The sequence below is a fragment of the Micromonospora parastrephiae genome (assembly GCF_016802865.1).
Lineage (GTDB): Bacteria > Actinomycetota > Actinomycetes > Mycobacteriales > Micromonosporaceae > Micromonospora > Micromonospora parastrephiae.
The window spans coordinates 1-46467 of the sequence record NZ_JAEVHM010000026.1; the positions used below are offsets into that span (position 1 = coordinate 1).

Annotated in this window: 42 protein-coding genes, 4 tRNA genes and 2 pseudogenes; 15 read left to right on the plus strand and 33 right to left on the minus strand. The window is 68.9% G+C overall.

Annotation, left to right across the window (positions count from 1 at the left end; genetic code table 11):
* Positions 1–357: 357 nt before the first annotated feature.
* The 25 genes from JNW91_RS08395 to JNW91_RS08515 form a co-directional block, all read right to left on the minus strand.
* A complete protein-coding gene (locus JNW91_RS08395) occupies positions 358–726 on the minus strand; it encodes a hypothetical protein (protein WP_203174326.1) in 369 nt (122 codons plus the stop codon).
* Between the two features lie 92 nt (positions 727–818).
* Positions 819–4709 carry a DNA-directed RNA polymerase subunit beta' gene (locus tag JNW91_RS08400; protein WP_203174327.1) on the minus strand — a complete coding sequence of 1297 codons (3891 nt, stop codon included), beginning with the start codon at positions 4707–4709 and terminating at the stop codon, positions 819–821.
* Between the two features lie 121 nt (positions 4710–4830).
* The gene (gene rpoB / locus JNW91_RS08405) at positions 4831–8262 is read right to left on the minus strand and encodes a DNA-directed RNA polymerase subunit beta (RefSeq protein ID WP_203174328.1); all 3432 of its coding nucleotides are present in this window, start codon (positions 8260–8262) and stop codon (positions 4831–4833) included.
* 570 nt (positions 8263–8832) lie between these two features.
* A complete protein-coding gene (rplL, locus tag JNW91_RS08410; RefSeq protein ID WP_151488762.1) occupies positions 8833–9216 on the minus strand; it encodes a 50S ribosomal protein L7/L12 in 384 nt (127 codons plus the stop codon).
* Between the two features lie 54 nt (positions 9217–9270).
* A complete protein-coding gene (gene rplJ, locus JNW91_RS08415; RefSeq protein ID WP_074314622.1) occupies positions 9271–9816 on the minus strand; it encodes a 50S ribosomal protein L10 in 546 nt (181 codons plus the stop codon).
* A gap of 353 nt (positions 9817–10169) precedes the next feature.
* The gene (locus tag JNW91_RS08420) at positions 10170–10859 is read right to left on the minus strand and encodes a hypothetical protein (RefSeq protein ID WP_203174329.1); all 690 of its coding nucleotides are present in this window, start codon (positions 10857–10859) and stop codon (positions 10170–10172) included.
* Positions 10856–11701: an ABC transporter ATP-binding protein gene (locus JNW91_RS08425; RefSeq protein ID WP_203174330.1), complete on the minus strand. Its 846-nt coding sequence runs from the start codon at positions 11699–11701 to the stop codon at positions 10856–10858. The genes JNW91_RS08420 and JNW91_RS08425 overlap by 4 nt, the downstream gene beginning before the upstream one ends.
* Positions 11702–11782: 81 nt before the next feature.
* A complete protein-coding gene (rplA, locus tag JNW91_RS08430) occupies positions 11783–12499 on the minus strand; it encodes a 50S ribosomal protein L1 (protein ID WP_203174331.1) in 717 nt (238 codons plus the stop codon).
* A gap of 77 nt (positions 12500–12576) precedes the next feature.
* Positions 12577–13008 (minus strand): 50S ribosomal protein L11, encoded by a 432-nt coding sequence (gene rplK, locus JNW91_RS08435; protein ID WP_203174332.1) that lies wholly within the window; start codon positions 13006–13008, stop codon positions 12577–12579.
* A gap of 188 nt (positions 13009–13196) precedes the next feature.
* Positions 13197–13919: a transcription termination/antitermination protein NusG gene (gene nusG, locus JNW91_RS08440; RefSeq protein WP_139582412.1), complete on the minus strand. Its 723-nt coding sequence runs from the start codon at positions 13917–13919 to the stop codon at positions 13197–13199.
* Between the two features lie 39 nt (positions 13920–13958).
* Positions 13959–14351, minus strand: a complete 393-nt coding sequence (gene secE, locus JNW91_RS08445; RefSeq protein WP_139582414.1) for a preprotein translocase subunit SecE — start codon at positions 14349–14351, stop codon at positions 13959–13961.
* A 212-nt stretch (positions 14352–14563) separates the two neighbouring features.
* Positions 14564–14636: transfer RNA gene (locus tag JNW91_RS08450), tRNA-Trp, on the minus strand.
* 129 nt (positions 14637–14765) lie between these two features.
* The gene (locus JNW91_RS08455; protein WP_203174333.1) at positions 14766–15158 is read right to left on the minus strand and encodes a MaoC family dehydratase; all 393 of its coding nucleotides are present in this window, start codon (positions 15156–15158) and stop codon (positions 14766–14768) included.
* A gap of 1 nt (position 15159) precedes the next feature.
* Positions 15160–15606: a MaoC family dehydratase N-terminal domain-containing protein gene (locus tag JNW91_RS08460; protein ID WP_203174334.1), complete on the minus strand. Its 447-nt coding sequence runs from the start codon at positions 15604–15606 to the stop codon at positions 15160–15162.
* Between the two features lie 129 nt (positions 15607–15735).
* Positions 15736–15903, minus strand: coding sequence for a 50S ribosomal protein L33 (gene rpmG / locus JNW91_RS08465; protein ID WP_007073056.1), 168 nt, complete (start codon positions 15901–15903; stop codon positions 15736–15738).
* Between the two features lie 132 nt (positions 15904–16035).
* Positions 16036–16108 (minus strand) — tRNA-Met (locus tag JNW91_RS08470).
* 24 nt (positions 16109–16132) lie between these two features.
* Positions 16133–16205 (minus strand) — tRNA-Thr (locus JNW91_RS08475).
* Between the two features lie 93 nt (positions 16206–16298).
* Positions 16299–18827, minus strand: coding sequence for a putative bifunctional diguanylate cyclase/phosphodiesterase (locus JNW91_RS08480; protein WP_203174335.1), 2529 nt, complete (start codon positions 18825–18827; stop codon positions 16299–16301).
* A 110-nt stretch (positions 18828–18937) separates the two neighbouring features.
* Positions 18938–19147, minus strand: a complete 210-nt coding sequence (locus tag JNW91_RS08485; RefSeq protein ID WP_203174336.1) for a hypothetical protein — start codon at positions 19145–19147, stop codon at positions 18938–18940.
* 827 nt (positions 19148–19974) lie between these two features.
* Entirely contained in the window at positions 19975–20433 is a 459-nt protein-coding gene (locus JNW91_RS08490) for an HNH endonuclease (protein ID WP_203174337.1), read from the minus strand.
* A gap of 420 nt (positions 20434–20853) precedes the next feature.
* Positions 20854–22116 (minus strand): NucA/NucB deoxyribonuclease domain-containing protein, encoded by a 1263-nt coding sequence (locus tag JNW91_RS08495; protein WP_203174338.1) that lies wholly within the window; start codon positions 22114–22116, stop codon positions 20854–20856.
* Between the two features lie 221 nt (positions 22117–22337).
* Positions 22338–22715, minus strand: a complete 378-nt coding sequence (locus tag JNW91_RS08500; RefSeq protein ID WP_203174339.1) for a hypothetical protein — start codon at positions 22713–22715, stop codon at positions 22338–22340.
* A 172-nt stretch (positions 22716–22887) separates the two neighbouring features.
* Entirely contained in the window at positions 22888–23829 is a 942-nt protein-coding gene (locus tag JNW91_RS08505) for an NAD-dependent epimerase/dehydratase family protein (RefSeq protein ID WP_203174340.1), read from the minus strand.
* 1 nt (position 23830) lies between these two features.
* The gene (locus JNW91_RS32055) at positions 23831–25318 is read right to left on the minus strand and encodes a helix-turn-helix transcriptional regulator (RefSeq protein ID WP_309244282.1); all 1488 of its coding nucleotides are present in this window, start codon (positions 25316–25318) and stop codon (positions 23831–23833) included.
* A gap of 73 nt (positions 25319–25391) precedes the next feature.
* Complete coding sequence (locus JNW91_RS08515) at positions 25392–25805, minus strand: helix-turn-helix domain-containing protein (RefSeq protein WP_203174341.1); 414 nt, start codon at positions 25803–25805, stop codon at positions 25392–25394.
* Positions 25806–26149: 344 nt separating this feature from the next.
* Between JNW91_RS08515 and JNW91_RS08520 the strand changes: the two genes are divergently transcribed.
* From JNW91_RS08520 to JNW91_RS08580, 13 genes and pseudogenes are all read left to right on the plus strand, one after another.
* Positions 26150–26395 (plus strand): DUF6284 family protein, encoded by a 246-nt coding sequence (locus JNW91_RS08520; protein WP_203174342.1) that lies wholly within the window; start codon positions 26150–26152, stop codon positions 26393–26395.
* Positions 26395–26769 (plus strand): RRQRL motif-containing zinc-binding protein, encoded by a 375-nt coding sequence (locus tag JNW91_RS08525; RefSeq protein ID WP_203174343.1) that lies wholly within the window; start codon positions 26395–26397, stop codon positions 26767–26769. Before JNW91_RS08520 ends, JNW91_RS08525 begins: the two co-directional genes overlap by 1 nt.
* On the plus strand, positions 26766–27557 hold the full coding sequence (locus JNW91_RS08530) for an ABC transporter permease (protein WP_203174344.1): 792 nt from the start codon (positions 26766–26768) through the stop codon (positions 27555–27557). The genes JNW91_RS08525 and JNW91_RS08530 overlap by 4 nt, the downstream gene beginning before the upstream one ends.
* Before the next feature lie 90 nt (positions 27558–27647).
* Positions 27648–28115, plus strand: a complete 468-nt coding sequence (locus JNW91_RS08535) for a DUF3307 domain-containing protein (protein ID WP_203174345.1) — start codon at positions 27648–27650, stop codon at positions 28113–28115.
* Between the two features lie 92 nt (positions 28116–28207).
* Positions 28208–28429 (plus strand): hypothetical protein, encoded by a 222-nt coding sequence (locus JNW91_RS08540; protein ID WP_203174346.1) that lies wholly within the window; start codon positions 28208–28210, stop codon positions 28427–28429.
* A 112-nt stretch (positions 28430–28541) separates the two neighbouring features.
* Entirely contained in the window at positions 28542–30746 is a 2205-nt protein-coding gene (locus JNW91_RS08545) for a cell division protein FtsK (RefSeq protein ID WP_203174347.1), read from the plus strand.
* A gap of 142 nt (positions 30747–30888) precedes the next feature.
* Positions 30889–31137 carry a hypothetical protein gene (locus JNW91_RS08550; RefSeq protein WP_203174348.1) on the plus strand — a complete coding sequence of 83 codons (249 nt, stop codon included), beginning with the start codon at positions 30889–30891 and terminating at the stop codon, positions 31135–31137.
* On the plus strand, positions 31134–31424 hold the full coding sequence (locus tag JNW91_RS08555) for a hypothetical protein (protein WP_203174349.1): 291 nt from the start codon (positions 31134–31136) through the stop codon (positions 31422–31424). The genes JNW91_RS08550 and JNW91_RS08555 overlap by 4 nt, the downstream gene beginning before the upstream one ends.
* 4 nt (positions 31425–31428) lie before the next feature.
* Positions 31429–32577 carry a bifunctional DNA primase/polymerase gene (locus JNW91_RS08560; RefSeq protein ID WP_203174350.1) on the plus strand — a complete coding sequence of 383 codons (1149 nt, stop codon included), beginning with the start codon at positions 31429–31431 and terminating at the stop codon, positions 32575–32577.
* Positions 32574–33283, plus strand: a pseudogene (locus tag JNW91_RS08565) (DNA cytosine methyltransferase). Before JNW91_RS08560 ends, JNW91_RS08565 begins: the two are co-directional and overlap by 4 nt.
* A gap of 4 nt (positions 33284–33287) precedes the next feature.
* The gene (locus JNW91_RS08570) at positions 33288–34886 is read left to right on the plus strand and encodes a YfjI family protein (protein WP_203174351.1); all 1599 of its coding nucleotides are present in this window, start codon (positions 33288–33290) and stop codon (positions 34884–34886) included.
* A gap of 397 nt (positions 34887–35283) precedes the next feature.
* Complete coding sequence (locus JNW91_RS08575) at positions 35284–35484, plus strand: helix-turn-helix transcriptional regulator (protein ID WP_203174352.1); 201 nt, start codon at positions 35284–35286, stop codon at positions 35482–35484.
* Complete coding sequence (locus JNW91_RS08580; protein ID WP_203174353.1) at positions 35481–36869, plus strand: tyrosine-type recombinase/integrase; 1389 nt, start codon at positions 35481–35483, stop codon at positions 36867–36869. The genes JNW91_RS08575 and JNW91_RS08580 overlap by 4 nt, the downstream gene beginning before the upstream one ends.
* 3 nt (positions 36870–36872) lie before the next feature.
* Here the strand turns inward: JNW91_RS08580 and JNW91_RS08585 are convergent, their stop codons facing one another.
* Both JNW91_RS08585 and JNW91_RS08590 read right to left on the minus strand, forming a co-directional pair.
* The gene (locus JNW91_RS08585; protein ID WP_203174354.1) at positions 36873–37442 is read right to left on the minus strand and encodes a hypothetical protein; all 570 of its coding nucleotides are present in this window, start codon (positions 37440–37442) and stop codon (positions 36873–36875) included.
* 167 nt (positions 37443–37609) lie between these two features.
* Positions 37610–37693: transfer RNA gene (locus JNW91_RS08590), tRNA-Tyr, on the minus strand.
* 147 nt (positions 37694–37840) lie between these two features.
* On the opposite strand from JNW91_RS08590, the gene JNW91_RS08595 reads away from it, so the two are divergent.
* Positions 37841–38335, plus strand: a complete 495-nt coding sequence (locus JNW91_RS08595; protein ID WP_121676982.1) for a YajQ family cyclic di-GMP-binding protein — start codon at positions 37841–37843, stop codon at positions 38333–38335.
* Positions 38336–39359: 1024 nt separating this feature from the next.
* On the opposite strand, the gene JNW91_RS08600 is transcribed toward JNW91_RS08595, so the two are convergent.
* Complete coding sequence (locus JNW91_RS08600) at positions 39360–39692, minus strand: hypothetical protein (protein WP_203174355.1); 333 nt, start codon at positions 39690–39692, stop codon at positions 39360–39362.
* A gap of 284 nt (positions 39693–39976) precedes the next feature.
* Here JNW91_RS08600 and JNW91_RS34160 point away from each other — a divergent pair.
* Positions 39977–40177, plus strand: a pseudogene (locus tag JNW91_RS34160) (tyrosine-type recombinase/integrase); the annotation flags it as partial.
* Between the two features lie 100 nt (positions 40178–40277).
* On the opposite strand, the gene JNW91_RS08610 reads toward JNW91_RS34160, so the two are convergent.
* The 5 genes from JNW91_RS08610 to JNW91_RS08630 all read right to left on the minus strand — a co-directional run bounded on the left by JNW91_RS08610 (position 40278) and on the right by JNW91_RS08630 (position 46288).
* On the minus strand, positions 40278–40781 hold the full coding sequence (locus JNW91_RS08610) for a dihydrofolate reductase family protein (RefSeq protein ID WP_309244283.1): 504 nt from the start codon (positions 40779–40781) through the stop codon (positions 40278–40280).
* Positions 40782–40897: 116 nt separating this feature from the next.
* Positions 40898–42157: an MFS transporter gene (locus JNW91_RS08615; protein WP_203174357.1), complete on the minus strand. Its 1260-nt coding sequence runs from the start codon at positions 42155–42157 to the stop codon at positions 40898–40900.
* Positions 42158–42301: 144 nt separating this feature from the next.
* Positions 42302–43177, minus strand: a complete 876-nt coding sequence (gene htpX / locus JNW91_RS08620; RefSeq protein WP_203174358.1) for a zinc metalloprotease HtpX — start codon at positions 43175–43177, stop codon at positions 42302–42304.
* A gap of 115 nt (positions 43178–43292) precedes the next feature.
* Positions 43293–44783, minus strand: a complete 1491-nt coding sequence (locus tag JNW91_RS08625; protein WP_203174359.1) for an NADH-quinone oxidoreductase subunit N — start codon at positions 44781–44783, stop codon at positions 43293–43295.
* Complete coding sequence (locus tag JNW91_RS08630; protein WP_203174360.1) at positions 44780–46288, minus strand: complex I subunit 4 family protein; 1509 nt, start codon at positions 46286–46288, stop codon at positions 44780–44782. The genes JNW91_RS08625 and JNW91_RS08630 overlap by 4 nt, the downstream gene beginning before the upstream one ends.
* Between the last annotated feature and the right edge of the window lie 179 nt (positions 46289–46467).

Consider the following 46467-nt stretch of genomic DNA (forward strand, 5'->3'; position numbering starts at 1 on the left):
GCGTAGACGGCACCCCATTCGCCGGCGCAGACGGCGCCTCATCCGCCGGCGTAGACGGCACCCCATTCGCCGGCGCAGACGGCGCCTCATCCGCCGGCGTAGACGGCACCCCATTCGCCGGCGCAGACGGCGCCTCATCCGCCGGCGCAGACGGCGCCTCATCCGCCGGTTCGACCGTGGCTGGGGCTGGCGGCGGGGCCGGCGCGCCAGGAGGCCCGGCCGGTTCGTCCGCCGGGGGCCGCGCCGGTTCCGTCACGAGGTCCTCCTGTCGACAGGCCACCACCGCCGTGCGGCGGACACCGGCCAGGCTACCGCCGGGGGTCCCGCCGCCCACGCCGGGCGCGACCGCTGGTCGGGTCAGTCCATGTTCGTCGGGTAGTCATGGCCGAACGGCGAGCCCGCCAACCGCACCACCCCGATCACCACCGCGACCACCACGCTGACCGCGACCAGCACCAGGCCGATCCAGGCCATCCGCTCCCCCCGCCGCAGCCACGCGCCGCCGGTCAGGAAACCCCCCGAGGCGTACGCCTCGCGGCGCGCCTGCCGGGACAGCTGGAGCGCCACCGTCGCCGGCACCACCCCACCGACGAACAGGCCGGTCAGCATCCCGAGCAGCCCCAGCGCGAAGACCGCTCGCGCCTTCGTGGCGCGCGCCGGGTCGGGATCCAGCGGGTGCCGGGGGGGCTGCTGCGCGCTGGACACCTGGTCGGGTGCGGTGGTCATGCCCCCATTCTGCCGAAACCGGTGTGCGGGTGCGCGGGTCCGGACACGACGAGGCCCCCGGCAGGTGCCGGGGGCCTCGTCGGTGTTGGTGCTTAGCGGTACGACCCGAAGTCGAAGTCGTCCAGCGGCACAGCCTGCCCGCTGGCCGGCCCGAACCCGTAGTCGGTCTCCGGGTACCCGGTCATCGAGTAGACCTTGGCCTTGGCCTCCTCGGTCGGCTCCACCCGGACGTTGCGGTACTTGCTGATGCCGGTACCGGCCGGGATGAGCTTACCGATGATCACGTTCTCCTTGAGGCCGACCAGCGAGTCGCTGCGCGAGTTGATCGCAGCGTCGGTCAGCACCCGGGTGGTCTCCTGGAAGGAGGCCGCCGAGAGCCAGGAGTCGGTGGCCAGCGAGGCCTTGGTGATACCCATCAGCACGGGACGACCGGCGGCGGGCTCGCCGCCCTCCGAGACGAGTCGGCGGTTCTCCGACTCGAACAGCGCCCGGTCGACCAGCACACCCGGCAGGAACTCGGTCGAGCCGGAGTCGATGACCGTCACCCGCTTGAGCATCTGGCGGATGATGATCTCGATGTGCTTGTCGTGGATGAGCACGCCCTGCGAGCGGTAGACCTCCTGGACCTCACTGGTCAGGTGGACCTGGACCGCCCGCGGACCCATGATCCGCAGAAGCTCGTGCGGGTCGATGGTGCCCTCGGTCAGCTTCTCGCCGACCGCGACGTGACCGCCGTCGTGGGTCCGCAGCCGGACCCGCTTGGAAATCTTGTCGTAGACGATCTCGTCGCTGCCGTCGTCCGGCACCACGATGATCTTCCGGGACCGCTCGCCGTCCTCGATCCGGATCCGACCCGGGGTGTCGGCGATGGGCGCCTTACCCTTCGGGACCCGGGCCTCGAAGATCTCCTGGACACGCGGCAGACCCTGGGTGATGTCCTCACCCGCGACACCACCGGTGTGGAAGGTACGCATTGTCAGCTGCGTACCCGGCTCACCGATCGACTGGGCAGCGATGATGCCGACCGCCTCGCCGACGTCCACGGTCTTGCCGGTCGGCAGCGAACGCCCGTAGCAGGCACCGCAGACACCCAGCTTCGACTCGCAGGTGAGCACGCTGCGCACCCGGACCGTCTCCACGCCAGCGGCGACGATCTTGTCGACCCCGATGGAGTTGATGTCCTGACCCCGCTCGGCGACGACGGTGCCGTCCGGCCCCTTGATGTCGTCGGCCAGAGTGCGGGCGTGCACGCTGGTCTCGGCGTGCTCGTGCACGACCAGCCTGCCGTCCTCCAGACGCTCGCCGATCTGCATCGGGATCGCCCGGTCGGTGCCGCAGTCCTCCTCGCGGATGATCACGTCCTGGGAGACGTCCACCAGACGACGGGTCAGGTAACCCGAGTCGGCGGTCCGCAGCGCGGTGTCGGCGAGACCCTTACGGGCACCGTGCGTGGAGATGAAGTACTCCAGCACGGACAGACCCTCCCGGTAGCTGGCCTTGATCGGCCGCGGGATGATCTCGCCCTTCGGGTTGGCCACCAGACCACGGATCGCCGCGATCTGCCGGAGCTGGAGCAGGTTACCGCGGGCACCCGAATTGATCATCTTCCACAGTGGGTTCTCCTGCGGCAGCGCGGTGTCCATCTCCTTGGCGACCTCGTTGGTCGCCTTGGTCCAGATCTCGATGAGCTCGCCGCGACGCTCCTCGGCGGTCATCAGACCACGCTGGTACTGCTTGTCGATCCGGTCGGCTTCCTTCTCGTACTTCGCCAGGATCTCCGCCTTGCGCGGCGGGGCGATGACGTCCTCCATGCCGATCGTCACGCCGGACCAGGTGGCCCAGTGGAAACCAGCCTCCTTGAGACCGTCGAGGGTGGCGGCCAGCGCCACCTTGGGGAAGCGCTCGGCGAGGTCGTTGACGATCGCGGAGAGCTGACCCTTGCGGATCTCGTAGTTCACGAAGCGGTAGCCCTGCGGCAGCGTCTCGTTGAACAGCACCCGACCGAGGGTGGTCTCCACGGTCAGCGCCTCACCCTCGACCCAGCCCTCCGGGGCGGTCCAGGCCTCGGCGCCGGCGCCGTTGTCGACACCGATCACGCCACGCAGACGGATCTTCACCGGAGCCTGCAGGTGCAGCTCACCGTTGTCGAACGCCATCCGCGCCTCGGCGTCCGAGCTGAACGCCCGACCCTCGCCCTTCTCACCGGCGGTGAGGTGGGTGAGGTGGTACAGGCCGATGACCATGTCCTGGGTGGGCATGGTGACCGGCTTGCCGTCGGCCGGCTTGAGGATGTTGTTCGACGACAGCATCAGGATCCGCGCCTCGGCCTGAGCCTCGGCGGACAGCGGCACGTGCACCGCCATCTGGTCACCGTCGAAGTCGGCGTTGAACGCGGTGCAGACCAGCGGGTGGATCTGGATCGCCTTGCCCTCGACCAGCTGCGGCTCGAAGGCCTGGATGCCCAGGCGGTGCAGGGTCGGTGCGCGGTTGAGCAGCACCGGGTGCTCGCCGATGACCTCTTCCAGCACGTCCCACACGACCGGGCGCTGACGCTCGACCATCCGCTTGGCGGACTTGATGTTCTGTGCGTGGTTGAGGTCGACCAGCCGCTTCATCACGAACGGCTTGAACAGCTCCAGCGCCATCTGCTTGGGCAGACCGCACTGGTGCAGCTTGAGCTTCGGGCCGACCACGATGACCGAACGGCCGGAGTAGTCGACGCGCTTGCCCAGCAGGTTCTGGCGGAAGCGGCCCTGCTTGCCCTTGAGCATGTCGGACAGCGACTTGAGCGGGCGGTTACCCGGACCGGTGACCGGCCGACCGCGGCGGCCGTTGTCGAACAACGCGTCGACGGCCTCCTGGAGCATCCGCTTCTCGTTGTTGACGATGATCTCGGGCGCGCCGAGGTCGATCAGCCGCTTGAGGCGGTTGTTCCGGTTGATCACGCGGCGGTACAGGTCGTTCAGGTCCGAGGTCGCGAACCGGCCACCGTCGAGCTGCACCATCGGGCGCAGGTCCGGCGGGATGACCGGGACGCAGTCCAGCACCATGCCGAGCGGCGAGTTGCGGGTGTTCAGGAACGCCGCCACGACCTTGAGTCGCTTGAGCGCCCGGATCTTCCGCTGGCCCTTGCCGGACCGGATGGTCTCCCGCAGGCTCTCGGCCTCGGCGTCGAGGTCCATGTTCTGGACCAGCGCCTTGATCGCCTCGGCGCCCATCGAACCGGTGAAGTACTCACCGAACCGGTCGCGCAGCTCGCGGTAGAGCAGCTCGTCGGTGACCAGCTGCTTCGGCTCCAGCTTGCGGAAGGTGTCCAGCACCTCGTCCAGGCGGTCGATCTCGCGCTGGGCCCGGTCGCGGATCTGGCGCATCTCGCGCTCTCCGCCCTCCTTGACCTTGCGCCGGACGTCCGCCTTGGCACCCTCGGCCTCCAGCTCGGCCAGGTCGGCCTCGAGCTTGGCGGCCCGCTTCTCGATCTCTGAGTCGCGGCTGTTCTCGGACTGCCGCTTCTCGGCCAGGATCTCGTTCTCGATCGTCGAGAGGTCACGGTGACGCGACTCCGCGTCCACGCTCGTCACGACGTACGAGGCGAAGTAGATGATCTTCTCGAGGTCCTTGGGGGCGAGGTCCAGCAGGTAACCCAGCCGGCTCGGCACGCCCTTGAAGTACCAGATGTGGGTCACCGGAGCAGCGAGCTCGATGTGCCCCATCCGCTCACGACGAACCTTGGAGCGAGTCACCTCGACGCCGCAGCGCTCACAGATGATGCCCTTGAACCGGACGCGCTTGTACTTACCGCAGTAGCACTCCCAGTCCCGCTGCGGACCGAAGATCTTCTCGCAGAAGAGCCCGTCCTTTTCCGGCTTCAGGGTGCGGTAGTTGATCGTCTCAGGCTTCTTGACCTCGCCGTGCGACCACTGACGGATGTCGTCGGCGGTGGCGAGACCAATGCGCAGCTCGTCGAAGAAGTTGACGTCGAGCACTATGTCCCCTATGTCGTCGTCTGTACAGCTAAATCACGGGCGGGGTTGGGGGCCGACCGACTCGCGTCGGGATCAAGCCTGACCGCCCAGAGCGAGGCGGTCGGCCCCCAACCTCCACCACCTACACCTCTTCGACCGAGCTCGGCTCGCGCCGGGACAGGTCGATTCCCAGCTCCTCAGCGGCCCGGAACACCTCGTCGTCGGTCTCGCGCATTTCCAGGGCCACGCCGTCGCTGGAGAGCACCTCAACATTGAGGCACAGCGACTGCAGCTCCTTGAGCAGCACCTTGAACGACTCCGGGATGCCCGGCTCCGGGATGTTCTCGCCCTTGACGATGGCCTCGTAGACCTTCACCCGGCCGAGCACGTCGTCGGACTTGATCGTGAGCAGCTCCTGCAGGGCGTACGCGGCGCCGTACGCCTGCATCGCCCAGCACTCCATCTCACCGAAACGCTGACCACCGAACTGCGCCTTACCACCCAGCGGCTGCTGCGTGATCATCGAGTACGGGCCGGTCGACCGAGCGTGGATCTTGTCGTCGACCAGGTGGTTGAGCTTCAGGATGTAGATGTAGCCGACCGCGATCGGGTCCGGCAGAGGCTCACCGGAACGACCGTCGAACAGCTGCGCCTTGCCGCTGGAACCGATCAGCTGCTTGCCGTCACGGTTGGGCAGCGTCGACGACAGCAGGCCGGAGATCTCGGCCTCCCGAGCGCCGTCGAAGACCGGGGTGGCCACGTTCGTGTCCCCCTCGGACTCGTGCGCGTCGATCGAGCGCAGCTGCCGCTTCCAGTCGGTGTCGTCGCCTTCGACCTTCCAACCGGTCTTGGCGACCCAACCGAGGTGGGTCTCCAACACCTGGCCGATGTTCATCCGGCTCGGCACACCCAGCGGGTTGAGCACGATGTCGACCGGGGTGCCGTCCTCCAGGAACGGCATGTCCTCGATCGGCAGGATCTTCGAGATGACACCCTTGTTGCCGTGTCGGCCGGCGAGCTTGTCGCCGTCCTGGATCTTGCGCTTCTGGGCGACGTAGACCCGGACCAGCTCGTTGACGCCCGGCGGCAGTTCGTCGCCGTCCTCCCGGGAGAACGTGCGCACACCGATGACCGTGCCGGTCTCGCCGTGCGGCACCTTCAGCGAGGTGTCCCGGACCTCACGCGCCTTCTCACCGAAGATCGCGCGAAGCAGCCGCTCCTCCGGGGTCAGCTCGGTCTCGCCCTTCGGCGTGACCTTGCCGACCAGGATGTCGCCGGGGACGACCTCGGCGCCGATCCGGATGATGCCGCGCTCGTCGAGGTCAGCGAGCATTTCCTCGCTGACGTTCGGGATGTCGCGGGTGATCTCCTCCGGGCCGAGCTTGGTGTCCCGGGCGTCGACCTCGTGCTCCTCGATGTGGATCGAGGTGAGCACGTCCTGCTGCACGAGGCGCTGCGACAGGATGATCGCGTCCTCGTAGTTGTGCCCCTCCCAGGTCATGAAGGCCACGAGCAGGTTGCGCCCGAGTGCCATCTCGCCCTCGTCGGTGCACGGCCCGTCGGCGATGACCTGACCGGCCTCCACGCGGTCGCCCTCGAAGACCACCGGCTTCTGGTTGACGCAGGAGCCGGCGTTGGAGCGGCGGAACTTGTGCAGCAGGTACGTCCGGCGGTGGCCGTCATCCTGGTGGATGGTGACGTAGTCGGCGCAGAGGTCCTCGATCACACCGCCGACCTCGGCGACAACCACGTCGCCGGCGTCGACCGCGGCCCGGTACTCCATGCCCGTACCCACCAGCGGCGCCTCGGCCTTGACCAGCGGCACCGCCTGGCGCTGCATGTTCGCGCCCATCAGTGCCCGGTTGGCGTCGTCGTGCTCGAGGAACGGGATCATGGCGGTCGCGACCGAGGTCATCTGCCGCGGCGAGACGTCCATGTAGTCGACGGCGCCGGGGACAACGTCCTCGGTCTCACCGCCCTTACGACGACACAGGACCCGGTCCTCGGCGAACGTGCCGTCGGCCTTCAACGGCGCGTTGGCCTGGGCCTTGACGAACCGGTCCTCCTCGTCCGCGGTCAGGTAGTCGATCTGGTCGGTGACCCGACCCTCGACGACCTTCCGGTACGGCGTCTCGATGAAGCCGAACGGGTTGACCCGGGCGAAGGTGGACAGCGCGCCGATCAGGCCGATGTTCGGGCCTTCCGGCGTCTCGATCGGGCACATCCGGCCGTAGTGGGACGGGTGCACGTCGCGGACCTCGAAGCCGGCCCGCTCCCGGGACAGACCACCCGGGCCGAGCGCGCTCAGCCGACGCCGGTGGGTCAGGCCCGCCAGCGGGTTGGTCTGGTCCATGAACTGGGACAGCTGCGACGTACCGAAGAACTCCTTGATCGCCGCCACCACCGGGCGGATGTTGATCAGGGTCTGCGGGGTGATCGCCTCGACGTCCTGCGTGGTCATCCGCTCACGGACGACCCGCTCCATGCGGGACAGGCCGACCCGAACCTGGTTCTGGATCAGCTCACCCACGGTGCGCAGGCGCCGGTTGCCGAAGTGGTCGATGTCGTCGGCCTCGTAGCCGTCCTCACCGGCGTGCAGCCGGCAGAGGTACTCCACGGTGGCGACGATGTCGTCCTCGGTGAGCGTGCCGGTGGTGATCGGCACGTCCACTTCGAGCTTCTTGTTGAACTTGTAGCGCCCGACCTTGGCGACGTCGTACCGCTTCGGGTTGAAGAAGAGGTTGTCGAGCAGGGTCTGGGCGTTCTCGCGCGTCGGCGGCTCGCCAGGGCGCAGCTTGCGGTAGATGTCTAGCAGGGCCTCGTCGGCGCCGGCGATGTGGTCCTTCTCGAGCGTGGTCATCAGCAGCTCGGACCAGCCGAACCGCTCACGGATCCGCTCGGCCGACCATCCGATGGCCTTGAGCAGGACCGTGACGGCCTGCCGACGCTTGCGGTCGATACGTACGCCGACCGTGTCGCGCTTGTCGATGTCGAACTCCAGCCAGGCACCCCGACTCGGGATGACCTTGACGCTGGAGAGGTCGCGGTCGGAGGTCTTGTCCGGCTGCTTGTCGAAGTACACGCCCGGGGACCGGACGAGCTGGCTGACCACGACGCGCTCGGTGCCGTTGATGACGAAGGTGCCCTTGGGCGTCATCATCGGGAAGTCACCCATGAACACCGTCTGGCTCTTGATCTCGCCAGTGGTGTTGTTGGTGAACTCCGCGGTCACGAAGAGCGGAGCGCAGTAGGTCAGGTCCTTCTCCTTGCACTCCTCGATCGAGGCCTTGACCTCGTCGAAGCGCGGCGCCGAGAAGGAGAGCGACATGGTGCCGGAGAAGTCCTCAATGGGACTGATCTCTTCAAGGATCTCCGCGAGACCCGAGCGTGCGTGCGGGTCGTCCGCCGACCGGCCCTGCCAAGCCTCGTTGCCGACGAGCCAGTCGAAGGACTCGTTTTGGATGGCAAGGAGGTTGGGGACCTCGAGGTGTTCGGTGATCCTGCCGAATGAAACTCGGCGGGGAGCGAATGCGCTCGACGTACGACTGGTCTTCGCAGGGCGGGAAGCTGCCAAGATGCGTCCTTCCGAGGACCGGTGCTGCAGAACGGCTGGTACGCGTGCACTCCAATGACCCCACCAGAAATATCCGTAAACGGACATTTCCGAGCAGGGGTCAAGTCGGAAGGCAGCGCAAACTAGCAGTGTAGCCGAGAGGCTAACCGCTGTCCAGCCCACCCCGCAGGTCGTTCGCGGAACGCGCCTCGGCCCCCGTGAACCGGGGTCTGCCGGGCCGCTCAGAACGCAACGTCCCCACCGGGCCGCGCGGGTTGCCGCGGCCGTTGGTGCCGCCGCTGTCATTACCCACGTTGTGGCCGTCGCAAGCGCGGTGTCTTGCTGGTGTCAGCGTGCCTGGCAGCCCGGGGCCGCGTCAAGGGCCGGTATCCGGGTCATCCGTTCTTTCCCACCGCAGGTGGACCCGCCGCGCTCGTTCGAGGCCGTGCGCCGATCGTCGACGCCCAGGTCAGGACGGTTGCCGCCGGATCCACCAACACGGCGGGCGGCGATCCGTGTCGGATCACCGCCCGCCGCGACGCGATCGTGTCGCGGCTCACCGAGCCGGGCACGCGCAGGTGGAACGTCAGGTCACTTGAGGGTGACCTTGGCGCCCTCGCCCTCGAGCTTGGCCTTCGCCTTGTCGGCGGTCTCCTTGTTGACCTTCTCCAGGATGGCCTTCGGCGCGGACTCGACCGCGTCCTTGGCCTCCTTGAGGCCCAGGCCGGTCAGCTCACGCACGACCTTGATGACCTGGATCTTCTTGCCGCCGTCAGCCTCGAGGATGACGTCGAACTCGTCCTTCTCCGGCTCGGCCTCGGCGGCGGCCGGGGCGCCACCAGCGGCGGCAACCGCGACCGGAGCCGCGGCGGTGACCTCGAAGGTGTCCTCGAACTGCTTCACGAACTCGGAGAGCTCGATCAGCGTCATCTCCTTGAACGCGTCGAGCAGCTCGTCGGTGCTGAGCTTCGCCATGTCTGGCGTCCTTTCCTGAAACTAATAAGTAAGAACTGGTGCGCTCGGACGGCCTCAGGCCGCCTCGGCGCTCTCCTTCTCGCGCTTGTCCTGCAGGGCAGCCGCCAGACGGGCGGTCTTCGACAGCGGGGCCTGGAACAGGGCCGCGGCCTTGCTCAGGTTGCCCTTCATCGCGCCGGCCAGCTTGGCCAGCAGCACCTCGCGGGACTCCAGGTCGGCGAGCTTCGTGACCTCGGCCGCGGAAATGGCCTTGCCCTCGAAGACACCGCCCTTGATGACGAGCTTCGGGTTGGCCTTCGCGAAGTCACGAAGCCCCTTCGCCGCCTCGACGACGTCGCCCGAAACGAAAGTCAGCGCGGTAGGACCGGTGAACAGCTCGTCGAGGCCGTTGATGCCCGCGTCCGTCGCAGCACGCTTCGCCAGCGTGTTCTTCGCGACCGTGTAGCTGGTCTCGGCGCCGAGCGAGCGCCGCAGCTGGGTGAGCTGGGAAACCGTCAGACCGCGGTACTCGGTCAGCACGGTGGCGCCCGCGTTGCGGAAGCTCTCGGTCAGCTCAGCGACGGCCGTGGCCTTGTCGGCCCGGATCGGCTTGTCCGCCATGTCCCTCCTCTCTCGTTACTCGAGGCTGGTCCCCGTCATGGCCGAAGCCGGAACGGGGGCGGAGGCAGCACGACAACGAGAAAAGCCCCGGCGCAGGGCGCACGGGGCGAGGGCCGGCGGATCGACACGGTCGGCGGACCATGCTCACTGCCGAGTTACGCTTGCCGCCCTACGCGGGTCGCCCGTATGTCGCGGGACCTTCGACCGTGCCGGAGCACGGTGACCAGCGGTCTCTGGGTGGTTCCTCATCCATGAGAACACGGATGACGGTTGAAGAGTACGCGCCCGCGCCACCAGCGCCAAATCGCCCCCTGTGAGCCGGGCCACCGACGATCGACGCCCAACGGCGCCGGTCAGCCCTGCGCCCGCCGCCGCCACAGGTAGCCGCCGACCACCGCGGCGCTCCAGGCCAGCGCCCACACGCTCAGTCCGAGCAGGGTGAGCGCGGCCGCGTCGCCCGCCGAGGCCCGGGCGGTAGCCATGAGCGGCGGGGCCAGCCAGGGGGCCACCGACCCGGTCAGGCCGAGCACCACCGCGCCGACACCGCCGAGGGCCAGCACCGCGACGCCGTACCCGGCGCCGCCCACCGACGCCCGGCTGGCCAACGCGCCAAGGGCAACCGCGGCGGGTACGACCAGCAGGTGCGCCCACAGCCCCAGCGCGAGACCGACCGGCACCGACCGGTCCCCCGGGTCGACCGGGCCGGTGACCCCGCCGACCAGCCACGGAAAGACCAGCGCGACGGCCACCGTCGCCAACGCCGCCACGCCGGCGGCGAGCAGGCCCGCCGACCGCTCCCGGGCCACGCCGACGGACACCTGGGCGAGCCGGCGCTGCACGTCCGGCTCCACGTCCAACAGGATCTTGGTCTGCCAGGCGAGCACCGGAAAGAGCACCACCGCGGAGACGCCGTACGCCTCCGCCGGCTGGGCCCGGCCGCCCCCGTACAGCGTGCCGAGCGCCACGAGACCGGCGAGCAGCGGCGCCAGCGCCCGCCCGGTACGCAGGAAGCCGGCCAGCCGCAGCCGGACCAGGGCGATCATCGGGCCTCCCCCGTCGCCGGCTCGACCATCGCGTCGGTGCCGCCCGACCGCTCGGGCGCCAGCTCACCGGCCGGTCGAATCGGTGGCGCGGCGGGGCGAGCCGGTGGTGCGGCGTCGGGGCGTACCCGAAGGATCTGATGGCCGTCGGCCCGCAGGCGGGCGACGGTGCCGGCGACCCGCGAGGCCGGCACCGCGACCTCGACCACGGCGACGGCCTCGTCCGCCGACGGCGTCTCCTCGGTCAGCGCGCCGTCCGCCACCGTCCAGCGGCGCGCGCCCGGCAGCCGGACCGTCTCCCCCCGATGATCACTGACGAGGACCGCGCCGTCGGCGGCGAGCACCTCGTCGATCAACTCGGGGACCAGCTCACGGGTCGCGGCGTCCAGCCCCTCCCACGGCTCGTCGAGCACCAGCAGGCCGGGCGGGCGCAGAATCGCCTGGGCGAGGCCCACCTTCTGCGCGGTGCCCTTGGACAGCTCCGGCAGGCGTACCGCGCGGAACCGGGCCAGCCCGAGCCGGTCCGTCCAGGCGGTCACGGCGTCGTCGGCAGCGGAGCGGCCCAACCCGGCCACCCGTGCCATCCCGGTCAGGTAGCGGGCCACGGTGAACGGCTGATCGGCGGGGAAACGCTCCGGCACCCAACCGACCCGTCCCGGCCGGTCACTGACCCGACCCCGGCCCGGTCTGAGCACCCCGGCGGCCACCTGGAGCAGCGTCGACTTGCCCACCCCGTTGCGGCCCAGCACGACCGCCACCTCACCCGGACCGATCCGTACGTCGACTCCGCGCAGCACCCACGGCCCGCGCCGGTGGTACCGCAACCAGACGTTCTCCAGCCGCATGCGGTCGAGCCTGCCACATCACGAAAGCGCTGGGGCGCGCCACAGGTGTGGCGGCGCCCCAGCGGAGCTAACTGGTCGGGCTCAGGCCTCGGCCGAGTCCTCCGTGAGGTTCTTCACCAGGTTCGGGTCGACCGGGACGCCCGGGCCCATCGTGGTGGTCAGGATGACCTTGCGGAGGTACTTGCCCTTCGCCGCGGACGGCTTGGCCCGCAGCACCTCGTCGAGCACCGCCGCGTAGTTGTCCACCAGCTGGTTCTCCGTGAAGGAGGCCTTGCCGATGATCAGGTGCAGGTTGGAGTGCTTGTCCACCCGGAAGGTGATCTTGCCGCCCTTGATGTCCTGCACCGCCTTGGTGACGTCCATGGTCACCGTGCCGGTCTTCGGGTTCGGCATGAGACCGCGCGGGCCCAGGATCCGCGCGATCCGGCCGATCTTGGCCATCTGGTCCGGCGTGGCGATCGCCGCGTCGAAGTCGAGCCAACCACCCTGGATCCGGGCGACCAGCTCGTCGGTGCCCACCTCGTCCGCACCCGCGGCGGCGGCCTCTTCGGCCTTCGCGCCGCCGGCGAACACGATCACGCGGGCGGTCTTACCGGTGCCGTGCGGCAGGTTGACCGTGCCGCGGACCATCTGGTCCGCCTTGCGGGGGTCGACGCCGAGGCGCATGGCGACCTCGACCGTGGCGTCGAACTTGACGTTGGTGGTCTCCTTGGCCAGCTTCACGGCCTCGGCGGGGGTGTAGAGCTTGGACCGGTCGATGACGTCGGCGGCCTTGCGGTAGCTCTTGCTGCGCTGCATTACTGATTACTCCTGTGGTCTCTGGCGGGCCGCTCGGCGCGAGCCCTCCCACGATCGGGTCGTCGGCGGGGCCGACGTCAGTCGTTGACGGTGATGCCCATCGACCGGGCGGTGCCGGCGATGATCTTCTCGGCCTGGTCCAGGTCGTTGGCGTTGAGGTCGGCCATCTTCTTCTCGGCGATCTCACGCAGCTGGGCGCGGCTGACCGAACCCACCTTCTCGGCCTGCGGAACGCCGGATCCCTTCTGCACACCGGCGGCCTTGATCAGCAGCCGGGCGGCGGGCGGGGTCTTCAGCACGAAGGTGAAGGACCGGTCCTCGTACACGCTGATCTCGGCGGGGACGATGTCGCCCCGCTGGGACTCGGTCTGCGCGTTGTAGGACTTGCAGAACTCCATGATGTTCACGCCGTGCTGGCCGAGCGCGGGGCCGACCGGCGGCGCCGGCGTGGCCTGGCCCGCCGGCAGCTGAAGCGTGAACGTCTTGACGAGCTTCTTCTTCGGAGGCATGTCACTTCCTGGGGCTTGGAGCTGGGAAAATGCGGCTGAACACCGCCCTGGCGGCGCGCACGGTCAGCGCGGTGCGACAGCGGCGACGTTCAAGAGTAGCGCAGGCCGCAGCCCGCTCGTCCGCCGAGGTCGAGCGGGAGGGCGTACGCCGACGTCGGCGGCGGGCCGAGCCCGCCGCCGACGACCGGTCAGATCTTGGCGACCTGGTTGAAGTTGAGCTCCACCGGGGTCTCCCGGCCGAAGATCGACACCAGCACCTTGAGCTTCTGCTGGTCGGCGTTGATCTCGCTGATCGTGGCCGGCAGCGACGCGAACGCGCCGTCGGTGACGGTGACCGAGTCACCCACCTCGAAGTCGAGGACCTTGATCTCCGGCTTCGCCTTCTTCTGCTCGGTCTCGACGGCCGGCGCCAGCCACTTCAGCACCTCGTCGAGGGAGAGCGGCGCGGGCCGGTCGGCCCGGTCGGTCGCGCCGACGAAGCCGGTCACGCCCGGGGTGTTACGGACACACGAGTAGGACTCGGCGGTCAGCTCCATCCGGACCAGGATGTAACCCGGGAAGACCTTGGCCTGGATCTGGGAACGCTTACCGTTCTTGACCTCGACCTCTTCCCGGGTCGGCACCTCGACCTGGTAGATGAAGTCCTCCATGTCGAGGCTCGTGATCCGGGTCTCGAGGTTGGTCTTGACCTTGTTCTCGTAGCCGGCGTACGAGTGCACCACGTACCAGTCACCCGGCGCGTAGCGCAGCTTCTGCCTTAGCTCCGCAACCGGGTCGTACTCCTCGTCCGGCTCGGGCTCGGTCGTTGGGAACTCCGGCTCGCTGGCGGCCTCAACCGACTCGTCACCAGCCGCCGTCGCGACGGTGGACTGCTCGTCCACCGGTCCGGCGGTCTCGTCGTACTCAGGCACGCTCGCTCACTTCCGTCACTATCGGCTGGAGGCAGCCGGTCAGCTCGAGTTGCCGAAGACAAACAGCACGACCTTGGCGAAGCCGTAGTCCAGCACTCCGACGATCGTCAGCATCACCGCGACGAACGTCACCACCACGGCGGTGTAGGTCAGCAACTCCTTGCGGGTCGGCCAGATGACCTTACGCAGTTCGGCCACGACCTCGCGGAAAAACCGGGCGACACGGCCGAAGACACCCACCCGACCGGTCTCCGACCGGGTGGTCGGCCGGCTGTCCGCCGACTCCGCACGGGCCCGCGACCGCGTCGCGGTGCCTCCCCGGGAGACCGGCTCGTCCGCGCTGGAGGCGTCGTCGTCGGCTACCTCGTCGACGACCTCGTCGTCCAGACGATCGTCGCCGGCGTCCTCGCCGCGCCGCTTGTTGTCGGCCACTTCGCCCTCCGTCGCGGAATCTCGGGTCGCACGCCGGGTGGCGTGCGCGGCGCTGGTCACGCCGGCCGGGCCCAACCGTCCCGCGACGGGCCGCGGCCGGTGGATCAACCGGGGGCCCGAATGCCTCGGAACCACCCCGCCGATGCCACCACCACGGGCCGGACGCCGCCATGTCGGCAGCGCGACCCACGGGAACGGTCAGGCCTGAGGCGCAGGGGTGACAGGACTTGAACCTGCAGCCTGCGGTTTTGGAGACCGCTGCTCTGCCAATTGAGCTACACCCCTGTGCGGCAACACTCGCCCCACCCGGCCACAGACGACCGAGCAGGGGTCACTTGCCCCACGGCGGACCAGTGTACGGGTAGCCGCCCGACTTTCCCAACCGGTCTCCCCGCCACGCGTGGCGGGCCCGGTTCAGCGTGCCGTCCGGATGGTCGCCCGGGCCTGCGCGAGCACCTTCTCGCCCAGACAGGTGGCGCTCACATCGAGCCGGGTGAGGCCCTCCTCGGTCACCTCACGGACCTTCGCGGTGACCTCGATCTCGGTCCCCTGGTCGTCGTCGGGGACCACCACGGGCCGGGTGAACCGGACGCCGTACTCGACCACCGCGTCGGGCGACCCGGCCCACTCGGTGACCGCCCGGCCGACCAGCGCCATGGTGAACATGCCATGGGCGATCACCCCGGGCAGGCCCACCTTGGTGGCGACCCGGTCGCTCCAGTGGATCGGGTTGAAGTCACCCGAGGCGCCGGCGTAGCGGACCAGGTCCGCACGGGTCACCCGGAACGTCTTGGTTGGCAGCTCCATCTCAGGCCTCCCCGCGTACGACGAGCTTGGACCAGACCGCGACCACCGGCTCGCCGGCAACGGTGTTCACGTCGGTGCGGGTGGTCAGGAAGCCGTGCCCGCCCCGGGTGTTGACGTCCTCGATGGTGTTCGTGCAGACCAGCTCGTCGCCCGCGGCCACCGGCCGGGTGTACGCGAACCGCTGGTCGCCATGCACCACACGGCTGTAGTCGACACCCAGCGCCGGATCCTCGATGATCTGCCGGTTGGCCGCCATGGTCACCACGAATGGGAAGGTCGGCGGGGCGATCACATCGGAGTGGCCGAGCGCCCGGGCCGCCTCCGGGTCGTGGTAGGCCGGGTCGGTGGCGCCGATGGCGGTGGCGAACTCACGGATCTTTTCTCGGCCCACCTGGTAGGGGGCGGTCGGCGGATACGTTCGGCCGACGAAGGAAGGGTCCAGAGGCATGCCGCGAACCTACACGGAAAGCACAATCGCCGATCTGCTCGGTCGACGGCGGCGGTAGCCGCGTCGTACCGGTCAGATCGGCGATCGGGAAAGCTTCAGAACGCGGGCCGGCGCAGGGCCGGCCACGAATCAGCGGGTCTCGCGGTGGACCGTGTGCCGACCGTCACGCGGGCAGAACTTCTTCAGCTCGATGCGGTCGGGGTCGTTACGCCGGTTCTTGCGCGTGATGTAGTTGCGCTCCTTGCACTCCACACACGCCAAAGTGATCTTCGGCCGGACATCGGTAGCCTTCGCCACGGCGGAGTGCCTTCCTCGCTAACGGAAACAACTACGACGCGCCAGCCTAGCTGCTGGCTGCGCGGACATGCAAAGTGGGCGCCAGTGGCGCCCATTCCCACGACCACCGGGAACGAGCCCGGAAGACGAGAGTAGCGGTGGCCGGACTTGAACCGGCGACACAGCGATTATGAGCCGCTTGCTCTGCCATCTGAGCTACACCGCCGCGGTGGGTCCAGCTGAACCCTCGAGCCCCCTTACGGAATCGAACCGTAGACCTTCTCCTTACCATGGAGACGCTCTGCCGACTGAGCTAAGGGGGCCTGCGCGATCTCCCCGTGGGGCGCGCAGAAGTTAGAATACACGGCCCGGCTCGGCAGGTGAAATCGGATCCCCGATGATCGTCTACGCCCAGCTCAGGGCACGACGCGCAGGCGCGGAAGCTCTCCACCCGAGATCGTTTCCGGGTCCACCTGGGCACCGAACCAGGCGGCCAGCCGCTCGTACGGCAGCGGCCGACTGAACAGGAAACCCTGCCCGATCTCGCAGCCGATGTCCTGAAGAAGCTCCAGGGTCAGCTCGCTCTCCACGCCCTCGGCGACCACGGCCAGGCCGAACTGCTGGGAGAGCGTCACCACCGCGTTGACGATCGCCAGGTCCCCCGGATCGGTCGCCATGCCCTGCACGAACGAGCGGTCCACCTTCACCTCGTGCACCGGCAGCCGGCGCAGGTGAGCCAGGGACGAGTCGCCGGTGCCGAAGTCGTCCACCGACAGTCGTACGCCGAGGTCGCGCAACCGTTGCAGGGTCGGGATGGGCCGGTCCGTACCGTCCAGCACCCCTGCCTCGGTGATCTCCAGGGTGAGGCGCTGCGCCGGCACCCCGTACTCGGTCAGCAGCTCCCGCACCTGGTCCGGGAAATGTTGGTCGGTGAGCGACCGGGCGGCGAGGTTGACCGCGATGGGCAACGGCTGGTTGGCCTCGGCCCAGTCCCGGCTACGTCGCAGCCCCTCACGGAGCACCACCTCGGTGAGCCGCCTCAACTGCCCGGTGTGCTCGGCGACCGCGACGAAGTCCTCCGGAGCGACCGTGCCGTGCGTCGGATGCTCCCACCGGGCCAGGCACTCCACACCGACCAGCCGGCGGTCCCGCAAGGTCACCTTGGGCTGGAAGTAGACCTCCAGCTCGCCCTGGTCCAACGCCTGGCGCAGGTCCCCGGCGAGGCCCAACCGGCGCAGCGACCGCGATTCCAGGCCCGGGTTGAACAACTGCACACTGCCCGGGACCGACTTGGCGGCGGTGGCCGCCAGATCCACCCGGAGCAGAAGGGTCGCGGGGTCACTGCCGTGATCCGGGTGGACGGCCACCCCGACGGCAGTGTTCACGTCGAGGGTGAGCGCGTCGAAGACCATCTCGTCACGGATCTGCTCACGCAACTGGCCGGCCAGTTCCAGCGCCGCGTCAGCACTGTCCAGTCGCAGGGTCACCAGGAACTCGTCCCCACCGGCGCGGCCGACCAGAGCCGACGACGGCGCGCTGGCCCGCAGCCGGGCGGCGACCTCGGCGAGGACCTTGTCCCCCGCTGCGTGGCCGAGCGACTCGTTGACCTGGCGCAACCCGTCAACGTCGAAGAGCAGCAGAGCCACCACTTCGCCGTCGGTACGGATCTTGACCGACTCCTCCAGTGCGCCGGTGATCCGCCGCCGGTTGGGCAGCTTGGTCAGGGCATCGTGGTACGCGTCGTGTCGCAGCCGATCAACCAACCGGGAATTCTCCAGGGCAACCGCGGCGTGCGCGGCCACCGTCTCGAAGACCGCGATGTCCGCGGGCGTGAAGTTGTTGCCATCACCGAGACGATTGGCCACCTCGAGGGTGCCGATGACGACCTGACCCGACCGCAGCGGCACCACCACCGCGTCCTTGATCCGCCGTTCGGCCAGGTCGGCGCGGAACTCCCCGTCGGTGGTCACGCCGCGGCCGACGGCAACCGTGCGCCGGGTGTCGCGGACCCGCTCCCGGATCGCCGGCGGGGTGAGCGCCAGGTCGAGCAGACCGGGGTCGTCCACCCGGGCGGTCAACAAGGTCTCCGGGTGCCGCCCCTGGGCCGGGAGCCACAACGTCGCGTACTCCACCTGCATCAGAGCCCGGACCCGGCCGAGCAGCGCATCCGCCAGCGTGCCGCTGTGCCCGCTCTCGACCACCGCGCGGGTCAGGTCGTACAGGTCGGTGAGGGTGCGGTGCTGACGGAAGAACTGGGCGTACGCCCGATAGACCAGGGCAAGGCCGGCGCCCAGGGCGGCGAGCAGGAGCAGCGACCACCACGTGCTCCGGACCAGGATCAGCACGACCAGGCCCACCGACACGTTGATCGCCGCGGTGAGCACCGCCGGCGTGGCGGTACGCAACGTCCCGCGCCCGGTCTGCCAGCCGTGCAGCAGGGTGTGCACCGCGACCACGCTGGCGTAACTGATGAGGATCACCATGCACACGGCGGCGAAGATGCTGCCCCAGGTGCTCGGCCCCACTCCCTCGATGGGCGGGAGCGCCTGGAGTACCAGTACCGCCAGCGACGTCCCCGCCGCGGCCCGCGCCACGTTGAACCACACCTTGGGCGCCGAAAACCGCTGCCGGGTGTGGGTGATGAGCGAGCTCAACGTGTAGATGACCACCACCGTGAGCGGCGGCAGAAAGTAGAGCGCGAGGACCATCGGCAGCTCGGTGAGCGTGACACCGATCGTCTGCCGCCGAACAACCAGGCTGAGCAGCGGCAACCCCGCCACGATCATGAAGGCGAGGAGAAGAGCCGCCTCCGGCCAGTCGCCGAATGGCTCCTTCGCGACCAACCCCGTGATGGTGGCGCAGGTGACCGCGATCAGCGCGAGAGGCGCGGTGATGATCCAGGCGTCCTCGGACGACCTGCGCCCGGGTTGACCGCGACCGATCATGGCGCTCCTTCGGATTGACGCCTAGCGGTCACGGCACCTCACGGAGTGTTCCATCAAAGGCGTACGGCACCCCAGACAGCCACATCAGATGACGGGCCAGGGCGCGCCGCTCACTGCCAGACGATGTCGCCATCCTGCGGGCTGTGCCAGACGATGTCGCCAGCCTGCGGGGTCTGCCAGACGATGTCGCCAGCCTGCACGCGCTGCCAGACAATGTCGCCAGCCTGCACGCTGCCCCCTGCGTTGCCGCCGAGTTTGACACCGCCGATGCCGCTCGCGAGCGCGGCGAGGACTAGAAGTGAGCCAAGCAGCCGGCCCAACCTACGACCAGACATGATTGCTCCTGTCGGAAAGTGTCGTGGTGATAGTGGAGGTTCCACGATCGTGCCACAGCGTAGACAGCCAGAAAAGTGGTGGCGGCCCCGACTGGCCCCACCGTCCGTGACTTACCGCCGTTCGGCCCACCACCCTCGTCACGCGGGGCCAGATCACGAGCCTTCGGGGCAGCTCACCCGCTTCACACAGCGTTGATTACGACCTTCACCACAATTCGGCCCAGCCATAGCGGACCAGCAAATCCGGTGCGGCAGTTACTATGAGTGACGCGCCGGACTGGTAGGTCCACGCTTGCGCTCCGTGTCCGGCCATCGACCACCATACCGGGTCTTGTCCAGCACGCCAGTACCTCGACGGATTCCTTTCAGATGGGTTGCAGGCGGCTCGAAATGGTCCAGGAGAGGTTTTCCGCAGCTCAACGGACAAGGCGGTTCTGGGGTGGGGGCGACGGGCCCGAGCAGGCTGCCCGCACAGCAGGCCCAGTAGCCGCCGGCCAGGCCACTTTTCTCGACTCAGACGTACGCGATCCGCTCGGACCGGCATCGGGCCCGGGCTCAGGATCTCCGCAGGGGCCAGAAACCGGTCCGCACCTGACCGGACAAGCCCCCGGCTCCTCGCAGGCAGCGAGTTGGCCGCCGCTGTCGGCCTCGTTGAAGTAGGCCATGCCGGCGTAGACCGCCCGCACGCAGGTACGCCGGGCGGCCCCAGCCTGGTCGGCTCGCCCGACCAGGGAGCACACACTGGTTATCGACGATCGCCAAGCGACGGCGCAGGTGTCGGCGGGTCGGCCCGCGCCGTGACCGCGGATGACCTAGGTCAAGGGCTCTGCGCCCTTCCATTTTGCTATGAACTCGCGGCCCCGCTCGGTCAACGCGTACCGCTCCATCTGGTCGACGCCCATGATGACGACACGGCCCCCAGGACGAACGATCTTCACCAAGAGGCCATCCTGCAGAAGATAGCTCAGCAGGATGCTCAATCCCCCGGGAAGATCGATGGTTCCGGCGTCCGGCTGTTCAGCGAACAGAGTAAGCACCCGCCGTTCGAGATCGCCGTAGCGACTGTTCAAGAGAGCCAGATTTGCCTTGTACTGCAACATGGCCTTCCGGTCGATCTCGCCTCGATCGAACCGAGTGTGACAGGTGGGACACAGAGCAATGATGTTGCTGAACGCGTGTTCCTGGACCTTGCTCCACGGGTCGATGTGCGCCAGCTCGACCGGGACCTGGCGGCAGGTCGGGATGGCGCAACGATGGCCGGCCTCGACCAAGACCTGACGCTCGAGCTCTCGCGGAATCGCTGGCCTCCAGCAGGCATATCATCCCCCATCAGGCGGGCCCGGCAGGCGGTCGATCGGCCGGTAGATCAGGCGCAACAGCGATAGAGACGACAAAAGCCCTCGACTAGCGTTTCCGCAGGTCAAGGGCCTTGCCAGTCCCTGGTGGCGGGTAGAGGATTCGAACCTCTGTAGCTTTCGCGACGGATTTACAGTCCGCCGACCTCGGCGCCCGGACCTGGAAGGACTGTCCACCACGTGCGACAGGCGACACCTATGCGACACGCGTAGGCCGCCAGAAGGTGAGCGCCGAAGAGTTGCCACTCCTCCTCTAAGGCGAGCGAGTCGAGCCGAACATGGGATCGACTCGCCGTACGCAACGTCGGCGGTCAAGCTCTCAGCATGCGCATAAAGCTATGGGGCAATATTGATGTAGAACTTGTCAAAGTCGAGGATGCGCTGATCTTGGTAGAGAAACACGTTCATGTCTGAGCCGCCGTTGGAGTTCTGGACTTCGTCGATCATGCAAGAGCTCCAGCCCGAAGGTCCGGTCACGCCCGTCGGTAGGGCTGAGACCGAGCACCACGGAAAGGTGCGACCCGTCGCGGTTCTGCCGGCGGCGCCTTGTTGGGTCGAGGCCATCGGGTATTCATCGCAACTCCTACCCTCTGGGCGAGGCCACGAAGTCGGGCAAGCTTTAGCTCGGTTTCTGTTCTGCAACATGGGGTCGACGAGCCGAGTTAGTGGAGCAGTGTTCGGCCCCGTTCCAGGGAAAGCGCCGGGAAGTCCCGATTGCTGGGCATCCCGGATATGCTCCGCAAGCTCAGCGTAAGGACCACTTAGACGGTAGGTATAGACGCCTGCCCAATCGGGAAAGATGCAGCCAGGAACGCTGTAGCCTGGAACAGAATTGTCGCAGCGAATCGTCGGAAATTCGCTGACCAATTCAGTCGTTGCCCCACCTGAGGCGTTCCAGGAGGGGTTGAAAAAACGGTGCTTAAAGACGCCCTCCATGGTACTCCTGGTACCCGCTGCGGTTTGCGTAGTCCGCAAATAAGCCTCACCACCGGGACGACTGCTAAGGGTTACCGGCTGAATTGGGAAATCTGAACTCACGAGGGTACAGGCACCGGTGCACTGCGCAGTTCCACCGACGGTTGTCCCTGCAATTTGTCCCCAGCCGTCGTACATACTGAGCTGAATTTGCTGGGCAACGGTGACAGAGGTGGAAGAACCGTACGTGAATCGGTATTCATTGAAACTCATTTCACCGATGACAGCGTTGTTGGGGAGGCTTCGCACCGAAACCTTGAGGCCGGTAATCGTGCATGCCTCTTCCCGAAACCCGTACCAGTTACCATCCAGGGCACTATCAAGACACCATTGCGGCACGGGTAGAATGGCCTGAGCTTGCATGTCGTCAGTCCGGACACGTCTAGTGGGCCCGTAGGTCACACATGCCGCGACATCCTTGCCTGCTGCAACCAGATCATGACGCTTATTTTCAAGTTCATCGCAATCACCAGAGTCAAGCGCTGCTGGACTCGCCTTGACCATCGAAAGAATGGGGTGCTGCTCGGTCGAGGGCAGGAGTGCAGGGCTTACCGAGGCACTCTTTCCAGGACTCGCCGTTGACGCTTGTGCGACGTTCTGCGGCGCCAGCGGCGCTGCCAGCATTAGCCACACCACAGGTACGGCTATCATTGCTGGTGTCCTCATGGATTACCTCCAACAGGTCCGGTGAGGGCATGTGCGGTGACAATCTCCCCGTATTGTCACCGCATACTTACCGCTGCAACATATCGTTGTCGGCCGCTGTGAGCAAGGTTTCGGTAGCTGCGATTTGGCGGCCGATTGAGGTTCAGACAGGTTCACCAGGACCGGGTTCAGCGCTGCGGCTAACTCGCGGCCAGCCGTGCCGAGATGCTGGCGCTTAGAAGCCGACCAGGCCGGTCTTCATCGTTTGGCGCGACGTCGTCTTCGACGTCGGCCCAGAATTCGAGCGTCTCGGTCACGAACACCCACTGTTGAACAGTAAGTGTGATTGTTATCACTTTATCGCCGGCCGGCCATCCCTCTCCGCCACGGACAAGCTGATCCCAGCCAGCCTGGCGAACGCTTTTTCCAAGCGCAATATAGTGTCCGGGCTTGCCATTCATTATCGCCGTGTCGACTTCGTTGTCGACCGTTGCATCGACGATCTGCCATTGGCGAACCGTCATTGCCATCGTCTTATGAGCGCCGCCCTGATCGACGCCTTCAAGGTCGTTCACCATTTCGAACCCGTCCTTCCAACCAGAAACCGCTCGCGCCCTGCGTTGCCCGAAGGTGCAACCGACGCTCTCAAGTCCGCAATCCTTATGCCAGTCTCGAAGTGACGGCTTCGCAACCCCCATGGCACACATGGTTCCAAAATCGTTCTTGTCAGACCGAAACGTGACTGCCGTACTAGCCAAGCGACCATGACTCCCAGGCGTCTGCAAGGATCTTGCTCAGTTCAGAATTGGCTGGTGTCCAGCCGAGAAGGCTGTGCGCTTGGCTGACGTCGGCGATCAGTTCCGGCGGTTCAGGCTTAGGCGGTTGACGGCGGACGGTCACCGGGTGGCCGGTGACCTGTTCGGCGGTAGCTACCACGGTGGCCATGCTCGTTCCGATGCCTGAGCCAAGGTTGATGGTCTGGCTGGTGCCTGGTGTGCAGACGGTTAGGGCGAGCCGGACTGCGGTGGCGACATCGGCCACGTGGACGAAGTCTCGCACTGCCGCCCCGTCGCCGTTGAGGGTTACGTGGTCAAGTTCTCCGGTGATCGCGCGGAAGACGTTCGGGATAATCCGTGCGCGGTCGGTGTCGGTAACGCCGTCGACGGCCCCAGCGATGTTAAAGGGTCGAAGGGTAACCGCCCCGATTGCTCCGGTCGCCGCATACGCCGCGACCATTTGCTCAGCCGCGACTTTGGAAGCCGCATAGGGACTCTCGGGGTGCGGGTCGAGGTCTTCGGACAGTGCGCCGTGGTGCTGCGACCCGTAGACGATGTTGGTGGAGGCGAAGACCAGCGAGGCCGGCGCGGTGGTGGTCCGCGCGGCGTCTAAGGCCATGAGCAGGTTCAGGGTGCCGGCCGCATTGACGTCGAAATAACCCAGCGGGTCAGCGAACGAGTCCCGCCCGCTGGTCAACGCCGCAAGGTGTACGACTCCTTCGTACCCACCCTTCTGAACGATCTCGAAGAGCCGCGCACGGTCCCGGATGTCCCCCGTCACCAGCTCGACGCCGGACGGTGCGGTTCGGTCACCGCGGCCCCGGGTCATGACCGTGACCCGGTGCCCGGCGGCAAGCAGGTCGCGGGCTACGGCGCGGCCGAGGAATCCCAGCCCACCAGTTACTAGTACGTGCACGTCAGCTTCTCCCCAGGATCGTGCGGCGGTGTTTCCACGCGAGTTCAAGGCATCCGGCCGCCGCCGGTGCCAGCCGCCCGCTGGCGGTCAGTTCGTCGATGGTGTGCCGGGTGAACGGCAGCGCCGAGGTTGGCCGCACCCGTCCGGTCTTGACCACAGTTCCCTCAGCGTTGGAGTCGACCATGTCGGCGAACAGGTGGTCATACGTGGGACGGTCGTACACGGCGACGGTCAGGATCTCGCCCCACAGGGTGAGTGCGTCGAGCGCGACGCCGAGGCAGAACACCCGCACCCCGCCGGACGCATACGCCCGGTCGAACGCCGCCAGCGGTTCCGCACTGTAGTCCGCCGGTTCCCCGTCGCCGCCGTGCTCGGCACTGCCAAGGAATTCCTCGCTGTACTCCCGCATCATGTTGCGCCACAGGTCGAAGTCGGCCACTTGCGCGGCGGGCAGGACGCTCGATGGCTGGAACACCCCCGCCGGCATGATGTGCAGCATTCCCCCGGCTACGGCCACGTTGCCGGCTGCGCGGTTGTGCAGGACGAAGGACGCTCCGTCGTCGTCTACTCGCAGGGTGAGCGTGTCGGTTGACGGCGCTGTCGGCCGGCGACTGGGCGTGAACGGGTCGCCCACGAGTCGCCGGAAGCCCAGGTTTCGCCAGGACGCCGGCAGGATGCCGCTCCCATCGCCGGCTACGTGGTACATCGCCATTTCGTGCGCGAGCGCTTCCGAGACATCGACACCGCCGAAGTACGTGCCGGTAGTGAACGTGAGCGCACGGTCGGGCTGGCTCCAGTCGACTCCCGCGAGGTGCCATGCGAGCCGGTTCTCAAAGAGCCGGGGCTGCTCAACATCCCGCAGGGCGAGGCTGTAGCGCTGGTGCCGCCGCCCGTCCGACGCCAACGGCCGTACGCCGGCCGCAGCGTCCTCGGTCCCGGTGACGAGGGGCGCGGTTCCCTCCGGGGCGAGCCCGATTCCGAACTGCGCCAACTCGATCGGAGTCGGTGGCAACCATTGCGGCGCTGCAATCAGGCCGCTGTCACCTACGCGGTGCTCCACGTCGTAGAGGCGTGCCGCCTCACGGGCGAGCTGCACCCGATGAATGTTCAGCTTCCGCCGGACCGCGCGCCATTCCTCCTGGCTGTCCTCGGCCTGCGGATGAGACACCGGATCTTGGTAGATCGCGAAACCTCCGGAATCGTTCTCGGGACTGTCACGCTGCTGGGGCGTGACGCGCTGCCTGGTGAGTCCAAGATCCTGCACAGAGACGCCGAAGTGCTCGGCGAGGAGCTGCCGGTAGAGCGCGGACGGATACGTGATCCCCCGTTCCCATCTGCTGACCTGATTTGCGGTTACGGCCAGTCTCTTCCCGCGCGCCACCCCCAGGCGGTTCAACCCATCCGCCACGTCCTGCTGAGTCTCGCCCGCCGCGTCGCGGAGGTTGTACAGCGTGAGATTCGGGGTGGCATCCCTGGCGTGAGCAGGCACAGCGGCCCTCCTTCGCTGGCGTAGGCACCTGCCGATACGCAACCGCGCCTAGTCGATGCCTAGTGGACTGCGGTTACCCGGCTGGTGAACGGCGTTCGGATGCGCGTTCGGAACTGGTGTCCTTATCGCCATGACCGACATCGACCGCCATCCGCTCTACGGCATCCGCGAGCCGCCGCACCTCGGCGTGAAGCTGGTCCAGCCGCGCGAGTACCAGCGACGAACTGTCCGCCCGCCCCACTCCCCCGCCGCTGTCCGGCGGTGTGGCCCCGGTCAGCACGGCACGAAGGTAGTCGTCCGGCCAGCCGAGAGCCTGCGAGATCGCGGCGAGCGTGCGCGCCGACCGCTTGCGGGTCGCGGTCGCTTTTTGCAGCTCACGCAGGGTGGCAACCGACACCTTGGACCGCTCGGCCAACTCCTGCTGTGACAGCGGCAAATCGGCCATCCGGCCGTTGATTGCGCTGGCCACGGCCTGCCAATCCTCCACCCGATGCCTCCCTGTCTGACTGCTTGATCCGCTGATCCTAGTCCTCCCACCTCGTTGACATCGCACAACTTCAGCGCTAATTTTAGCGCTGAAATTAGCTACGCCGGCCGGATGGTCCGGGGAACGACGGCACGTAGTTGCCGAACGCCCATGGACCGCCGGATCAGGTCGTTATTTCTCAACTTCAGAGCGACAGGAATGAGTGCGCGTAGCGCTGCTGAGCAGCATCTCTGCCTTGAGCCACTTGGTGGTCGACCCCGGTAGATCCCGGGCGAGCGGGGCGAGTGAAGCGGGTTGCGCGCACTGCATGCCTTCCCGCTGCAACGACTTCCCGGAGGTTTCCCGTGCGGAACCAACTTGCCCTCATCACCGCCGAGCCGACCGCTGCTGACCTGGCCGCGATCGACGCGGAGTGGCCGCTGATCGCGGCCGAGCTGGACCTGCTGGACGCCGAAATCACGCTCATCTACGCCGAGGACCACGGCGGCCCGACCGAGCTGGACTGGCGTCGGGTGCGCCGGGCCGAGGCTCGCGTCACCCGCGCCGCCACCGACACCGCTACCCGCACCGACCCGCACCGCGCGGCCTGATGGCCCGCATCCGCGCCGCCTTCCACGACCCGGATGGCACGCGGTACGGCATCCCCACCTACTGGTGGAAAGGTGCCCCGCCCGGCTACGCCACCCGCCGCCAACTGACCGCCGCCGGCCTACGCCCCGGCGGTCAACCCATCGCCGCTCTAGTGCTCTGGCAAGGGGTCGGCGGCACCCGCACCGCCCACCTCTACCGCCTCGACCTCGCCGCGCCGAAGCGCACCGCGACCCCCGCGCAGCGCACCGCGATCGACAAGGCACTCACGGCCCGCCGCACCTGCCGCACCTGCCACCAGGTGCGGCCGTACTTCATCCCGCGCTCGCTGGGCGAATGCCTCGCGTGCGCCTTCCCCCAGGAGGACGCAGCATGACCGCCCCCACCATCAACGGCACCCGCTACCCCCAGCCCTTGGAAGACCTGTTGTCCGCCGCGCGGGAACTGGACCTGCCGGACGGGGAGGTGTTCCCGTCGCGGAACCGGCTCATGCGGGAGTTCCGCATCGGCGCACCCAAGGCCGGCGAACTGCTCGCGCTGCTCAAGACCGAGCCCGCCGCGCCGCCGGCCGACACCACCGAGGCGGCCACCCCGGACCCGGCACCCGCGCCGGCCGCACCCGAGCCCACGCCGCCGGTCGTACCGGACCCGACGCCCGCCCCGGAGATCACGCCGCCGACGCCGCCGGCCGAGGCCAGCGCGGTCAGTCGCCCGGATACGCCCGCCCCGCCCGCACCGGTCCGATCGGCGGTGGTGTGGCCGGTGGTGCTGCTGGCCCTGCCGGCGTTCGTCGCGATCTGGTCCGGGTGGGTTGGCCTCGGCGGACTTACCGGATTCGGCATCGTGCACCCGCTCCCGGGCATCTGGGACAGCTTCTCCATCAACTCCGCGATCACGCTCCCGATCGGGGTGGAGACGTACGGCGCATACGCGCTCTACGTGTGGCTGTCCGGTCGGGTGCCCGAGCGAGCGCGCCGGTTCGCCAAGTGGTCCGCCCTCGGCTCTCTCGCCATCGGCGCACTCGGGCAGGTCGCCTACCACCTGTTGGAGGCCGCCGGGGTCACCTCGGCCCCGTGGTGGATCACCACCGCCGTGGCCTGTCTCCCGGTCGCGGTGCTCGGCATGGGTGCCGCCCTCGCGCACCTCGTCCGCACCCACGACTAGCGCCGCCCGGCGGCACGGCCCCTGGCCTGGAAACCCGTGCCGTGCCGCCGGCCCTCAACCCCTCAGCCATCGACTTCGGGAGAGACATCCATGTTCGCAGACCCGACCGGCGCGCACGCTGGCGCGTTCGCTGCCGTGTTCGCCGCCCTCTACGTCGCTCACCAGATCGCCGATCACTGGGTGCAAACCCAGTGGCAGGCCGATACCAAGGGCCAGTCCGGCTGGCTCGGCCGCCTCGCTTGCGCCGCGCACGTCGCCACCTACACCCTGACCGCCGCCACCACGCTGGCCGCCATGCTGCTGGCAACGGGCCTGCGGCTCGACCCGTGGGGCGTCGCGGTCGGGCTGACCGTCTCGGCGGTGTCGCACTACATCGCTGACCGGCGAGCGCCGCTGCGGCGCATCGCCGACGCCCTCGGGGCGGGCCGCTTCTACCGCCTCGGCGCACCCCGCCCCGGCCGCGACGACAACCCCTCACTCGGCACCGGGGCCTACGCCCTGGATCAGTCCTGGCACATCGGGTTCCTGTTCGTCGCCGCGCTGTTCTGCGCGGTCTGACTACCCCCGCCCCCACCGGCCCGGCCCTCGTCGGTCCGGTGGGGTGCGGAGGTTGCCAGACCCGCTGGCAGCCACGGCAAGGAGGAATTCCCGTGGCGATGTCGTCCTGCACCACCTGCGGCAAGGGCTTCAAGAGCGTTTCCATCGACAGCACCGGCACCCTCGCGATCTGCGACGCCGGTCACTACAACTTCGACGCCGGCAGCCGCTCCGACAACGGCTCGATCAAGACCGGCAGCGTCAAGGTTAAGGGCCAGTCCGCGATCGGCAACGGCGCGACCGCGATCGGCCGCAAGGGCAAGAAGGGCCGCTGACGCGGCGTAACCCGACACCTAGCCCCGCCCGGCGGCGCGGCCACCTGGCTACCAACCCGCGCCGCGCCGCCGGCCCCCTACCGATCTCCTGACCGTTGGAGGAACCCCCATCATGACTGCCCCTGATGAGAACCGTTTCGACTGGCAAGCCGCCGAGAACGACCTAACCGACCCGACCACCGGCCCGGATGCCGAGGTGGTCGACCTGGACGATGCCCGCGCCCGCCGGGTGCCCCGTCCCCGCCCGCCGGCCGACGCGGACGACACCGCCGAGGACGCCGAAACGGTCGACGACGGCCCGGAGCACCTCGGCGGACTGGTCGACGCGGCCGAGGACATCCCGCCCGAGGTGCTCGCCCGGCAGCGGGAGCGCCGGCCGATCCTGGCCGAGTGGGCGCGCTCGTGGCGCGGCCTGCGCGCAGCGGCGCGGCACCAATCGAAGGATGCCGGCTACGTGACCGCGTACCACGCGGTGCGGCTGCCGAAGTACGCGGCGAAAACCGTTGTATGGGCACCGGTTGGGCTGTTCCGCGGCCTCGGTCGGGCGTTGCACTGGGCCAGCGCCGAAGAGGGCAACTGGCACCTGCGGCAGGCCGCCGCGACCCGTGGTGAGGCGGACGTGTGGCTCAAGCTGGACGCCCGCCGGCAGCGCCAGAGCGTGTGGCGGTGGTGGGTGCTCGCCGCTGGTGCCGGCGCAACCGTCGCCGGGGCGATCGTTCTCACCCTCGGGCCGGCGTGGTGGCGCTATCTGGCGTTGGCGGTGGTGGTGCCGTTGCTGGCCACGCTCGGTCGACCGGCGGACAAGCCGCTGACCGACCGGGTTACCGAGGGCACCCGCTACCGCAAGCTGACCGCTGACCTCGTGCGGCGGGCGTTGACCTCGTTGCAGATGGCCGCGATCAACAGCGCGGTTGCCAAGGACCCGAAGGCGATCAGCTTCCCGGTCGACATCCACCGCGACGGCCCCGGGCACCTCGCGGTGGTCGACCTCCCGTACGGGGTGGAGGCCGCCGAGGTGGTCGCCCGGCGGGGCCGGCTGGCCTCGGCGATGCGGCTGCCGCTGGATCAGGTGTGGCCCGAACCGGCACCCGGTCACACCGGGCGGTTGGCGTTGTGGGTCGGGTATGAGCCGGCGTCGCAGATGACTCAGCCACCGTGGCCGCTGCTGTCGGAGTCGGCGAAGGTGGACCTGTTCAAGGCGTTCCCGTTCGCCACCACCCCGCGTCTGGACGTGCTCGACGCCGAGCTGATGTTCCGCAACTGGCTCTTCGGTGGCCAGCCCGGTTCGGGTAAGACCTTCGCGCTGCGCACGCTGCTGCTGGCCGCGTCGCTGGACGCGCGCGCCGAGATCCGAGGCTATGAGTTGAAGGGCGTCGGGGACTTCGCCGTCCTTGAGCAGGTCATGGCCGAGTACGGCAACGGCTTCGATGACGAAACCCTCGCCCGGTGCTTCGCGTTCATCGAGTGGCTGTACGAGGAGTGCCGCCGCCGCTCCAAGCGCATCGAGCACTACGCGAGGTTGGGCAAGGCCCCGGAGAACAAGGTCACGCCGGAACTGGCGTCGCTCAAGGGGTCCGGCCTTCACCCGCTGGTGGCCTGGTTCGATGAGCTGCAAGAGCTGATGACCAGCAAGTACGCCAAGGAATCCGGCGAGATCCTGGAGAAGGTCATCAAGCTCGGGCAGGCGCTGGGCGTGATCATCCTGATCGGGACGCAGATCCCGGACAAGGACAGCTTGCCGACCGGCATCACCCGCAACGTCAACAGCCGGTTCTGCCTGTCGGTAGCTGACCAGACGGCTAACGACATGATCCTCGGGACGTCGGCGTACAAGCAGGGCTACCGGGCGACGGTGTTCGTGCCGGTCGACGAGGCCGGGTGGGGCATCCTGCGCGGCTTCGGCCCGAAGCCCTCGGCGGTGAAGTCGTACAAGGTCGACAACATCAAGGCCGCGCAGATCGTCACCCGCGCCGTCGCGCTGCGCCAGGCCGCTGGCACCCTGCCCAAGCCGGACGAGCAGACCCGCGAGGTGGCCCCAGTCGCGGACGTCCTCGGCGACCTCGCGCGTGTGTGGCCGGGCGACGAAAAGGCGGTGTGGAACGAGACGCTGTGTGCACTGCTGGCCGAGCTGCGGCCCGACGTGTACGGCGGGTGGGAGGCTGCGCAGCTCACCACCGCGCTCAAGCCGCACCCGCTGGTGAAGGTCGGCGACGTGGGGCGGCGTATCGACGGTAAGGCGACCACCCGGCGCGGCATCAAGCACCCCGACGTGCTCGCCGCGATTGCGGAGCGTGACCGGAAGCGGTCTGCCGGCTGACCCGCCGTCAGGGTGCTAGCGCTAGCGGCCCGTCCTGCTAGCGCTAGCACCCTCGCTAGCACCCGATCCGAATCATGAGCTGCGACCTAGCAGATAGCAGCTCACGGCCGTTCGCACCCAAAAACCGGCCCGGGAGGCACTTGTGAACCCCCACCTGACCGCCGCTATCGTCCTCGCCGCGATCCCCGCCCTGATCACGCTCGGTTACGCCATCGTGTGCTGGGTCAAGCCCGTCAAGACCTGCCAGCGGTGCGCCGGCAGCGGCCGCATCACCACCCGGGTCCTGCATCGGCCGCGTGCCTGCCGCCGCTGCGACCGAGGCCACCGGCTGCGCACCGGCCGCCGCGTCTACAACCACTTTCACCGCCTGCGCGCCGAGGCGAACCGATGAACCGCCGCACCCGCGACGGACACACCGAGTGGTGCGGCAAAGACCACCGCTGCGGCCTCGGCGAACACCGATCCGAAGAGATCGTGGTCGACGTTGCCGGCCGCTCCCGCGCCGTCCTAGTCAGGGTGCGCACCGCCGCCGGCCGCGAGCACGCCGAGGTGCGCGTCAGGGTCGCGCTCGCCCCGACCGATCTGGCCGCTCGCCGGCAACTGGTCGGGCTGCTCGGCGACCTGCGACACGCGGTGACCCGGGCCGCGATCACTGCACGGCCGCGGCCGAGGCGGTGACCCGGTGCCCGCCCGATGGCTGGCCGCGAGCGCGGTACTCGGCCGGCCGGTGACCGACGCCGAGGCATACCCGCACATCTGCGGTCGGCTGCTCGCCGCCGACAACGCGCGCAGCGGCCGGCCCGTCCTGCTACAGCGCCGCGACTGCGCCGCCTGCGCCCAAGGCCGACACGAACGCCTCCACGGCCGCCCGCCGGCCGATCGCCTTACCACCTCACCCGCACCACCGGAGAGGACCCGCACCATGCCCGACAACCCACTGCTTACCGCCGCGCTCGCGCACGCCGCACGCGGCTGGCACGTCTTCCCGCTACGCCCCGACGACAAGCGACCCGCCTTCCCCGACCACGCTGGCGACGACTGCAACGGCCGCGACCCGCGCTGCCGCGCTGCCGGTCACCACCTCGGGTGGGAACCTCGCGCCACCTGCGACCCCGACCGCATCCGCCGAGCATGGACCGCCCGCCCGTACGGGATCGGGTTGGCCTGCGGCCCGTCCCGGCTGGTCGTGGTCGACCTCGATCGGCCGAAGGACGACACCACCGGCCCGACCGGGCTGGACACCCTCGCCGACCTGGCCGCCACACACGCCGCGCCCGTCGAACCGACGTACACGGTGACCACCGGGCGAGGCGGCACCCACCTCTACTACCGCCACCCCGACGACGGGCCGGAGCTGCGCAACACCGCCGGCACCCTCGGGCCGCTGGTCGACACCCGCGCCCACGGCGGTTACGTGGTCGCCGCCGGGTCGACGGTCAGCGGACGGCCGTACCGGGTCGACCTGGATACCGACCCTGCGCCGCTGCCCGGGTGGCTGGCCGCCCGGTTGGCCCCGGCGCCGCTCCCGCCGCAGCGCCCGGTGGTGGTGTCGCTGCCGACCGACCGCAGCGGCGCGTACGTACGGGCCGCGATCAGCCGAGAAGCCGACCGGGTAACGACTGCGCCGGCAGGGGAGCGCAACCGGGCGCTGTACGTCGCTGCCGTGGCACTCGGGCAACTCACCGCCGGTGGGTCGCTCACCGCAGAGGACGCCAAAAGCGTGCTGGAACAAGCCGCAGCGCGGGCTGGGCTGGGCCACGTCGAGACGGCACGCACCATCCGATCCGGGCTGGCCGCCGGCAGCAAACGACCCCGGCAGGTAGCCGCATGAGCAGCGAACCCCTGAACGTGTTGGAACTGTTCGCCGGCATCGGCGGGCTGTCGCTCGGGTTGCAGCGGGCCGGCATGCGGATCGTCGGTCACGTCGAGATCAACCCGTTCTGCCGCGCCATTCTGCACAAGCACTGGCCGGAGGTCCCTTGCCATGACGACGTCCGCACTGCCCTCACCTGGTGGCGCTCACAGCCTCGACCCCGCGTCGATGTCGTCGCGGGTGGCTATCCCTGCCAGCCCGACTCCCTGGCCGGTCCCCGGCGCGGCACGACGACGAACGGTGGCTCTGGCCCGAGATGGCCCGCGTCATCCACGCTCTACAGCCCCGATACGTCATCGGAGAGAACGTCCTCGGCCACCGCACCAGGGGACTTCGTTTCGTGCTCCGAGATCTCGAACGACTCGGATACACCACCCGTGCCGGCGTTGTCCGCGCTTGCGAGATGGGCACCCCACACCCACGACCCCGCCTGTTCGTCCTGGCCCACACCAACCGCCAGAGACGGCCGGCGCGGCGCTGGCTGGAACCGGCCAGGACGACCCCTGTCCGAGAGAGCCGGTGGCCCGCTGAACCCCGAGTGGGTCGAGTGGCTCATGGGCTTCCCGACCGGGTGGACCGCGTTACCGCCCTCGGAAACGCCGTCGTCCCCCCAGTCGCCGAGCGCATCGGCCGCATCGTCCTCGACCACCACGCAAGCAGGTGACCCCATGACACCAGCACGGCTGCACCTGGTCACCGACCACCCCGACGCCACCAGCGAGCCGGCCTCGGGCGGCCCGCTGTGGGATGTTCCAGTGCCCCTGACCGGGCCGAGCGCCGCGCCGCCGCCGTTCCCAGTCGACGTGTTCCCCGCCTGGTTGGGCGACATGGTGACCGGCGTAGCCCGGTTCACCCAGACCGACCCTGCGATGGCCGGCACCCTCGCCGTCGCCGTGCTCTCCGCGTGCGCCGGTGGCCGCCTGGAGGTGGAGCCGGTCGGCGGGTGGCGGGAGCCGGTGAATGTGTTCGCCGCCGTCATTGCCGGCCCCGGGGAGCGGAAGTCACCTGTTCACCGGGCGATGACCGCGCCGCTGTTCGCCGCTCAGTCGACGTTGGGTGAGGCGATGCGGCCGCGGATCGCTGAGGCTGCGGCGCTGCGGGATATCGCCGACCGGCAGGCCGAGCAAGCCAAGGCGCAAGCGGCGAAGGCCAGCGACCCGGGTAAGCGGGACGAGGCCGCCGCCGAGGCGGTAGCCGCTGCTATCGCGGCCGAGGCGATCACCGTTCCCGGCCTGCCCCGCCTGATCGTGGACGACGCCACCCCGGAAGCCCTCATCGGGTTGATGGCCGCCAACGGCGGACGGATGGCGATCATCAGCGATGAAGGCGGGATCTTCGACACCCTCGCCGGTCGGTACTCCGGTGCCCCGAACCTTGACCCCTACCTGAAAGGCCATGCGGGGCAGCCGATGAGCAACGAACGGCAGACCCGAGAGGGTGCCTCGGTCGACAAACCAGCGCTGACCGTGTGCGTCATGGCGCAACCGACCGTGCTGCGCAAATTCGGCGGTAACGCCGACCTCGCCGGCCGAGGGCTACCGGCCCGGTTCCTGTTCGCCCTGCCCCGGTCCCTGGCGGGGTATCGGTTGGTGGATACCGAGCCGGTGCCCGAGGCGGTAACGGCCGGCTACCGGCACCGGGTGCACGACCTGGCCGCCACCCTCGCCGAGTGGGAAGACCCCGCCGTGGTCACCCTCACCCCCGAGGCCGGGCGGGTGCGGCTGGCGGCTGCTCAGGAGGTGGAGGCGCAGCTACGGCCCGGCGGGACGCTGCACGACATGCGGGAGTGGGGCAACAAGCTCTCTGGCGCAACGCTGCGGCTGGCCGGGTTGCTGCACGTCGCGCACCACCCCGCCGACGCCTGGCGACGCCCGATCGACGCCGACCGGATGACCGATGCCGTGCGGCTGGCCGAGTTCTTCGCGGCGCACTACCGGGCCGCCCTCACCACCATCGGCAGTGATACGGCGATGGAGAACACCCGGTACGTGCTCGGGGTGCTCACCACCAAGAGCATGACCACCTTCACCCGCCGGGAACTGCACCGCAAGGTGTCCCGCCGACTGCCGAAGTCCGACGAGGTGTCGGCGGTGCTCGCCGAGCTGGCCGCCCTCGGGTGGGTCCGCAACGGGCCGGACGGCCGCTACGAACTGCACCCCCGCGCCGTGGCCGAGGTGCCCGAAGGCGTTGACACGTTGACAACCGCACCCGACACCAACGTTTCCGCAGCTCAGAGCACCCGCGAGGGTGTCAACGGGGGGCGTTGACACCTCGACACCGCCTCTCACCTGCGAAAACATGACCGCACCTGCCGATTGTCAACGTGTCAACGCTTCCCGGCCCCTCCCGGCCCGCACTCGCGCCGCCACCGGTCGATCGGCACCCGGAAACGGCCCGCTGAGAGCCACACAGACGGTCAGGCCCTATGCCTTACCCCAGACCTGCCCGGATCTTGCCTCCACGGCGCTCTCAGCGGACCGCCCTACGCCGTTCTGCCGCACTGGCACCCCGACCCTCCACGGGCCACCGACGCCGACCGGAAGGCGCTCACCGCGCCAATCAGCCCGCAAGACACCTCGCTGAAACAGCCGCAACGCTGCCCGCCGCAACGCCGCGGCTTGTTCCAGCGCTCCACCTGCACCCCGCACGAGGGAGGCCCCGCCCATGACCGCGCGCCGCACCCCGACCGGCAACCTGCTCACCCTCGCCGAAGTCCTAGACGAACTCCGCGTACCCCGGTCGACCTTCTTCCGCTGGAAGGCCACCGGCCGCGCACCCCGAACCATCAAATACCCGAACGGCAGCCTGTACGTCCGCCGCCGCGACCTGGACAACTGGCTTAACGACCACGAAGAGGCAGCATGACCAGCACCTACGACGTACGCGTACACGGCATCCTCAAGAACCAACTCAGCAAGGGCTACTCCTACGTGGTCCGCTGGAAGGTGGCGGGCGAGCCGTTCCGCAAGACGTTCGCGACCCGCGCCCTGGCCGAGAGCTTCCGGTCAAAGCTGGTGGTGTCTCAGCGAGAAGGCGTCGCGTTCGACAAGGCCAGCGGCCTGCCCGAGCCCATGGCCCGCGCACTCAACGCCCGGTCGTGGTACGAGCACGCGGTGGCCTACGTTGACATGAAATGGCCCCGTGCATCGGCGAAGCACCGCAAGGGCATCGCCGAGACGCTGGCCACCATCACCCCGGCGCTTCTATCGACCGACCGAGGCGTGCCCAGCGACAAGGCGCTACGGGCCGCGCTCTACGGGTGGGTGTTCAACACGGCTCGCCGCGACGCTGGCGATCCGCCCGTTCACCTGGCCGCCGCCGTGCGCTGGCTCAAGGCCAACACCGTCGACCTATCCGCGCTCACCGATGCTGCGCTGGTGCGGAAGGTGCTCGACACGCTCGCTCTGCGGATGGATGGTGCCCCCGCCTCGGCGAGCACGATTGCCCGTAAGCGGGCAGTCTTCTCCGGTGCTCTCAAGTACGCCGTTGAGCTGCGGCTACTCGACACGCACCCGATGACCCTGGTGAGCTGGACCGCCCCGAAGACAGCCGATGAGATCGACCGGGGAGCGGTGGTCAACCCCGATCAGGCGCGAGCGCTGCTCGCCGAGGTCGGCCGAGCCGTGCCCGAGTTGGAGGCGTTCTTCGGATGCATGTACTACGCCGCCCTGCGCCCCGAAGAGGTGCTTCACCTGCGCGAAGACGAGTACGAGCGGCCCGCCCAGCCTGACGGGTGGGGCGTACTGCACCTGACCGGCTCGACGGTGGCCGTGGGTCGGGACTGGGGCGACGGGGACGCCACGGCCGAGGACCGGGGGTTGAAGCACCGAGCGAAGGCCGCCACGCGGGACGTGCCGGTGCCGCCGCCGCTCGTGCGGCTACTCGACCACCACGTCAAGGAGTACCCACCCGGATCGAACGGGAAGCTGTTTGTCACCCGGCGTGGTCCCGGCGGCCGGTACGTGCCCACCGCCGGCCAGCCGATCCCGAACAACACCTACGGGAAGGCGTGGCGCGACGCGCGGGCAAAGGTGCTCACGCCGGCACAACAGCGCTCCCCGCTGGCTCGCCGTCCGTACGACCTGCGGCACGCCGCCGTGTCCCTCTGGCTCAATGCCGGAGTGCCGGCTACCCAGGTCGCTGAGTGGGCCGGGCACAGCGTGCACGTTCTCATGAGGGTCTACGCAAAGTGCGTCTACGGCCAGGAGGAAGCCGCCCGCCGCCGCATCGAAGCTGCGCTCGGACTCTAAGCCCTATCCGCGTGACGAATGTGTCGACGTCGAGTCGATCAGGCCCTTAGCCGGCCGAGTGCCATCCTCAACATCCGTATCGATCAATGGGCTCACCAGCTCGGGTCGGGGACGGCCGCCCACAATGACGTTGACTGCCCATACCTCACCCTTACGAAGTAGGTGCGGGCCAAGCTGGATGACGGCTTCATCCCCAATCGCTCCGGACACCATGGGAACCGAGTGATCGGACAGCGCCGTGACTCCGAACATCTTGCAGTTCAGTCTCACGAGAAGCGGCTTCCCGCCGTCGAAGTGAGCACTTGAAATATCACGTGGCCCAGTGTTGAAGATCCCGATGAGCACCATATGGGGATCTTCAACGTCTATGTCCCGCCAAGTAACTTTGAGGAGGTTCTTGGTGGATTCGCGTATATAGCCCTCCGGGATCAAGGAACTCGCTGTGGCCATCAAGGTGATGCGTCCGCGCCGTGTCCCCCAACGTTGGGCAGCCAAAGCGCCAGCCGCTATGGCCACCACAGCAACAGCGATAGCAATGAGCGCGAGTACGTCCGACCGGTCCCACGTCGCCATGGCAGACAGTGTGAGGTGTTGGGCCATCTCTCAGCATCCCCCGCTGGCACGGCGACACGTATACGACACAACCAGTGAGATCACACGGCTCGGTGTGGGACTGAACGAGACTCACGAGAGAGGCCCCTGACCGGCGTTCACGCTGGTCAGGGGCCTCTTTGCGCACCTGGTGGCGGGTAGAGGATTCGAACCTCTGTAGCTTTCGCGACGGATTTACAGTCCGCTCCCATTGGCCGCTCGGGCAACCCGCCAGGGCACCCCACCGCGTCGCAACGCGGCGGCGGAAGCAAGGATAGCGGCTCCCCCTGGTACCGGTGCAACCGGGTACGGTCAGGGGGTCGTGCCGCTGGTCGGCGGCCGGCAGCAGGCCCAGACCGCCGGACAGCAGGAGCATCAACATGGCAGCGAACCCGTCGTTCGACATCGTGAGCAAGGTTGACCGCCAGGAGGTGGACAACGCCCTCCGCCAGGCGGAGAAGGAGCTCTCGACGCGGTTCGACTTCCGTGGCACCGGCGCGGAGATCTCCTGGTCCGGTGAGGAGGCGATCGGCCTCCAGGCGGAGACCGAGGAGCGGGTGCGCGCCGCGCTGGACGTGTTCAAGGAGAAGTTGGTCAAGCGGAACATCTCGCTGAAGTCGTTGGACGCCGGTGATGCCCGCCCGTCCGGCAAGGTCTTCAAGATCGACTGCAAGGTGATCCAGGGCATCGAGACGGACAAGGCCAAGGCGATCAGCAAGAAGATCCGCGACGAGGGTCCCAAGGGCGTCCAGGCGCAGATCCAGGGCGACCAGCTGCGCGTCACCGGCAAGAAGCGCGACGACCTTCAGGCGGTCATCTCGCTGCTCAAGGGTGAGGACTTCGGCGTCGCCCTCCAGTTCACCAACTACAGGTAAGGCGGCTCCGGCCGGCCTGGCCGTCGGGCCGACCACGCCTTGTCACATGGGCAGACGTCGTCATCAGTGGTCGTCGTTCGTCGCTCACGATCGGCCTCCGACGGCCTGGTGACGGCCTGGGCCTGGTCCTCGTCGCCGGCGCGGTCCAGCCCGCTCTGACCCGTCGCTTGTAAGTGGGGCCGCTATGCCACCGGGTCAGGGGCCGTGGTGTCAAAGCCTGCTTGCTCGGTGTAGAGAATCGCTCCCCACCGGTCAGAGGTGAGCCTGTACATGGTTCGGACAATCCTCCAGTCGAGCAGGTAGCCAGACGTAGTGATCTCCGCAAGCGCGTCGCAGAGAGTCAGGTCGACGGGACCGCCCTGGCGGAGTCCGTGGTTGACGGCATTCTTCACGCTGTCGGGTCGGGTAACTACGCGCAGGGCAACAGGAGTCGTCTGCTCGCTGGCGGCAACGGCTGCCGGATAACGTACGCGAGCTTCCCCTGCAACGTCGGCGGTCGCTGGACAACTGGCACGATGCCCAACCGATGCCGTCGCCGGCCGGCGTAGCAGTGGCGACCGGGCACCGCGCTCGAAGCTCCGTGACCAGTTCGTCGAGGAGACGCTGCGCCACTGGCTCGCCGGACCGCAGGAATAAGGTCATCACTTCCGCCATAGCCATATCTTGCTGGCCCTTCACCCCGCCCGGTACTCGCCAGGCGCCCGTAGGTTGGGGAGTTGAAGCGGAACACAGAGCCGCTGTCCCGCCACCAGCGTGAACGGCCGGCGACACCTGCTCACATGGCGTCTCGGGCTGCCATCGCTGGTGGCTGCTTGACGGCGTTTGACGGTGTCTTGTGCCCCCTGTGTGCCCCAGACTGCCGGGACGCCCGCAGCGCTTGCAGCGCCCCGGACCCGCGGAGTAAGAGGCACAGTCGGAGCCATCGTCAGTAGGTCGCCACCTCGGCCGACCCGACAGCCACGATGCGGCCTAGACGGCTGTGGCGGGCCTCGGTTGCTGTCGGCGTTGCTGTCACCCCGCCGGTTTACCATTTACGAAAATTGCAGATATCCTTTATTGCCTGCTGCATAAGGTTCCATGACTTCTGGATGTCAACATTTCCGCTGGCCCCACCGGAATAGCGAGAAGTGTCCTTGACTAAGAAAACCGCGCCCACCCAGCCCGTCAAGACACCCAACACCGTTACAAAGAAGAGTACGATCGTGAGCGGTTCAAGAATGTCTGGGGCCACGCCGAACCCTGCGAGAACGACTAAGACGGCCACCACCGGAAAAAGTAGGGCTAGTCGCATCCCTCGTACAAACAACCGGTAGCTGTACGACTCCACGATCGCGGAAAAACCGGGATCATCTGCCATGCTAGTTGCACCAGTCAAGATTGCTCATCAAAGAATCTCCAACTACCCCGTCAGGACACCTCGGAACACAATCGCATCCCGAGTCAACCGCTGGCCATCCCGCGTGCCGTCGACCCGCCCTCCTGGGGAGCGGGCCGCCGCCCGGCCCGCCACGTCAAGCGGACCTTGACGGCTCGTACGGACGCTGGCGGGTCGGGCGGTGGTCTGCTCGGTTTGCCCGGGTCGGTGGCAGGCGGAATTGGTTCGTTCCGCAACCACCCACGGACCGCGACCCGCCGACACCGCACGCGCTGCGGCACTTCTACGCCTCGGTCCTTCTCGACGCCGGGGAGAGCGTCAAGGCGCTGTCGGAGTACCTGGGCCACGCCGACCCGGGCTTCACCCTGCGCACGTACACGCACCTGATGCCGACCAGCGAGGACCGCAAACGGCGTGCTGTCGACAAGGTGCTCGGGTCACCCTCGGACGGCCTGGCGACGGCCTAACAGCGATCATGGCTACGTTCTCGCAGGTAGCGGGCGGTATCCCTCCAGTTCACCAACTACCGGTAGTCGCTGGTCCGGATCGCGGCCGGATCACCGACCGTCAGCGGACGACGCTGTACCAGTGCGCGGTCTCGCCCGGGAGCGGCATCAACCGCACCCTGGCGCCGCCCGGGTCGTCGAACATGCGCACACCGTCCCCGAGCAGCACCGGCGCGAAGAAGATCAGGATCTCGTCGAGCAGCCCGGCCCGGAGGCACTGCTTGGCGACGTCCGCGCCGAGTATGTTCACGTACTTCTCGCCTGCGGCCTCCTTGGAATGCGCGACGGCGCTGTGCAGGTCGCCGACGAACGTGACGTCCGCGGGTGGCTGGGCCGGCGGTCGGTGGGTCAGGACGAACACCGGCCCGTGGTACCGACCGCCGAACGCGCCCTCGCTGTCGGTGCCGCGATTCGGGTCGTCGCCGCCGAAGGTGCGGTTGCCGGCCAGGATCGCGCCGACGTTGGCCAGTAGACGCTCGGCGGTCGGGTTGTCGCCGGTGAGGTGTTCGGTCAGCCAGGCCATGTCCCCGCCGGGGCCTGCGATGTAGCCGTCGAGCGACGCCACATCGACTCGGATTCCTGAATGTCGGGGCATTCCCCGTCATCGGGACACCCCGACATCACGGAAGTCGAGTCGATCAAGACGTCGGCCGGCCGGGAGGCCGAGTCGATCAAGCGGGGTCAGACGGTGACCGGCTCTTCGGCGCGTACCGCTGAGGTTTCCGCGCGGGCGATGGGCCCGCCGGGCAGCGCGGCGACCGCGGCCCCGACGCCGACCGCGGCCCCGGCGAACAGGAACGCCCACGGCACGCCGCCGGCACGGTCCACGATGAGGCCGGCCACCGCGCCGCCGGCGGCGCTCGCCGCCACCGCGACGGTGACCACCCAGGTGTACGCCTCGTTCAGCATGCCCGTCGGGGCGATCCGGCCGACCAGGGTGTTCTCCAGGGTCAGCGCGGGAGCGATGGTGGCGCCTCCGACGACCAGCGCTACGCCCAGCGCCAGCGGGGTCGGCATCACCGCGAAGACGAAGAAGGTGCCGGCCAGCGCGGCGAGCAGCAGGGCGAACTGCCGGGTCATGTTCGGTGCCGGCCGGCGGACTCCGAACCAGAACCCGCCGATGGCGCTGCCGATCCCCCAGACCGCGAGCAGAAGACCGGCCAGGCTCTCCGGGTCGTCGGTGGTGTGGCCGCTCGCGTACGCCGGAACGATCACCCCGGCGGCGCCGAACGCGATGCCCAGGCCGGCCACGCAGACCAGCAGGGCCGGGAAGCCGGCGACCCGCAGCGGACCGAGCCCTCTGGCGTGGTGCTCGCGCGGGTGTGGACGCCAGCCGCGCATCACCCGGCCCAGCGCCACGGCGGTCGTGCCGACCAGGGTGACCACGGCCGCCCCGATCAGGGCTGCCGCCGCGTCGGCGACCAGCACGAAGCCGGCCACGAGCAGCGGGCCGAGCACGAACACGATCTCGAACAGTGTGGTCTCCGCGGCCAGCGCGGTGTTGCGCAGGGCGTACCGGCCGGAGGCGGGGCCGGTCAGTTCGTTCCAGGCGCCGCGGATGGCGGCGGTGAGCGGCGGATAGGTCGCCCCGGCGATGCCGGCCGCCAGGTAGATGGCCCCGAGGGCGTCCTCGCCCGAACGACTGGCCAGCAGCAGCCCGATGAGCGCCAACGGGTGGGCCACGGCGGTGACCAGGAGGACGGGGCTCGGGCCGACACGGTCGGCGATCCGCCCGGCCACCGGGCTGAGCGCGGCACCGGCCACGGCGTAGATGCCGCCCGCCACGGCGGCGAGGGCGTACCGCCCGGTCACCTGTTCGACCACCAGCAGCAGCGCCAGCGGTGTCATGCCGATCCCGAGTCGCCCGACGATGCCGGTGACCAGCAGCATCGGCGCACCGGGAATCCGCCAGACACCCAGGTACTGACGCAGCGCGGCCACCGTGAACCTCCCGAGGATGTAATGAGCGTGAGCGGTTATGACCCTAACGCCGACGTGCGACGGCAGGTACCGGATATCGCCCCCGACACAGCACTCCGCCCGTACCCGGTGCGACCGGGTACGGGCGGAGCGGGGATCAGCGGGTCAGCGCTGGAACTGCACCGGCCCCGAGTCGGCGGCCATCCGCTCCAGCCGGGCGACCCGGTCCTCCATCTTCGGGTGGGTGGAGAAGAGGGCGGCAACCGCGCCACCGGAGAACGGGTTGGCGATCATCAGGTGGGCGGTGCTGGTGAGCGTGCCCTGGGCCGGCAGCGGGCGTCGGCGGGCCACCGCGTCGATCTTGCGCAGCGCGCTGGCCAGGGCCAGCGGGTCGCGGCTCAGCTCGGCACCCGAGGCGTCCGCCTGGAACTCACGGCTCCGGCTGATCGCCAACTGGATGACGGTGGCCGCGATCGGCCCCAGGATCAGCGTCAGCAGCAGTACGGCCGGGTTCGGCGAATCCTCGTCGTCCCCACCTCCGAGCGGGATGAACCAGGCGATGTTCGCCAGGAACGTGATGATGCCCGCCAGACCGGCCGCCACGCTGGAGATCAGGATGTCGCGGTTGTAGACGTGCGACAGCTCGTGGCCGATCACACCGCGCAGCTCGCGGTAGTCGAGGATCTCGGTGATGCCCTGCGTCACGCAGACCGCCGCGTGCTGCGGGTTACGGCCCGTGGCGAACGCGTTGGGCTGGGCCGTCGGGCTGACGTACAGCCGCGGCATCGGCTGCCGAGCCTCGGCCGCCAACTCACGGACCATCCGGTACAGCTCGGGGAACTGCGCCTCGCTGACCGGTTGCGCACGCATCGAGCGCAACGCGAGCTTGTCGGAGTAGAAGTAGGAAATGCCGTTGATGACCAGAGACAAGAGGACGGCGATGACCAGGCCGCCACTGCCGCCGAACCCGTAGCCCACCGCGAGGATCAGAGCGGTGAGCAGGCCGAGCAGTGCGGCGGTCTTCAGACGGTTGTGGTGCACGATCTCTCCTTCGGTGCACGGATCGCCGGGATCCGCTGACCGGTCCAACAACCCGGTACCCGCCAACCATCCGTCTCAACGCTGAGAGTTCACTGAGATGGAGCCGCAGGTCAGGTCAGCGACCCGCCAGGTCGAGCACCAACTGCGGGGCGACACCGACCACCACGGCGGCCACCGTCGCCACCGCCAGCACCACCGCCACCACACCCACCACGGGTACGGCCACCGCGCCGCCCGCGACAGCCACGCCCGGCGTCGTCGTCGGCGCCCACAGGCCGGCGGTGACGCGCAGGTAGTAGGCCAGCCCGATCACCGCGTTCAGCGCCACCACCAGCGCCAGCCAACCGGCGCCGCCGTCCAGCAGCGCCCGGACCACGGTCACCTTCGCGAACAGCCCGGCCAGCCCCGGCGGCAGACCGGCCAGACCGACCAGCGCGAGACCGAACGCAGCCCCCCGCCACGGGTACCGACGGGCCGTGCCGCGCAGGTCGTCGAGCGTGCCGCCGTCCGCGCCCACCGGACGCAACGCGGTCACCCCGGCGAACGCGCCCAACTCCAGCACCACGAAGAACACGGCGTACGCCACCGCGGCCGCGTACGCCGCGGAGCGTGCCTCACCCGTGCGGCCGGCGGCCAACGCCAACGCGCCCAGCGGGGCGAGGATGTAACCGGCCTGCGCGACGGACGACCAGGCGAGCAGCCGCACCGTACGCCGCTGACGCAGCGCGACCAGGTTGCCGACGGTCATGGTGAGCACCGCGAGCACGGCGAGCACCGGACCGGTCTGCTCGGCCGGCAGCGCCCGCTGCACCACCGCCAGCAGCGCGACGAGGCCACCCAGCTTCGACGCCGTGGACAGGTACGCCGCCACCGGCAGCGGCGCCCCGTCGTAGGTGGCCGGCGCCCAGGCGTGGAACGGCACCGCCGCCACCTTGAAGGCCAGCCCGACCAGCAGCAACGCCACCGCGGCGGTGGTCAGCGGCAGGCCCCGCAGCTCCGGGCGCTCGGCCAACAGCGCGCCGAGCCGGTCCAGGTGCAGTCCGCCGGTCACCGCGTACAGCAGCGCCGCGCCGAGCAGCGTCACGGTCGTGGCCACCACGCTGACCACGAAGAAGGTCACCGCCGCCTCGGCGCTGGCCAGACTCCCCCGACGCAGTCCCACCAGCACGTACAGCGGCAGGGTCAGGGTCTCCAGGGCGACGATCAGGGTGATCAGGTCGCCGGCCGCGCCGAGCACCACACCGCCGGTCATCGAGCAGGCCAGCAGGAAGCAGTACTCCCCCACCGGCGACCGCCCCGCCCGCAGCGCCGGCGCGGACAACCCGAGCACGCCCAGGGTCAGCAGCGCCACCACCGCGCCGACCAGGGCCGCCCGGCCGCCGAAGATCCAGGAGCAGTCGGCACCGACGCAGAACGTCCGCCGTTCCCCGACCGCGCCGACCGCGGCGGAACCGACGGCGGTGCCGAGCGCGCCGAGCGCCGCCACCACGACCGTGGCCCGGGGCCGCGCCAGCAGCAGGTCGGTGACCAGCACCAGGACGGCGGTGCCGGCGGCCAGGTAGGCCGGCAGCAGCGCGACGCTGTCCACGTTCTGCACCGCGCTCATGGGAGCACCACCCCCACGAGGGCGTCGACGGGCGCCTCGGCGACGCCGAGGACCAGCGCCGGTGCCAGCCCGATGGCCAGCGCCAGCAGCACCAGCGGCACCCACGCGGTCAGTTCCGCACCGGCCAGGCCGGCGCCGACCCCGCCGACCGCCGGACTCGGCCGCCCGTGCGTGACCTGGCGCAGCAACCGCAGGAAGTACGCGGCGGTGAGCGCACCACCGATCGCCGCCAGCACCCCGAGGGTCGTCCACAGCGGGCCGCCCACCTGCAGCGCCGCGACCACCGCGAACGCCTCGCCCCAGAAGCCGGCCAACCCGGGCAGGCCGAGCGACGCGACCGCCGCGAACGCGAGCAGACCGGCCAGCCGGGGCGCGGTCTCCCGCAGCCCGGACAGCTCCGCGAGACTGCCCGTGCCGGTACGGTCCTTCACGGCGCCGGCCAGGAAGAACAACAGACCGGTGATCACCCCGTGCGCGACATTGCCGATCAGCGCCGCCTGGATGCCGGTGGCGGTCAACGTGGCGACGCCCAGCAGCACGAAACCCATGTGCCCCACGCTGGAGTACGCGATCAGCCGTTTGACGTCCGCCTGGGCCAGGCACACCAGCGAACCGACCAGGATCGCGGCGACGGCCAGCACGCCCAGCACCGGAGCCGCCCAGCGCGCACCCTCCGGGGCGACCCCCACCGCCACTCGGATCAGGCCGTACGTGCCCATCTTGAGCAGCACCCCGGCCAGCACGACACTGCCCACCGTGGGCGCCTGGGTGTGCGCGTCGGGCAGCCACGAGTGCAGCGGCCAGAGCGGGCTCTTCACCGCGAAAGCCAACGCCAGCAAGGTGAACGCGGCCAGTTGGGTGCCCCGGGACAACCCGTCGCCACCGGTCAGCGCCACCACGTCGGCGGTGCCGGCGGCCGCCACCACCACGTACACGCCGACCAGCAGCAGCACCGACCCGAACAGGGTGTACAGCGCGAACTTGCGGGCCGCCCGACGCCGGTCCGCGCCACCCCAGCCGGCGATGATCGCGTACATCGGCAGCAGGACGACCTCGAAGAAGAGGAAGAACAACACCAGGTCCAGGGCGAGGAACGTGCCCAGGATGCCCACCTCGACCACCAGCAATAGCGCCACCAACGCCCGGCCGCTGCCGCCGTCGGGCACCCGCCACATCGTGTACGCGCAGCAGAGCAGGGTGAGCAGCGCGGTCAACACCACCAGCGGCCAGGAGATGCCGTCGACACCGAGGTGGAAACGCAACTCAAGGCCGGGCACCCAGGGCAGGTCGAGCTGATGCCAGGGCCGCACCGCCGGCGCGCCGGCCGACCACGCCACCCAACTCCGCCCACCGAAGACCAGCGGCACCGCGGCCAGCAGGGTCAACGCCGCCGCGACCGTGCCGACCAGCCGGGCCGCCCGATCCCGGGGTGTCGCCGCCACCGCGACGGCGCCGAGCGCCGGCACCGCCAGGACGGCCACCAGCAACACCTGCCCGAAACTCATCGGACCGCCTTTGTTCGCGACTGCGGGGCTCGCAACCCCGGCTCACTCCTCGCGCTCACCGGACTCCTCCGATCAGGGCGGCGGCCAGCCCGATCAACAGCGCGCCGCCAGCACACCGGCGGCGGCCCGGGGCAGCGCCGCCCGGTGCCAGCGCGGCCAGCCCGGCGCCCAGCCCGGAC

Bases quoted from the DNA above. Each gene is read 5' to 3' on its own strand.
- JNW91_RS08395 (WP_203174326.1), bottom strand. From the start codon at position 726: ATGACCACCGCACCCGACCAGGTGTCCAGCGCGCAGCAGCCCCCCCGG.
- rplL (WP_151488762.1), bottom strand. From the start codon at position 9,216: ATGGCGAAGCTCAGCACCGACGAGCTGCTCGACGCGTTCAAGGAGATG.
- rplJ (WP_074314622.1), bottom strand. From the start codon at position 9,816: ATGGCGGACAAGCCGATCCGGGCCGACAAGGCCACGGCCGTCGCTGAG.
- JNW91_RS08420 (WP_203174329.1), bottom strand. From the start codon at position 10,859: ATGATCGCCCTGGTCCGGCTGCGGCTGGCCGGCTTCCTGCGTACCGGG.
- JNW91_RS08425 (WP_203174330.1), bottom strand. From the start codon at position 11,701: ATGCGGCTGGAGAACGTCTGGTTGCGGTACCACCGGCGCGGGCCGTGG.
- rplA (WP_203174331.1), bottom strand. From the start codon at position 12,499: ATGCAGCGCAGCAAGAGCTACCGCAAGGCCGCCGACGTCATCGACCGG.
- rplK (WP_203174332.1), bottom strand. From the start codon at position 13,008: ATGCCTCCGAAGAAGAAGCTCGTCAAGACGTTCACGCTTCAGCTGCCG.
- JNW91_RS08455 (WP_203174333.1), bottom strand. From the start codon at position 15,158: ATGGAGCTGCCAACCAAGACGTTCCGGGTGACCCGTGCGGACCTGGTC.
- JNW91_RS08460 (WP_203174334.1), bottom strand. From the start codon at position 15,606: ATGCCTCTGGACCCTTCCTTCGTCGGCCGAACGTATCCGCCGACCGCC.
- JNW91_RS08480 (WP_203174335.1), bottom strand. From the start codon at position 18,827: ATGATCGGTCGCGGTCAACCCGGGCGCAGGTCGTCCGAGGACGCCTGG.
- JNW91_RS08495 (WP_203174338.1), bottom strand. From the start codon at position 22,116: ATGCTGGCAGCGCCGCTGGCGCCGCAGAACGTCGCACAAGCGTCAACG.
- JNW91_RS08500 (WP_203174339.1), bottom strand. From the start codon at position 22,715: ATGGTGAACGACCTTGAAGGCGTCGATCAGGGCGGCGCTCATAAGACG.
- JNW91_RS08525 (WP_203174343.1), top strand. From the start codon at position 26,395: ATGGCCCGCATCCGCGCCGCCTTCCACGACCCGGATGGCACGCGGTAC.
- JNW91_RS08530 (WP_203174344.1), top strand. From the start codon at position 26,766: ATGACCGCCCCCACCATCAACGGCACCCGCTACCCCCAGCCCTTGGAA.
- JNW91_RS08535 (WP_203174345.1), top strand. From the start codon at position 27,648: ATGTTCGCAGACCCGACCGGCGCGCACGCTGGCGCGTTCGCTGCCGTG.
- JNW91_RS08545 (WP_203174347.1), top strand. From the start codon at position 28,542: ATGACTGCCCCTGATGAGAACCGTTTCGACTGGCAAGCCGCCGAGAAC.
- JNW91_RS08555 (WP_203174349.1), top strand. From the start codon at position 31,134: ATGAACCGCCGCACCCGCGACGGACACACCGAGTGGTGCGGCAAAGAC.
- JNW91_RS08570 (WP_203174351.1), top strand. From the start codon at position 33,288: ATGACACCAGCACGGCTGCACCTGGTCACCGACCACCCCGACGCCACC.
- JNW91_RS08575 (WP_203174352.1), top strand. From the start codon at position 35,284: ATGACCGCGCGCCGCACCCCGACCGGCAACCTGCTCACCCTCGCCGAA.
- JNW91_RS08580 (WP_203174353.1), top strand. From the start codon at position 35,481: ATGACCAGCACCTACGACGTACGCGTACACGGCATCCTCAAGAACCAA.
- JNW91_RS08585 (WP_203174354.1), bottom strand. From the start codon at position 37,442: ATGGCGACGTGGGACCGGTCGGACGTACTCGCGCTCATTGCTATCGCT.
- JNW91_RS08595 (WP_121676982.1), top strand. From the start codon at position 37,841: ATGGCAGCGAACCCGTCGTTCGACATCGTGAGCAAGGTTGACCGCCAG.
- JNW91_RS08600 (WP_203174355.1), bottom strand. From the start codon at position 39,692: ATGGCAGATGATCCCGGTTTTTCCGCGATCGTGGAGTCGTACAGCTAC.
- JNW91_RS08625 (WP_203174359.1), bottom strand. From the start codon at position 44,783: ATGAGCGCGGTGCAGAACGTGGACAGCGTCGCGCTGCTGCCGGCCTAC.
- JNW91_RS08630 (WP_203174360.1), bottom strand. From the start codon at position 46,288: ATGAGTTTCGGGCAGGTGTTGCTGGTGGCCGTCCTGGCGGTGCCGGCG.